The organism is Stutzerimonas stutzeri, assembly GCF_009789555.1.
GTDB lineage: Bacteria > Pseudomonadota > Gammaproteobacteria > Pseudomonadales > Pseudomonadaceae > Stutzerimonas > Stutzerimonas stutzeri_R.
In genome coordinates, this window is record NZ_CP046902.1 from 1,775,084 (window position 1) to 1,830,751 (window position 55,668).

At 60.9% G+C, this 55,668-nt stretch carries 51 protein-coding genes, 5 tRNA genes and 3 rRNA genes (2 of these 59 only partly in view); 33 read left to right on the plus strand and 26 right to left on the minus strand.

Annotated features, from left to right (window positions below):
• From aroQ to GQA94_RS08315, 3 genes are all read right to left on the minus strand, one after another.
• On the minus strand, positions 1 to 315 hold the 5' portion of the coding sequence (gene aroQ, locus GQA94_RS08305) for a type II 3-dehydroquinate dehydratase (RefSeq protein ID WP_158187567.1). It extends 129 nt beyond the left edge of the window; the window shows 315 of its 444 coding nt (coding positions 1-315); it begins with the start codon at positions 313 to 315; its stop codon lies beyond the left edge, outside the window.
• A 152-nt stretch (positions 316 to 467) separates the two neighbouring features.
• Positions 468 to 2,243: a protein-disulfide reductase DsbD gene (locus GQA94_RS08310; protein ID WP_158187568.1), complete on the minus strand. Its 1,776-nt coding sequence runs from the start codon at positions 2,241 to 2,243 to the stop codon at positions 468 to 470.
• A 72-nt stretch (positions 2,244 to 2,315) separates the two neighbouring features.
• On the minus strand, positions 2,316 to 2,639 hold the full coding sequence (locus GQA94_RS08315) for a Rieske (2Fe-2S) protein (RefSeq protein ID WP_158187569.1): 324 nt from the start codon (positions 2,637 to 2,639) through the stop codon (positions 2,316 to 2,318).
• Positions 2,640 to 2,770: 131 nt separating this feature from the next.
• Between GQA94_RS08315 and GQA94_RS08320 the strand changes: the two genes are divergently transcribed.
• From GQA94_RS08320 to GQA94_RS08330, 3 genes are read left to right on the plus strand one after another with little or no spacing between them, the layout of a single operon-like run.
• The gene (locus GQA94_RS08320) at positions 2,771 to 3,805 is read left to right on the plus strand and encodes a FecCD family ABC transporter permease (protein WP_158187570.1); all 1,035 of its coding nucleotides are present in this window, start codon (positions 2,771 to 2,773) and stop codon (positions 3,803 to 3,805) included.
• The gene (locus GQA94_RS08325) at positions 3,805 to 4,572 is read left to right on the plus strand and encodes a heme ABC transporter ATP-binding protein (RefSeq protein ID WP_158187571.1); all 768 of its coding nucleotides are present in this window, start codon (positions 3,805 to 3,807) and stop codon (positions 4,570 to 4,572) included. Before GQA94_RS08320 ends, GQA94_RS08325 begins: the two co-directional genes overlap by 1 nt.
• 12 nt (positions 4,573 to 4,584) lie before the next feature.
• Positions 4,585 to 5,466 carry a ChaN family lipoprotein gene (locus tag GQA94_RS08330; protein ID WP_158187572.1) on the plus strand — a complete coding sequence of 294 codons (882 nt, stop codon included), beginning with the start codon at positions 4,585 to 4,587 and terminating at the stop codon, positions 5,464 to 5,466.
• Positions 5,467 to 5,701: 235 nt separating this feature from the next.
• Here GQA94_RS08330 and GQA94_RS08335 read toward each other — a convergent pair whose 3' ends face one another.
• From GQA94_RS08335 to GQA94_RS08350, 4 genes are all read right to left on the minus strand, one after another.
• Positions 5,702 to 6,499, minus strand: coding sequence for a cyclic nucleotide-binding domain-containing protein (locus GQA94_RS08335; protein ID WP_158187573.1), 798 nt, complete (start codon positions 6,497 to 6,499; stop codon positions 5,702 to 5,704).
• Between the two features lie 105 nt (positions 6,500 to 6,604).
• Positions 6,605 to 6,877, minus strand: a complete 273-nt coding sequence (locus GQA94_RS08340) for a TfoX/Sxy family protein (RefSeq protein ID WP_158187574.1) — start codon at positions 6,875 to 6,877, stop codon at positions 6,605 to 6,607.
• An 8-nt stretch (positions 6,878 to 6,885) separates the two neighbouring features.
• Positions 6,886 to 7,638 carry a class I SAM-dependent methyltransferase gene (locus tag GQA94_RS08345; protein WP_158187575.1) on the minus strand — a complete coding sequence of 251 codons (753 nt, stop codon included), beginning with the start codon at positions 7,636 to 7,638 and terminating at the stop codon, positions 6,886 to 6,888.
• A 153-nt stretch (positions 7,639 to 7,791) separates the two neighbouring features.
• Positions 7,792 to 9,354: an AAA family ATPase gene (locus GQA94_RS08350; RefSeq protein WP_158187576.1), complete on the minus strand. Its 1,563-nt coding sequence runs from the start codon at positions 9,352 to 9,354 to the stop codon at positions 7,792 to 7,794.
• A 153-nt stretch (positions 9,355 to 9,507) separates the two neighbouring features.
• Here GQA94_RS08350 and mrcB point away from each other — a divergent pair, with 153 nt between their 5' ends.
• The 3 genes from mrcB to GQA94_RS08365 are packed head-to-tail and all read left to right on the plus strand — an operon-like array spanning position 9,508 to position 12,919.
• Entirely contained in the window at positions 9,508 to 11,820 is a 2,313-nt protein-coding gene (gene mrcB, locus GQA94_RS08355) for a penicillin-binding protein 1B (protein WP_158187577.1), read from the plus strand.
• Between the two features lie 50 nt (positions 11,821 to 11,870).
• Entirely contained in the window at positions 11,871 to 12,587 is a 717-nt protein-coding gene (locus GQA94_RS08360; RefSeq protein ID WP_158190060.1) for a tetratricopeptide repeat protein, read from the plus strand.
• Positions 12,587 to 12,919 (plus strand): YqcC family protein, encoded by a 333-nt coding sequence (locus GQA94_RS08365; RefSeq protein ID WP_158187578.1) that lies wholly within the window; start codon positions 12,587 to 12,589, stop codon positions 12,917 to 12,919. Before GQA94_RS08360 ends, GQA94_RS08365 begins: the two co-directional genes overlap by 1 nt.
• Before the next feature lie 41 nt (positions 12,920 to 12,960).
• On the opposite strand, the gene GQA94_RS08370 is transcribed toward GQA94_RS08365, so the two are convergent.
• Positions 12,961 to 13,392, minus strand: coding sequence for a DUF4124 domain-containing protein (locus GQA94_RS08370; RefSeq protein ID WP_158187579.1), 432 nt, complete (start codon positions 13,390 to 13,392; stop codon positions 12,961 to 12,963).
• 401 nt (positions 13,393 to 13,793) lie between these two features.
• Between GQA94_RS08370 and GQA94_RS08375 the strand changes: the two genes are divergently transcribed.
• From GQA94_RS08375 to msrQ, 6 genes are all read left to right on the plus strand, one after another.
• Positions 13,794 to 15,518: an acetolactate synthase 3 large subunit gene (locus GQA94_RS08375; protein WP_158187580.1), complete on the plus strand. Its 1,725-nt coding sequence runs from the start codon at positions 13,794 to 13,796 to the stop codon at positions 15,516 to 15,518.
• A 2-nt stretch (positions 15,519 to 15,520) separates the two neighbouring features.
• Entirely contained in the window at positions 15,521 to 16,012 is a 492-nt protein-coding gene (gene ilvN, locus GQA94_RS08380) for an acetolactate synthase small subunit (RefSeq protein ID WP_158187581.1), read from the plus strand.
• Positions 16,013 to 16,058: 46 nt separating this feature from the next.
• Positions 16,059 to 17,075, plus strand: coding sequence for a ketol-acid reductoisomerase (gene ilvC / locus GQA94_RS08385; protein WP_158187582.1), 1,017 nt, complete (start codon positions 16,059 to 16,061; stop codon positions 17,073 to 17,075).
• Positions 17,076 to 17,222: 147 nt separating this feature from the next.
• Positions 17,223 to 18,056, plus strand: a complete 834-nt coding sequence (pssA, locus tag GQA94_RS08390) for a CDP-diacylglycerol--serine O-phosphatidyltransferase (protein ID WP_158187583.1) — start codon at positions 17,223 to 17,225, stop codon at positions 18,054 to 18,056.
• 58 nt (positions 18,057 to 18,114) lie between these two features.
• Positions 18,115 to 19,125 carry a protein-methionine-sulfoxide reductase catalytic subunit MsrP gene (gene msrP / locus GQA94_RS08395; RefSeq protein WP_158187584.1) on the plus strand — a complete coding sequence of 337 codons (1,011 nt, stop codon included), beginning with the start codon at positions 18,115 to 18,117 and terminating at the stop codon, positions 19,123 to 19,125.
• Positions 19,125 to 19,730 (plus strand): protein-methionine-sulfoxide reductase heme-binding subunit MsrQ, encoded by a 606-nt coding sequence (gene msrQ / locus GQA94_RS08400; RefSeq protein WP_158187585.1) that lies wholly within the window; start codon positions 19,125 to 19,127, stop codon positions 19,728 to 19,730. The genes msrP and msrQ overlap by 1 nt, the downstream gene beginning before the upstream one ends.
• A gap of 112 nt (positions 19,731 to 19,842) precedes the next feature.
• Here msrQ and GQA94_RS08405 read toward each other — a convergent pair whose 3' ends face one another.
• Positions 19,843 to 20,295, minus strand: a complete 453-nt coding sequence (locus GQA94_RS08405) for a hypothetical protein (protein WP_233270230.1) — start codon at positions 20,293 to 20,295, stop codon at positions 19,843 to 19,845.
• 32 nt (positions 20,296 to 20,327) lie between these two features.
• Here GQA94_RS08405 and GQA94_RS08410 point away from each other — a divergent pair.
• The 5 genes from GQA94_RS08410 to rrf all read left to right on the plus strand — a co-directional run bounded on the left by GQA94_RS08410 (position 20,328) and on the right by rrf (position 25,550).
• A 16S ribosomal RNA gene (locus tag GQA94_RS08410) occupies positions 20,328 to 21,864 on the plus strand.
• 91 nt (positions 21,865 to 21,955) lie between these two features.
• Positions 21,956 to 22,032, plus strand: a tRNA-Ile gene (locus GQA94_RS08415).
• Positions 22,033 to 22,062: 30 nt separating this feature from the next.
• Positions 22,063 to 22,138, plus strand: a tRNA-Ala gene (locus GQA94_RS08420).
• 251 nt (positions 22,139 to 22,389) lie between these two features.
• Positions 22,390 to 25,280, plus strand: a 23S ribosomal RNA gene (locus tag GQA94_RS08425).
• A 154-nt stretch (positions 25,281 to 25,434) separates the two neighbouring features.
• A 5S ribosomal RNA gene (rrf, locus tag GQA94_RS08430) occupies positions 25,435 to 25,550 on the plus strand.
• The 16S, 23S and 5S rRNA genes sit together here with 2 tRNA genes alongside, the layout of an rRNA operon.
• 267 nt (positions 25,551 to 25,817) lie before the next feature.
• Here rrf and mksF read toward each other — a convergent pair.
• The 3 genes from mksF to mksB all read right to left on the minus strand — a co-directional run bounded on the left by mksF (position 25,818) and on the right by mksB (position 30,690).
• Positions 25,818 to 28,658 (minus strand): Mks condensin complex protein MksF, encoded by a 2,841-nt coding sequence (gene mksF, locus GQA94_RS08435; protein WP_158187586.1) that lies wholly within the window; start codon positions 28,656 to 28,658, stop codon positions 25,818 to 25,820.
• Entirely contained in the window at positions 28,655 to 29,347 is a 693-nt protein-coding gene (mksE, locus tag GQA94_RS08440) for an Mks condensin complex protein MksE (protein WP_158187587.1), read from the minus strand. Before mksE ends, mksF begins: the two co-directional genes overlap by 4 nt.
• Before the next feature lie 101 nt (positions 29,348 to 29,448).
• Complete coding sequence (gene mksB / locus GQA94_RS08445; protein WP_158187588.1) at positions 29,449 to 30,690, minus strand: Mks condensin complex protein MksB; 1,242 nt, start codon at positions 30,688 to 30,690, stop codon at positions 29,449 to 29,451.
• Positions 30,691 to 30,876: 186 nt separating this feature from the next.
• Here mksB and GQA94_RS08450 point away from each other — a divergent pair, with 186 nt between their 5' ends.
• The 3 genes from GQA94_RS08450 to rimI are packed head-to-tail and all read left to right on the plus strand — an operon-like array spanning position 30,877 to position 33,708.
• Positions 30,877 to 32,424 carry a 2-isopropylmalate synthase gene (locus GQA94_RS08450; protein ID WP_158187589.1) on the plus strand — a complete coding sequence of 516 codons (1,548 nt, stop codon included), beginning with the start codon at positions 30,877 to 30,879 and terminating at the stop codon, positions 32,422 to 32,424.
• Positions 32,421 to 33,245 (plus strand): energy transducer TonB, encoded by an 825-nt coding sequence (locus GQA94_RS08455; protein ID WP_158187590.1) that lies wholly within the window; start codon positions 32,421 to 32,423, stop codon positions 33,243 to 33,245. Before GQA94_RS08450 ends, GQA94_RS08455 begins: the two co-directional genes overlap by 4 nt.
• A 10-nt stretch (positions 33,246 to 33,255) precedes the next feature.
• Entirely contained in the window at positions 33,256 to 33,708 is a 453-nt protein-coding gene (gene rimI / locus GQA94_RS08460; RefSeq protein ID WP_158187591.1) for a ribosomal protein S18-alanine N-acetyltransferase, read from the plus strand.
• A 128-nt stretch (positions 33,709 to 33,836) separates the two neighbouring features.
• On the opposite strand, the gene GQA94_RS08465 is transcribed toward rimI, so the two are convergent.
• Positions 33,837 to 34,379 carry a hypothetical protein gene (locus tag GQA94_RS08465; protein WP_158187592.1) on the minus strand — a complete coding sequence of 181 codons (543 nt, stop codon included), beginning with the start codon at positions 34,377 to 34,379 and terminating at the stop codon, positions 33,837 to 33,839.
• A gap of 186 nt (positions 34,380 to 34,565) precedes the next feature.
• Between GQA94_RS08465 and otsB the strand changes: the two genes are divergently transcribed.
• From otsB to GQA94_RS08485, 4 genes are all read left to right on the plus strand, one after another.
• Complete coding sequence (gene otsB, locus GQA94_RS08470; protein WP_158187593.1) at positions 34,566 to 35,342, plus strand: trehalose-phosphatase; 777 nt, start codon at positions 34,566 to 34,568, stop codon at positions 35,340 to 35,342.
• A gap of 14 nt (positions 35,343 to 35,356) precedes the next feature.
• On the plus strand, positions 35,357 to 36,766 hold the full coding sequence (otsA, locus tag GQA94_RS08475) for an alpha,alpha-trehalose-phosphate synthase (UDP-forming) (RefSeq protein ID WP_158187594.1): 1,410 nt from the start codon (positions 35,357 to 35,359) through the stop codon (positions 36,764 to 36,766).
• An 84-nt stretch (positions 36,767 to 36,850) separates the two neighbouring features.
• Positions 36,851 to 37,495, plus strand: a complete 645-nt coding sequence (can, locus tag GQA94_RS08480) for a carbonate dehydratase (RefSeq protein ID WP_158187595.1) — start codon at positions 36,851 to 36,853, stop codon at positions 37,493 to 37,495.
• Positions 37,495 to 38,406: a DMT family transporter gene (locus tag GQA94_RS08485; protein ID WP_158187596.1), complete on the plus strand. Its 912-nt coding sequence runs from the start codon at positions 37,495 to 37,497 to the stop codon at positions 38,404 to 38,406. The genes can and GQA94_RS08485 overlap by 1 nt, the downstream gene beginning before the upstream one ends.
• Before the next feature lie 171 nt (positions 38,407 to 38,577).
• On the opposite strand, the gene GQA94_RS08490 is transcribed toward GQA94_RS08485, so the two are convergent.
• Positions 38,578 to 38,802 carry a hypothetical protein gene (locus GQA94_RS08490; protein ID WP_158187597.1) on the minus strand — a complete coding sequence of 75 codons (225 nt, stop codon included), beginning with the start codon at positions 38,800 to 38,802 and terminating at the stop codon, positions 38,578 to 38,580.
• 76 nt (positions 38,803 to 38,878) lie between these two features.
• A tRNA-Met gene (locus GQA94_RS08495) sits at positions 38,879 to 38,955 on the minus strand.
• Positions 38,956 to 39,349: 394 nt separating this feature from the next.
• Here GQA94_RS08495 and GQA94_RS08500 point away from each other — a divergent pair.
• From GQA94_RS08500 to GQA94_RS08510, 3 genes are all read left to right on the plus strand, one after another.
• Positions 39,350 to 40,258, plus strand: a complete 909-nt coding sequence (locus GQA94_RS08500) for a LysR substrate-binding domain-containing protein (protein ID WP_158187598.1) — start codon at positions 39,350 to 39,352, stop codon at positions 40,256 to 40,258.
• A 64-nt stretch (positions 40,259 to 40,322) separates the two neighbouring features.
• Positions 40,323 to 40,517: a hypothetical protein gene (locus tag GQA94_RS08505; RefSeq protein WP_158187599.1), complete on the plus strand. Its 195-nt coding sequence runs from the start codon at positions 40,323 to 40,325 to the stop codon at positions 40,515 to 40,517.
• Between the two features lie 278 nt (positions 40,518 to 40,795).
• Positions 40,796 to 41,914, plus strand: a complete 1,119-nt coding sequence (locus tag GQA94_RS08510) for a metallophosphoesterase (protein WP_158187600.1) — start codon at positions 40,796 to 40,798, stop codon at positions 41,912 to 41,914.
• A gap of 29 nt (positions 41,915 to 41,943) precedes the next feature.
• Here GQA94_RS08510 and GQA94_RS08515 read toward each other — a convergent pair whose 3' ends face one another.
• The 10 genes from GQA94_RS08515 to GQA94_RS08560 all read right to left on the minus strand — a co-directional run bounded on the left by GQA94_RS08515 (position 41,944) and on the right by GQA94_RS08560 (position 49,884).
• Positions 41,944 to 42,642: a DNA-3-methyladenine glycosylase gene (locus tag GQA94_RS08515; RefSeq protein ID WP_158187601.1), complete on the minus strand. Its 699-nt coding sequence runs from the start codon at positions 42,640 to 42,642 to the stop codon at positions 41,944 to 41,946.
• 205 nt (positions 42,643 to 42,847) lie between these two features.
• Positions 42,848 to 43,948, minus strand: a complete 1,101-nt coding sequence (ychF, locus tag GQA94_RS08520) for a redox-regulated ATPase YchF (RefSeq protein WP_158187602.1) — start codon at positions 43,946 to 43,948, stop codon at positions 42,848 to 42,850.
• A 124-nt stretch (positions 43,949 to 44,072) separates the two neighbouring features.
• Complete coding sequence (gene pth / locus GQA94_RS08525) at positions 44,073 to 44,657, minus strand: aminoacyl-tRNA hydrolase (protein WP_158187603.1); 585 nt, start codon at positions 44,655 to 44,657, stop codon at positions 44,073 to 44,075.
• A gap of 34 nt (positions 44,658 to 44,691) precedes the next feature.
• Positions 44,692 to 45,309, minus strand: coding sequence for a 50S ribosomal protein L25/general stress protein Ctc (locus GQA94_RS08530; RefSeq protein WP_158187604.1), 618 nt, complete (start codon positions 45,307 to 45,309; stop codon positions 44,692 to 44,694).
• Between the two features lie 125 nt (positions 45,310 to 45,434).
• Positions 45,435 to 46,376, minus strand: coding sequence for a ribose-phosphate pyrophosphokinase (locus tag GQA94_RS08535; RefSeq protein ID WP_158187605.1), 942 nt, complete (start codon positions 46,374 to 46,376; stop codon positions 45,435 to 45,437).
• 83 nt (positions 46,377 to 46,459) lie between these two features.
• Positions 46,460 to 46,534: transfer RNA gene (locus GQA94_RS08540), tRNA-Gln, on the minus strand.
• Positions 46,535 to 46,583: 49 nt separating this feature from the next.
• Positions 46,584 to 46,658: transfer RNA gene (locus tag GQA94_RS08545), tRNA-Gln, on the minus strand.
• Positions 46,659 to 46,672: 14 nt separating this feature from the next.
• On the minus strand, positions 46,673 to 47,533 hold the full coding sequence (gene ispE / locus GQA94_RS08550) for a 4-(cytidine 5'-diphospho)-2-C-methyl-D-erythritol kinase (RefSeq protein ID WP_158187606.1): 861 nt from the start codon (positions 47,531 to 47,533) through the stop codon (positions 46,673 to 46,675).
• Positions 47,533 to 48,153 (minus strand): lipoprotein insertase outer membrane protein LolB, encoded by a 621-nt coding sequence (gene lolB, locus GQA94_RS08555; protein WP_158187607.1) that lies wholly within the window; start codon positions 48,151 to 48,153, stop codon positions 47,533 to 47,535. The genes ispE and lolB overlap by 1 nt, the downstream gene beginning before the upstream one ends.
• A 3-nt stretch (positions 48,154 to 48,156) precedes the next feature.
• On the minus strand, positions 48,157 to 49,884 hold the full coding sequence (locus GQA94_RS08560; RefSeq protein WP_158187608.1) for a tetratricopeptide repeat protein: 1,728 nt from the start codon (positions 49,882 to 49,884) through the stop codon (positions 48,157 to 48,159).
• A gap of 182 nt (positions 49,885 to 50,066) precedes the next feature.
• Here GQA94_RS08560 and hemA point away from each other — a divergent pair, with 182 nt between their 5' ends.
• The 6 genes from hemA to GQA94_RS08590 all read left to right on the plus strand — a co-directional run bounded on the left by hemA (position 50,067) and on the right by GQA94_RS08590 (position 55,513).
• Positions 50,067 to 51,335, plus strand: coding sequence for a glutamyl-tRNA reductase (hemA, locus tag GQA94_RS08565; RefSeq protein ID WP_158187609.1), 1,269 nt, complete (start codon positions 50,067 to 50,069; stop codon positions 51,333 to 51,335).
• Positions 51,332 to 52,414, plus strand: coding sequence for a peptide chain release factor 1 (prfA, locus tag GQA94_RS08570; RefSeq protein ID WP_158187610.1), 1,083 nt, complete (start codon positions 51,332 to 51,334; stop codon positions 52,412 to 52,414). Before hemA ends, prfA begins: the two co-directional genes overlap by 4 nt.
• 113 nt (positions 52,415 to 52,527) lie before the next feature.
• Entirely contained in the window at positions 52,528 to 53,355 is an 828-nt protein-coding gene (gene prmC, locus GQA94_RS08575; RefSeq protein ID WP_158187611.1) for a peptide chain release factor N(5)-glutamine methyltransferase, read from the plus strand.
• A gap of 14 nt (positions 53,356 to 53,369) precedes the next feature.
• Positions 53,370 to 54,125 (plus strand): molybdopterin-synthase adenylyltransferase MoeB, encoded by a 756-nt coding sequence (locus GQA94_RS08580; RefSeq protein ID WP_158187612.1) that lies wholly within the window; start codon positions 53,370 to 53,372, stop codon positions 54,123 to 54,125.
• The gene (murI, locus tag GQA94_RS08585; RefSeq protein ID WP_158187613.1) at positions 54,118 to 54,909 is read left to right on the plus strand and encodes a glutamate racemase; all 792 of its coding nucleotides are present in this window, start codon (positions 54,118 to 54,120) and stop codon (positions 54,907 to 54,909) included. The genes GQA94_RS08580 and murI overlap by 8 nt, the downstream gene beginning before the upstream one ends.
• Before the next feature lie 85 nt (positions 54,910 to 54,994).
• On the plus strand, positions 54,995 to 55,513 hold the full coding sequence (locus GQA94_RS08590) for an acyloxyacyl hydrolase (RefSeq protein ID WP_158187614.1): 519 nt from the start codon (positions 54,995 to 54,997) through the stop codon (positions 55,511 to 55,513).
• A 39-nt stretch (positions 55,514 to 55,552) separates the two neighbouring features.
• Here the strand turns inward: GQA94_RS08590 and GQA94_RS08595 are convergent, their stop codons facing one another.
• Positions 55,553 to 55,668: the 3' portion of a YkgJ family cysteine cluster protein gene (locus GQA94_RS08595; protein WP_158187615.1), read on the minus strand. The gene runs 205 nt beyond the window's last position; 116 of the gene's 321 nt are visible here — the last part of the coding sequence; its start codon lies beyond the right edge, outside the window — the gene reads right to left on this strand; the stop codon is at positions 55,553 to 55,555.

Here is a 55,668-nt window from a genome sequence, read left to right on the forward strand (position 1 = left end):
CACGTTCGACAAATGCACTTCGATGAATGGGATGCTCACCGCCAGCAACGCGTCACGTAACGCGACGCTGGTATGCGTGAAAGCGGCGGGATTGATCAGGATGAAGTCCACGCCTTCGCTGCGCGCGGCATGAATCCGTTCGATGAGTTCGTATTCGGCGTTCGATTGCAGGTGCAACAGATGATGTCCCGCATCGCGGGCTCGCTGCTCCAGATCCTGGTTGATCTGCGCCAGCGTTACTGCGCCATAGACACCGGGCTCGCGCGTGCCGAGCATATTCAGATTCGGGCCGTGGAGGACCAGAAACGTTGCCATGAGTATTCCTTGTTGTTCTGTCCGATCAACGCCTTCGACAGCCGCGGATGGGGAAAGGAAAAACTATGCCCGAAGCGGGGGCTGACTGTCCAGTCATGTCTTGATCGGCGTAAATGCCGGCATTATGGCTGGAGATTGCTGCAAGGATCTTGCTAGAGGGATGACCGGGCGCGGTCCAGTCGTTCAGCGAACTGGCTCGCGTCGATTTCCCCGACGACCCGTACCTCGGTCAGTTCCTGCCCGGACCGTCCAAAGAACAGAATCGCCGGAGGCCCGAAGAGTTTGTAGCGGTCAAGAAGGGCACGCTGCTCGGGATTGCTGTCGGTGATGTCGAAGCGAATCAGACGGTAGTCCGCCAGGCGTGGTGCGATTTGCGGATCGGCGAATACCTCGCGTTCGATCACTTTGCAACTGATGCACCAGTCTGCATACCAGTCGAGCATCAGCGGTTGCCCGGCTGCGCGCGCCGCGTCGAGCTGGGCGTCGAGTTCGGCTGGCGTGGCGATGGTGTGCCAGCCTTCGCTGACACCGCTCGCGCCGGCAACCGAGACCGGGCGCGGCAGTGGACGCAGTGGATCGGACCCGCCCTGCAACGCGCCGACCCAGGCGCTCAGCGCGTAGACCATCAGGGCCAGGCCGAGCAGTTGGGCAAGTTTCTGCCGCGAGGTCTTGGGGGTGAACTCCAACGTGCCGAGGAACAGTGCGGCACCGGCTGCAAGCAAGCCCCACAGGGCGAGCGCGATAGGGCCTGGCAGGACACGCTCGAGCATCCATACCGCCACCGCCAGCAGCAGTACGCCAAAGATATTGCGTACCGAGACCATCCACGGGCCGCTCCTGGGCAGCAGTGCGCTGCCGCCGGTTGCGAACAGGATAAGCGGCGTGCCCATGCCAAGGCCGAGGGCAAACAGCTTCAGGCCGCCGCCCAGGGCATCGCCACTGGCGCTGATGTAAAGCAGTGCGCCTGCCAGCGGCGCTGAGACGCAGGGTGAAACCAGCAGGCTGGACACGGTTCCCAGCAGCGCGGCACCGATGAACGAGCCGCCTTTCGCGCTGCCTGCCAGACGATCGAGGCGATGGCTCAATACCTGAGGCAAACGCAGTTCGTACAGGCCGAACATGGCGAGGGCAAAGGCGACGAAGAACAGCGCGAAGGGAACGAGGATCCAGGGCGATTGCAAACGCGCCTGCAGATTCAGCTCGGCGCCGAATATGCCCATCAGCGCCCCCAGCACGGCGAAGCCTCCGGCCATGGGCAGGACATACGCGAGCGATAGCAGGAAGCTGCGAACGCTGCCGGTCTGCCCGCGGAGTACCACGCCGGAGAGAATGGGCAGCATGGGCAGTACGCACGGTGTGAAGGTCAGGCCCAGCCCGGCGAGGAAGAACAGCGCCACCGAGCGCCAGGACAACGCGGTGTCGTCATTGGGCGCGCCGTTGGCGTCGGTGAGTGGCGTGGCGGGCTTGGGTGGGTCGCCAATCTGGAATGATTCGGTTTCAGGCGGATAACACAGGCCCTTGTCGGCGCAGCCCTGGTATGTGACCTGCAACGTAAAGGGTCGATTATCGGGATTCTGCAAGGGCAGTTCGACGTCGAGCACGCCGTAGTAGACCTCGACCTCGCCGAAATACTCGTCGTTCTTCTGCTCGCCGACGGGCAGCTTGGCATTACCCACCACCACGCTCGCATCGTTAGCCTTGAACTGAAAGCGATGGCGGTACAGGTAATAGCCCGGCTCTGCAACGAAGCGCAGCTTGAGCTGTTCTGGCGTCGTGCTTACCAGGCTCAGGCGGAAGGCCTCGCGCACCGGAAGAAAATCCGCACTGTTGTTCAACCCGCCCAGGGTGGCGCTTGGCCGGTTATCGAACAGGCCCGCAGCGGCGGGAAGGGCGAACAGCAGGATCAGCAGACTCAGCAAACGGCGCATGGTCATCTCACAAGCAGCAGTGGCGGGCATGATACCCAACGTGGCCAATCGTCGCTCAGGCACAACGTCGCACTATGGCGCGTTTTGCAACCAGATAATGCCGTCGCGCTCGATGCCGGGCAGCGCCCGCAAGGCCTGCCCGGCGCAGGGGCCGGCCACGCACTCGCCGCTGTCAATGAGGAACAGCGCTCCGTGCGTGGCGCATTGAATCAGGCTCCCGCTGCTGTCGAGAAACTGATCGGGACGCCACTCCAGCGGTATTCCACGGTGCGGGCAGCGGTTCTCGTAGAGGTACAGTGCGCCGTCCTTGCGTATGGCGAGCAGGCGCTGACCCTGTATTTCCAGGCCCTTGCTCTGGCCTTCGGCCACCTCGCTCGCGGCGCACAGTGCAATCATGTTTCCTCCCCTGACTGTTCGCGATTATCGCTCATGCGGCCCGTTCGGCGTAGGGGGCGGCGGATTAAAGCTGGCGGACCCGTCGACTGGCTTTTATCCTTCGCGTCGAACTCCGACTGGCGGCATTTCCGATGAGCCCAGTGCTATCCGCACGCCCCCTGTTTCTTTCGCTGGGCCTGTTGTGGCTGATCGCGTTCTGGCTGTCGCTGGCCATGGGGCCGGTCAGCCTGTCGCTCGGCGAAACGCTGTACGCCATGCTTCGTCTGATCGGCGTCCCGTTTGGTAGTGAAGGCGGGCAAGCCGAACTCATCATTGGGCAGATACGCTTGCCGCGTGCGTTGCTAGGGGTGAGCGTGGGCGTCGTGCTCGCCTTGTCCGGGGTCTGCATGCAGGGATTGTTTCGAAATCCACTGGCGGACCCGGGCCTGATCGGTGTTTCCAGCGGCGCCGCGCTGGGCGCAGCCGTGACCATCGTAGGCAGCGAGCTGCTGGGTGGCGTTCCAGCCTCGCTGCAGCCATACCTGTTGTCCTTGAGTGCATTCGTCGGGGGGCTCGGCGTCACCGCCCTGGTGTATCGACTCGGGCGTCGAGAGGGCCGCGCGCATGTCGCCACGATGCTGCTCGCCGGTATCGCCTTGACCGCACTCGCAGGAGCGGTGATCGGCCTGTTCACCTATGTCGCCGACGACGGCACGCTGCGCACCCTGACGTTCTGGAATCTCGGCAGTCTGAATGGCGCCAGCTATGCACGACTCTGGCCGCTGTTGCTGGTCACGCTGGGGGTGGCGTTCTGGTTGCCGCGACGCGCCCAGGCGCTCAACGCCTTGTTGCTGGGGGAGTCGGAAGCGCGGCACCTGGGGTTCGATGTCGAGCGGCTCAAGCGCGAGCTGGTGTTCTGTACGGCGCTGGGCGTGGGCGCGGCCGTGGCGGCGGCCGGCATGATCGGTTTCGTGGGGCTGGTGGTCCCGCATCTGGTGCGGCTGCTGGTCGGGCCCGACCACCGGTTGCTGCTGCCGGCCTCCGCCCTGGCGGGGGGAAGCCTGCTACTGCTGGCCGACCTGCTGGCGCGGCTCATGCTGGCCCCCGCGGAATTACCGATCGGCATCGTTACCGCATTGTTGGGCGCGCCTTTTTTCCTCTACCTGTTGCTGCGAGGGCATCAGTGATGCTCCGTGCTCAGGGGGTTTCGGTGCGCCGCGGCGCCACTGCCGTGCTTGCGGACATCGATCTGCAACTGGGGGCGGGCGAGGTGTTGGGCGTGCTGGGACCCAACGGGGCCGGCAAAAGCACTTTGCTCGGGGCGCTCTGCGGCGAGCTTGCGCCCAGTGCTGGCGCGGTGGTCTTGCATCAGCGTCCTCTGCACGACTGGAAAGGCCCCGAGCGCGCACGCTGCTTGGCGGTGCTGCCACAGCGATCGACGCTGAACTTCGGTTTCCGCGTCGATGAAGTTGTCAGCCTCGGTCGCCTGCCCCACGCCAGCGGGCGCGAGTGCGACAGGACGATCGTCGCGGCTGCGCTACAGGCTGCGGACGCGCAACATCTGGCGGGTCGCAGCTATCTGACGCTGTCTGGTGGTGAGCAGCAGCGCGTGCATCTGGCGCGGGTGCTTGCGCAGTTGTGGCCGGGGCGGGTGGGGCAGGTGTTGCTGCTCGACGAGCCCACGGCGATGCTTGATCCGCTGCATCAGCACAGCATCCTGCGATCCGTCCGGCGGTTTGCCGAGCTGGGTGGCGCGGTGCTGGTGATCCTGCATGATCTGAACCTTGCAGCGCGTTACTGTGACCGTCTGCTGTTGCTGTCCGAAGGACGCGCCCGACTGACCGGTACACCCGAGCAGGTGCTGCGTGCCGAGCCGCTTAAGGCGGTGTTCGGGCTCGACGTATTGATCCAGCGGCACCCGGACCGGGGGCATCCGCTGGTCATTGCGCGATAAGAGGAGCTACTGATGCGATTTCTATTGCCCATGGTCATGGTCCTGCTCGTGGCCTGCCAATCGACACCGCCCCTGCCGCCCTGGCAGAGCCCCGAGGGACTGGAGCATCCCGATCTTGGCCGGATCATCGATCTGCGCACGGGAACCCGCCTTTCGGTGCAACAGTTGGTCGATGAACTGGCCGCCGTCGACCGCGTGCTGGTGGGCGAGCGCCATGACAACCCCGATCACCACGCGCTGCAACGCTGGCTGCTCGAAGCGCTGGCGCAGCGACGTGCGCAGGGCAGCCTGCTGTTGGAAATGCTCAATCCGGATCAGCAGCAGAAAGTGACCGGCGTGCAAGCATCTATCGCGCGGGGGCAACGGCCCGAAGACTTGCCGGCCGCGCTGGGGTGGCAGCAAGGGTGGGAATGGTCACTGTACGCACCGATAGTCGAATACGCGTTGGGCCAGCCATACCCATTGCTGTCAGCGAATCTCGATCGTTCCGAGATCATGGGCATCTACCGTCGCGCGCCGGCAATGGGTGGCGCTGCGGCTGCAGAACCTGTGCGCCGCGCGATGTTCGAGCAGATTCGCGTTTCCCATTGCAACCTGCTGCCCGAGTCGCAACTTCCGGCGATGCTTGCCGTTCAGCAGCAGCGTGACCGACGTATGGCCGAGCGGCTGGCGGCGGCGCCAGCGCCGGCAATGCTGCTGGCAGGTGCTTTTCATGTAAGGCGTGACCTTGGCGTGCCGTTGCACCTGGGGCGGGATGTCGCGCGCCGCAGCCGGGTGCTGTTGCTGGCCGAGGTGGGCGAGTCGCCGCAGGTCGAGCAGGCCGATTACGTCTGGTTTACGCCGGCCCAGCCGCAGCAGGACCATTGTGCTGCGCTGCGTGACCAGGCTGACTGATCGACGGGCGATGATTTGCCGGGTCTTTTTCAAGGTCAAAAAAAAGACCCGGCAAAGAGCCGGGTCAAAACCGTGATTAGCCTGATGAGGAGATAACCTGAAAGTCCGACTGCCTGGGCTTCCAGCTTACCGGCTGATCTCGCGACCAGTGGTGCTAATAATAACAATTCTCATTCGCTAGTCAATGGCTCTTGGAAAATAAATTTCCGTCGCGCGTCATGCGGTCCCGGCAGGGTTAGGCGGAGAGCGGCAGGCGCAACTGGGTGACCTCCTTGTTGAGCAGATCAATACGTCTGGCCATGCTCTCTATCAGGCTGTGCGCGATTTTCGGATTGCTCTGCATCAGGCTGAGGAACTGGTCCTTGGGGATCAGCATGACGGTGCACGGGGACGTGGCGACCACGGTGGCGCTGCGCTTTTCCTGGGTGAAGACGGCCATTGCGCCGAAGATTTCATCGCGCTGCACATCGCCGACTTTCTGCCCGTCGACAATCGCTTCAGCGTGCCCTTCGATGATGATGAAGACATTGTCCGCATCGTCGCCTTGGCGAATCAGCTCTTGCCCGGCGGCGAAATGCTGGAATCCGGTCGTGGGATGAATTTCGGGTTGCTTCAAACGCGCCAATGCGTCGGACAGCAATGCAGTCTGGCCAATGAGGTACTGGGTAAAGAGCTCCTGTCGACGTTGGTCGGCATGGATATGCTGGAAAACCGCGCTGCGCGAGTAGGGCACCAGGCGAATCGATTCGTCGCTGCGATACCGGCAGATCGGCAGTTCGATACCCTCGCGAAGTCCGAGCAGATCACCCTCCTGCATATAGAACAGCGGCCGTTCATCGACGAGTGCGTGCAGCAGGCCGCTCTCGATGATGAATAGGTGCTGCGCGGGCAACGCCGCCGTCAAATCATCGGAGCCTTTGATCTCTATCGGGGGCGCCGAAGGTGCCAGGCCTTCGAGCAGTTGCGCGGGTATCCCCTGCAGGCGGTTGATCAGATGATCGGCATAGGCTGGTTGTTCACCGAGTAAATACATGACGGCAATCCTTGGACAGGCGAGCTCGCAAAGGTTGAGCGGTGCGCGTATCCACAATAAGGTCGCCGCGGTCGGGAGTAAATCGCGCTGCGTGGAGGTTGTGAGCTAGCTCTTGTCTGGGCGGTCGCCGCTTGCCAAATGCTGGTTCAACTCGGTCTTGAGGGCATCTGGCAGGTCTTTCCAGTTGACGTCTCTGAGTGCGCCCTCGATGGCGTAGAGCAGCACCCGCGACGCACTGAATCCTCGTGACTTGACTGCCTGGTAAGCACTGACCGCGCCGAGCCGTCGCAGATCATCAGCGGTATGGATGCCCGAAGCATGCAGCCATTGTGCGGATGTCTTGCCCAGATTTCTCAAGGTCAGCAACTCGTCGTGCATGAATGCTCCTATCGGCCCGGATAGCCAGCGATGAAATGAAGCGGCCAGCGAATCCCGCGCGCCCGTTCCGGGTCACCCCACAGTTGCGCAAGTTCGGTCTCGAGCGCCGCCACCGGATCCCTGCCGTGGGTTCGTTGCCAGTGCTTCACGGCGGACCAGGTCCGCAGGTAGCCCAGCAATTGGGCCAAGTTCCAGCGAGCCTCGATGGCGAAAGCCGGCGGCTCGTGGGTTGCGAACGGAACCTCAATATCGCTATAGCCTGCATCGACGCTGGCACGGCCCAACGGCCAATGACCACGTAGCGTTTCGCCATGCAACTGGCCAATGACCGCATCCAGTTCGGGCTCGATGCGCAGAAGGCTGTAGCACCAGGCGCAGAACAGCCCATCCGGTGCCAGCACTCGCGTTGCTTCGGCGAAGAACGCAGGGGTTGGGAACCAGTGCAGCGCCTGCGCGACAATCATCAGGTCGAGCCGCCCGTTGCGCAGCGGCAATTGCTCGGCCTGCGCGGCAAAGCGTTGCGCGTGGCGCCAATCCGGACTGCCCCTCAATTGGTCAAGGCTGGCATCGCAGGCAAGCACCTGGTCGAAGCGCTCCAGCAGGCCAAGGGTCGCCTGACCGCTGCCGGCCGCCACATCGAGCGCGCAGCGGGTGCGCGGGCACTGTTCGGCGAGCCAGCTGAACAGGCTGTCCGGGTAAGAAGGGCGGAACTGGGCGTAATCGTTGGAGCGAATCGAGAAAAGCCGGACACTGTCATTCATGGTGATGATCCGGCGGCACGGATGGCAGAACGCAACATGGCATGGTCGACTTCCATAGGCGGACCTGTAGAAGTATAGAAGCACCACCGGGGTTCTGCCCTCGGCGGTGCCTGGATAGCCCCCGCCATGCCTGGCGTAAGGCCCGAACGCGCGTCAGAGCCCGGGCAGTCGGTGGCGAATCGCATTGACCAGGTTGTCGAGGCTGCCCGCCTCGGGCGTGCTGATCTGCCGGTTGAGCAGCTGCTCACGCTCGCTCAGCGGCTCGCGCGATGCCTGCTGGGCCTTGATCACGGCCATGGTTGCGTCGGACGGATCGCCGCCTTCGGCCTGGCGCTGGCCAAGCCATTGCTCGATGACGGCATCGGGCGCCTCGCAGGACAGGATCATGAACGGAACACCGGTCGATTCCGCTATCAGCCAGGCTGCCTGGCGCTGCTTCTGCTTGAGGTAAGTGGCATCGATGACCACTGAAAAGCCAGCGTTCAGGGCGGACTCGGCGAGGGCGTGCAGCCGCTGGTAGGTGGTCTCGCCCGCTTCGGCGCTGTAAATGCCGGCGTCCAGTTCGGTGCCGAGCGCTTCTGGCTGCTCGCCGAGCAATCGTTTGCGTTCGACATCCGAACGCAGCCGGATCGCGCCCAATGCCTCGACCAGGCGCAGTGCAACCTGGCTCTTGCCTACCGCCGATACGCCATGGGTGATGGCGAGGAAGCGGGACGGAATGGCGCTGTAGCTTTCGGCCAGGTTCGCGTAACCACGATATTGGCGCAGGATCACCCGGCGCTGCACCGCGTCCTGTTCCTGGTGCAGGCGGAACAGATTGACCTTGGCGCGTACCAGCGCGCGATAGGCTTTGTACAGGTTCAGCAGTTCGAGTGACGCGTAGTCCCCGGTGCGCTCCAGCCAGCCATTGATGAAGCGCCGTGCCTGGCATTTGAGCCCGCGGTCCTCAAGGTCCATCGCCAGGAAGGCAGCGTCGGAGGCAATGTCGATCAGGCGGAAGGGCTCGTTGAACTCGATGCAATCGAACAGCACCACCTTATCGTCGATGATCGTCGCGTTGCCCAGGTGCAGGTCGCCATGGCATTCGCGGATGAATCCCTGCTCGGCACGCTGCTTCAGCAAGGGCTGCAGGCGAGCGATGCTGGTCTCCGTCCAGTCGTTCAGCGCATCGAGTTGCTGCAGATCGGATTGCTCTGCCAACAGTGGGCGGATCTGCTCGAAGTTCTGCCGCATCGGTGCAACGATCGCCTCGGCGCTGTTCAGCGGATGCCCGCTCGGCACCTGCGCGACGTTGAGGTGAAACCGGGCGATCTGCTCGGCGAGGGCATCGATATGGGCGTCGGTCAGTTCGCCGCGCGCTTGTACTTCGGCCATCAACTGCGTTTGTGGAAACTCGCGCATCTGCAACAGGTACTCGATCGGCTCGCCATCGCCATCGATCACCGGAGCGTCGGCGCTGCCGGTAATGGGCAGGACACGCAGATAAAGGTCCGGCGCCATACGCTGATTCAGGCGCAGCTCCTGCTCGCAGAAATGCTTGCGATCGGCCAGGTCGGTAAAGTCGAGGAAGCCGAAATTCACGGGCTTCTTCATTTTGTAGGCATAGCTCCCGGTCAGAATGACCCAGGAGATGTGGGTTTCGATGACCTTGAAACCCTCGACCGGATGGGGATACAGGGCCGGATTTTGCAGCGCGGCGATCAATGCTTGGCTCACGGTCATTCCTTGCAGATTGTTGGCGTTGGCGGGCGAGCAATCGGGACGCGGATCACACACTCGCAAAGGGCGCATTATGTCTTCCCGGACTGGGCCTGGAAACCGCCAAGAGGCCGTCTTCCGAGCAAATCAAAGTGCGTATAATGCGCCGCCATGACTAAAGCACGCTCCTCTCGTCCCCGTTCCAAACGCCGTTCCGGTGGTTCCCGTCCCTGGCTGGGATGGGTGATCAAACTGGCCATTGTGGCCCTGGTGATATTCGCCGGGGTTGCCGTCTACCTCGATGCCGTGGTGCAGGAGAAATTTTCCGGCAAGCGCTGGACGATTCCTGCGACTGTCTATGCGCGCCCGCTCGAACTGTTCGTTGGGCAGAAACTTGCCAGGAACGATTTCCTCACTGAACTCGACGCGCTGGGTTACCGCCGTGAAAAGGCGGTCAGTGGTCCCGGCAGCATGTCGGTTGCGGCCAATGCCGTGGAAATGCATACCCGCGGTTTCCGGTTTTACGAGGGCGCCGAAGAGTCGCAGCGTATCCGGGTGCGTTTTTCTGGCGATTTCGTAGCTGGGCTGACGCGAGCCGATGGCAGCGAACTGCCGGTGGCGCGCCTTGAGCCCGTCACCATCGGTGGGCTTTACCCCGCGCATAACGAGGACCGCATCCTCATCAGGCTTGACCAGGCGCCGCCGTATCTGGTCGAAACGCTGGTTGCGGTCGAGGACCGAGAGTTTTTCGATCACTTCGGCGTGTCGCCGAAGTCCATTGCGCGCGCCGTCTGGGTCAACCTGACCGCCGGCGAGGTGCGTCAGGGCGGCAGCACCTTGACCCAGCAGTTGGTGAAGAATTTTTATCTGACCAACGAGCGCAGCCTCAGCCGTAAAGCCACTGAGGCGATGATGGCCGTGTTGCTGGAGCTGCATTATGACAAGCCTGAAATACTCGAGGCTTATCTCAATGAGGTGTTCCTCGGGCAAGACGGTCGCCGGGCCATTCACGGGTTTGGGCTGGCCAGCCAGTATTTCTTCGGCCGGCCTCTCGCCGAGCTGAAAGTCCAGCACGTCGCGCTGTTGGTCGGCATGGTGAAGGGGCCGACCTATTACAATCCTCGGCGGCATCCGGAGCGAGCCCTGGAGCGTCGAAACCTGGTCCTCGATCTTCTCGCCGAGCAGCAGGTGCTGTCGCCCGAGGAGGCCGCGGCCGCCCGGCAGACTCCGCTTGGTATAACGCAGCGCGGCAGCCTCGCCGACAGCTCCTATCCGGCATTTCTCGATCTGGTAAAGCGCCAATTGCGTGAGGATTACCGTGATGAGGATCTGACGGAGGAAGGCCTGCGGGTCTTTACCAGCTTCGATCCGATCTTGCAGCGCAAGGCCGAGCAGGCCATGACGGAAACCCTCAAGCGTCTTGGCAAGGCGGCGGAGGGTGTCGAGGGCGCGATGCTGGTGACCAACCCGGAAACCGGCGAGTTGCAGGCGATGCTGGGCAGTCGGCAGCCTGGCTTCGCTGGGTTTAACCGGGCGCTGGATGCGTCGCGCCCCATTGGCTCGCTGATCAAACCGGCCATCTATCTTGCCGCGCTGGAAAAGCCCAGCCAGTACACCCTGACCAGCCTGCTGGAGGACGAGCCGTTCTCCGTCAAGGGCGCCGATGGGCAGGTATGGAAGCCGCAGAACTATGGCCGCACCGCGCACGGGACCGTTTATCTCTATCAGGCGCTGGCCAACTCGTACAACCTGTCAACGGCGCGTCTGGGGCTCGACCTGGGCGTTCCCCACGTACTGAAGACCCTTGAGCGGTTGGGCGTCTCACCGCAATGGCCGGCTTATCCTTCGATGCTGCTGGGCGCGGGTGGGCTGCGGCCTATCGAGGTTGCCGGGATGTATCAGACGCTCGCCAACGGCGGGTTCAATACGCCGCTGCGCGGTATTCGCAGCGTTGTAGCCGCCGATGGTGAGCCGCTCAGTCGCTACCCGTTCAAGATCGAACAGCGTTTCGATGCTGGCGCTATCTACCTGACGCAGTACGCCATGCAGCGCGTGATGCTCGAAGGAACGGGTCGCTCGGCCTACAATTACGTGCCCAGGTCGCTGACCCTGGCGGGCAAGACCGGCACCACCAATGACTCTCGCGACAGCTGGTTCGCCGGGTTCAGCCAAGACCTGTTGGCGGTGGTCTGGCTGGGCCGCGACGATAACGGCAAGACATCGCTGACGGGCGCCACCGGGGCATTGCAGATATGGGCCGACTTCATGCGTCGAGCCGATCCATTGCCGCTACAGATGCCGCTGCCGGACAATATCGAATTGGCATGGGTAGATGCGCAGACCGGACAGGGAACGATGGATAACTGTCCCGGCGCCGTACAGATTCCCTACGTTCGCGGCAGCGAGCCCGCACCGGGCCCCGGTTGCGGTATTCAGGCACCGGCTGAGTCGGTCATGGACTGGGTTCGTGGCTGGCTGCCCTAGGGGCCCGCTAAATGGACATTCAAGAGGTTCGAACAGTGAGCAAGCAATGGATGATGGTTGTGGCAGCCGCTGCGCTGGTGCAGGGGTGCGCAACGGTTGAGCGGGGTGCGATTCCCGTGGTCGACTCCGGGGCTCCGGTATCGGAGGAGGTCTCCGTGCGGCAGCCCGGTCGCGTTGTCGGCCCGTCTGTTTCGACGGCGCAGCCTGCTCAGGATGCCGGCGTCACGGTCATGGTGCCGCAGCAGAACTCGGAGCCCTTGCAGACTTTTGCGGCTCCGGATGCCGCGTTCTCCGGAGGCTCGGATCCGGTGCCCGGCGCATCCTCACAATGGCATGCGCCGCAACCGACTCCAGCGCCGGCGCCAGCCCCCGCGCCGACGCCAAGCCGGCCCATGCCAAGCGGGATTCCCTCCAGCAGCGGCACGCTGTCGGCGGACGAACGACTCGATGGGCCGGTACTGGCGCTGCTCACCACGGCCCAGCAGCAGCAGGGCGGTGGTGATCTGAACGGCGCGGCATCCAGTCTCGAACGTGCTCAGCGGATCGCGCCTCGGGAGCCTCAGGTGCTGTATCGCCTGGCCCAGGTGCGCCTGGCCCAGGGCGATGCAGTACAGGCCGAGCAGCTCTCCCGGCGTGGCTTGAGTTATGCGAGTGGTCGCCCGGCCCTGCAGGCAAGTTTGTGGGAGCTGATCGCCCAGGCGCGTGAGCGCCAGGGTAATGCCGCAGGTGCCGCGCAGGCGCGCGAGCGAGCCAAGGTGGCACTGTAATGGATCGCCGTGTTGGCGCACTCGCCGACCAGTTGTTGCTGATAGAGCGCGAGCTGCGAGTGCGCGACCTTTGGACGTCGATACCGCCGGATCCTCAGGCGCTCGCCAGTCAGGTACCGTTTTGCGTCGATACGCTTTCGTTCGAGCAATGGCTGCAATGGATATTTCTGCCTCGGATGAAAACCATTCTGGAGCGAGATGAGGCGCTGCCGACCGTATCCGGAATTCTGACAATGGCCGAAGTGGTCTATCAGGGGCGTCCGGAGTCGATGGCCGGCCTGCTTCAGGCGCTGGAAACCTTCGACGTCCTGATTAGCCGCGGCGAAGTGTAACGCGTGCCGGCCGAGACGGCTGGCACCGGCTCCGTCATGTTTCAATTGCAGGTTTCAGCGATTTTCTGTTGGGTTTCGCTGATGCGGCCCTGGCGTTCCTCTTCGTTCAGTCGGCGTACTTCGCCGTCGGTTTCCATGCGTACGCGCGGGTTGTTCTGTAGTTGCGCCAGGTTGGTCCGCAGCGTCGTGCAGTAACGCTGCCGCTCCGCTTCCTGCTCGGCTACCTGTCGTTTTACCTGGCTGTCGATACGGCGCTGCTCCGAATCCCCCGAGAGGTCGGGTTGCTCCGGTGCGGTCGCGACGGGTCGGGGCGGTGGGGTCGCGGTGTTGAGCGTTTCAGCGGACTGGCCTTGTGGCGGCTGCGCGCCGAAATGGGTAATGCCCTGAGCATCCACCCACTTGTAAACCTGGCCGGCCGTGACACTGCCGCTCAATGCAAGCAGAAGACCGCCCGCGAGAATCGTCAAACGCATGCTAAACCCTTCTGTGGATACACAACCAAGCCGGTACTATACGCAAAACCCAGGCGACTCCATTCTGCGCTGGATCACAGCTGAAAGAGCCCGACGACCAACGGCGGGCTTGACTTGGCTGAGCCTAATCCGAACAATTCCATGCTTGCTGTTCTGATCGGCCGGCTAAACGGGCCTTTCAGTCAATCATGAGGTGCACACCCGCGCCGACCTGTAACACCCGCAACGCGTTACCTCGCGCTGGGAGGGGCGCCCCGCAACACTTTGGGGCTTTCCTAATACTTGCTAGTCAGCAGCTGACGTAGTCGGCGACCACCGTCGCCCATGCGCTGTCTTGCAGTAAACCTATTTCTGGCCGGTCCGACGCGGGGCGGCCATCTGGCGTTCTAGAGGTGAACAACGTGGAACTTTTATCCGGCGCTGAAATGGTCGTCCGCTTCTTGCGCGACGAAGGCGTTAAGTACATCTACGGTTATCCGGGCGGCGCCTTGCTGCACATCTACGATGCGCTGTTCAAGGAAAAGGAAGTCACGCACATCCTCGTTCGCCATGAACAAGCCGCCACGCATATGGCTGACGGTTATGCGCGTGCCACCGGCAAGGCCGGCGTCGTGCTGGTTACCTCGGGCCCCGGCGCGACCAACGCCATTACCGGCATCGCCACCGCTTACATGGATTCGATTCCCATGGTGGTGATTTCCGGCCAGGTGGCCAGCAACATGGTCGGTACCGATGCCTTCCAGGAAACCGACATGATCGGTATTTCCCGGCCGATCGTTAAGCACAGCTTCATGATCAAGCATCCGTCGGAAATCCCCGAGGTGATGAAGAAGGCGTTTTACCTGGCTCAGTCCGGCCGCCCTGGCCCGGTTGTCGTCGACATTCCGAAGGACATGACCAATCCGGCCGAAAAATTCGAGTATGTCTATCCGAAGAAGGCCAAGCTGCGCTCCTACAGTCCGGCGGTACGTGGTCATTCGGGGCAGATCCGCAAAGCGGCGGAACTGCTGCTGGCGGCCAAGCGACCGATCATCTACGCCGGCGGCGGCGTCATCATGGGAGGCGCATCGTCGCAGCTTACGGAGCTGGCGAAGATGCTCAACTTGCCGGTAACCAACACCCTGATGGGCCTTGGCTGCTATCCGGGAAGCGATCGTCAGTTCGTCGGCATGCTCGGCATGCACGGCAGCTACACCGCGAATCTGGCGATGCACCATTCCGACGTGATCCTTGCTGTCGGGGCGCGTTTCGATGATCGCGTGATCAACGGGGCGACCAAGTTCTGCCCGAATGCCAAGATCATTCATATCGATATCGACCCGGCCTCCATTTCCAAGACCATCAAGGCCGACATTCCCATCGTGGGCCCGGTCGACAGCGTATTGACCGAGATGGTTGCCATCGTCAAGGAAATCGGCCAGACGCCGAATGCCGAAACCGTCGCCAGTTGGTGGAAGCAGATTGAAGAGTGGCGCGGCAGCCGCGGCCTGTTCCCTTACGACAAGGGCGACGGCACCATCATCAAGCCGCAGGCAGTCATCGAGATGCTGTGCGAAGTGACCAGGGGCGACGCCTACGTCGCGTCGGACGTGGGCCAGCATCAGATGTTTGCCAGCCAATACTACAAGTTCGACAAGCCCAACCGCTGGCTCAATTCCGGAGGCCTCGGCACCATGGGCTTCGGCTTCCCCGCGGCCATGGGCGCCAAGCTGAACTTCCCCGAAGCCGACGTTGCCTGCGTGACGGGTGAAGGCAGCATCCAGATGAACATCCAGGAGCTGTCGACCTGCCTGCAGTACGACCTTCCGGTGAAGATCATCAACCTCAACAACGGTGCGTTGGGCATGGTCCGCCAATGGCAGGACATGCAATACAACAGTCGCTACTCGCACTCGTACATGGAGTCGCTGCCGGATTTCGTCAAACTGGTCGAGGCCTATGGGCACGTAGGCATGCGTATCACCGATCTGAAGGATCTCAAGCCGAAGATGGAGGAGGCCTTCGCCATGAAGGACCGACTGGTCTTCCTGGATATCGCCGTCGATACCAGCGAGCACGTATATCCGATGCAGATCAAGGACGGCGCGATGCGCGACATGTGGCTCAGCAAGACGGAGCGGACCTGAACATGAGACACATCATTTCCCTGTTGTTGGAAAACGAACCGGGCGCATTGTCCCGTGTGGTTGGTCTGTTCTCGCAGCGCAACTACAACATCGAAAGCCTGACCGTCGCACCGACCGAAGATCCGACGCTGTCGCGACTGACGCTTACCACCGCCGGCCATGAGGAGGTGATCGAGCAGATCACCAAGAACCTCAACAAGCTGATCGAAGTGGTGAAACTGGTGGATCTGTCCGAGAGCGCGCATATCGAGCGAGAGCTGATGCTGATCAAGGTGAAGGCTACCGGTGCCCAGCGCGCCGAGGTCAAGCGCACCACGGATATTTTTCGTGGCCAGATCGTCGACGTTACAGCCAACGTCTACACCATTCAGCTCGCCGGTACGACGGACAAGCTGGACAGTTTCATCCAGGCCATCGGTACCGCATCGATCCTGGAAGTCGTGCGCAGCGGTGTCACCGGGATTTCTCGCGGTGACAAGGTGCTGAGCATTTAACACGTTTTATCGAATGGCCCGAACGGCCAGTAACAGGGGTAACTCCATGAAAGTTTTCTACGACAAAGATTGCGACCTCTCCATCATCCAGGGCAAGAAGGTTGCGATCATCGGCTACGGCTCGCAGGGCCACGCCCATGCCTGCAACCTCAAGGATTCGGGCGTCGACGTCACTGTAGGCCTGCGCGCGGGCTCGCCATCGGTTGCCAAGGCGCAAGCCCATGGACTTAAAGTGGACAGCGTGGCCGCCGCCGTTGCTGCCGCTGACGTCGTGATGATCCTCACCCCCGACGAATTCCAGGGTCGCCTGTACCGTGACGAGATCGAGCCGAACCTGAAGCAAGGCGCAACCCTGGCCTTCGCGCATGGCTTCTCGATCCATTACAACCAGGTCGTTCCGCGTGCCGACCTCGACGTGATCATGATCGCGCCGAAGGCTCCTGGCCATACCGTGCGCTCGGAGTTCGTAAAAGGCGGCGGCATTCCTGACCTGATCGCCATCTACCAGGACGCCTCCGGTAACGCCAAGAACGTTGCACTGTCCTACGCTTCGGGCGTGGGCGGTGGCCGTACCGGCATCATCGAAACCACCTTCAAGGACGAGACCGAAACCGACCTGTTCGGCGAGCAGGCGGTTCTGTGCGGCGGTTGCGTCGAGCTGGTCAAGGCCGGTTTCGAAACATTGGTCGAGGCGGGTTACGCGCCGGAGATGGCATACTTCGAGTGTCTGCACGAGCTCAAGCTGATCGTCGATCTCATGTTCGAAGGCGGTATCGCCAACATGAACTACTCGATCTCCAACAACGCTGAATACGGCGAATACGTGACGGGCCCTGAGGTTATCAACGCCGAGTCCCGTGCTGCGATGCGCAACGCGCTCAAGCGTATTCAGGACGGCGAGTACGCCAAGATGTTCATCACCGAAGGCGCCGCCAACTATCCGTCGATGACGGCCTATCGCCGCAACAATGCCGCTCACGGCATCGAAGTGGTGGGTGAGAAGCTGCGCTCCATGATGCCGTGGATCGCTGCCAACAAGATCGTCGACAAGAGCAAGAACTGATATCGGTTCTGCTTGAAAAGAACGCGGCCTAGGCCGCGTTCTTTCGTTATGCCTGCTGGCATCTGGTATAACCCGGTGCTGCACGCGGCTGAACCCGTGATGCGGGGGTCGGTCGATATTATTCAACCTGCGGTAAGGTAAAAATACATGAGTGAGCATCCCGAAGAGCCGAACAAGCCAGCCGAGCCGGAGAGCTTGCTGCCGATCGACGAGCACGTCGAAGAGATCCAGGATTCAGAGGGTCGAAAGGTTCGCCATCGTGGCATCTATCTGCTCCCCAATTTGTTCACCACTGCCAATCTGTTCGCTGGCTTCTTTTGCATCATCACGGCCATCAACGGCAATTTTTACGTCGCTGCCGCCACGGTGTTCGTGGCGATGGTGCTCGACAGTCTCGATGGGCGCGTGGCGCGCCTGACCAACACCCAGAGCGCGTTCGGTGCTGAATACGATTCGCTGTCCGACATGGTTGCCTTTGGCTTGGCGCCCGCTGTGCTGGCCTATGAATGGGCGCTTTCCGGGCTGGGCAACGTGGGACTAACCGTTGCTTTCATATACGTCGCATGCGCCGCGCTGCGGCTTGCACGTTTCAACACGCAGATCGGCAAGGTCGACAAGCGCTGGTTCATCGGCCTCGCCAGTCCGGCAGCGGCGGGTGTCGTCGCTGGCTCTGTGTGGGCCGTCTGGGCGTTGGACGAACCGGGTATTCGTGGTGCGGATTTGCCGATAGCCGTGGTAATGCTGTTCGCTCTGCTGGTCGCAGCGGCCGGCTTGCTGATGGTCAGCAACATCAAGTACTACAGCTTCAAGGACCTCGATCTCAAAGGTCGCGTGCCGTTCGTAGCGATTCTCGTGGTGGTTCTGGTGTTCGCGGTGGTATTCAGCGACCCGCCACGCATCCTGCTCTTGATCTTCCTTGCGTATGCCGTTTCCGGGCCGGTGCAGTTCCTGATGCGTCGCCGCAAGCGCGTCGAAAGTTGATTTCTTCAGTGATCCGCTGTCTATTGAATGGCCCAGGCCTCAGGCAGCGGAGCACGTCATGCTTATCAAGATCATTCGTCGCAGCGACTGCCGCGAATCCGAGATTACGCCCGAGTCGCTGTACCTGAATCGTCGGCACCTGCTCAAAGGTGCCGCTTTTTCGCTGGCCTGTGCCGGTTTACCGACGATGGCGCGTGCAGACCAGGCGCGCTACGAGGGCGTAGATGCTGCCGATGCGCCTGCCTGGTTCGACGCCAAGCTTGACCAGGCTCATTGGGAGGCTTCCGTTGCGCCGGGCGAGGCCATCACGCCCTACCGCGATGCGACTCACTACAACAACTTCTATGAGTTCGGGCCCGATAAGGGCGACCCTGCAGCACACGCCCCTAAGCTGGTGACCGAGCCCTGGACCGTCGTGGTCGACGGCGAAGTGGCAAACCCCGGACGCTATTCGGTGGAGGCTCTGTGTGCGTCGGCCAGGCTTGAAGAGCGCATTTATCGTTTGCGTTGCGTCGAGGCGTGGTCGATGGTCATCCCGTGGCTGGGCTTTCCCCTGAGCGATCTCATTCGGCGCCTGGAGCCGTCGTCCAGCGCAAGATACGTGCGCTTCGAGACCTTGGTTAGGCCAGAGCAGATGCCGGGGATGCGCACCGCCTTTTCGCTCATCGACTGGCCTTATGTCGAGGGCCTGAGGATGGACGAGGCGATGCATCCGCTAAGCTTGATGGCAGTCGGGATGTACGGTCGGATTCTTCCCAATCAGAACGGAGCACCTCTGCGCCTGGTCGTGCCCTGGAAGTACGGCTTCAAGAGTATCAAGTCCATTGTGCGCATCAGTTTCGTCCGCGAACAGCCGGCCACGACCTGGCAGACCATGGCGCCTCATGAGTATGGCTTTTACGCTAACGTGAATCCGAGTGTCTCCCATCCCAGATGGTCCCAGGCACGGGAGCGACGGCTGCCAGGCAGCCTGTTCAGCCCCAACGTTCGGGAGACGCGCCCGTTCAATGGTTACGCCGATGAGGTCTCGAGCCTGTACGCAGGGATGGACCTGAGCAAGGACTATTGATGCGCTACCCATGGTGCCGACTGCTTCTGTTTCTAACTGTGGCAAGCGTGCCCTGTTACTGGCTATATCGAGGCGCTATGGCAGCACTGGGCCCTGATCCCGGCAAGGTACTGGTGGACAATATGGGTCAGGGCGCTTTGGTCTTGCTGTTGTGCTCGCTTGCAATGACGCCATTGCAGCGAATCACGTCTTGGTCCGGGTGGATCGCGTTCCGTCGCCAGCTTGGGTTGTGGGCGTTCAGTTACGCCGTGTTGCATGTCGCCGCTTATCTCTACTTCCTGCTGGGGCTCGATTTTTCCGGCTTCGCGGACGAGCTGGTCGAGCGCCCCTATATAGCGGTGGGGGCCATTGCGCTGCTGGGCTTGCTTGCGCTGGCGGCGACATCCAACCGTTGGAGCATGCGCAAACTCGGCAAGCGCTGGAAAAAGCTGCATCGAATCGTTTATCCGGTGCTGCTGATTGTGCTACTGCACATGCTCTGGGTGGTTCGGGCCGACGCGGGTCGCTGGGCCCTTTACGCCGCGATTGGCGCTTCGCTGCTGGTGGCACGATTACCAGGCGTCGAGAGAAAGCTCGATCGCCTTGGTAAAGCAAAGCGCGCATGACCAGGCGAGTGAAACAAATCTGAAAACAAGCGTTGACGTGTGATTCTGAGGACCTATAATGCGCACCTTCTCCGGCGCAGGGCCTTGGCGAAACCTCTTGAAAATCAAGAAGTTAGCTTAAAATAAGGGCTTGCACGGACGGCGAATTCGAGTAGAATGCGCCGGGCTGGCAGGGCGGTGGTTGAGCGCTGTTGGCGGCTTCGGTCGGGTTGGTCGGAGGCGGTGTAAAGAGGTGGTTGACAGCGGTTTCAGACGCTGTATGATTCGCCTCCCGCTGACGAGAGACGCAGGTTGATCGGAAGCGCAAGCGGTTGAGAAGAAAGAAAAACTTCTTCAAAAACAGCTTGACGAGAAACAAGGCTGCTGTAGAATGCGCGGCCTCGGTTGAGACGAAAGACTTGATCGAAACGCTCTTTAACAACTGAATCAAGCAATTCGTGTGGGTGCTTGTGAGGTAAGACTGATAGTCAGCAAGATTATCAGCATCACAAATACTCAACGAGAAATCATTGAGTGACTTTTTGAAAGAGCGATCTTTCGAAGAGATTTGCGATTGCTGAGCCAAGTTTAGGGTTTTCTCAAAACCCAAGCAGTATTGAACTGAAGAGTTTGATCATGGCTCAGATTGAACGCTGGCGGCAGGCCTAACACATGCAAGTCGAGCGGATGAAGGGAGCTTGCTCCCGGATTCAGCGGCGGACGGGTGAGTAATGCCTAGGAATCTGCCTGGTAGTGGGGGACAACGTTTCGAAAGGAACGCTAATACCGCATACGTCCTACGGGAGAAAGCAGGGGACCTTCGGGCCTTGCGCTATCAGATGAGCCTAGGTCGGATTAGCTAGTTGGTGAGGTAATGGCTCACCAAGGCGACGATCCGTAACTGGTCTGAGAGGATGATCAGTCACACTGGAACTGAGACACGGTCCAGACTCCTACGGGAGGCAGCAGTGGGGAATATTGGACAATGGGCGAAAGCCTGATCCAGCCATGCCGCGTGTGTGAAGAAGGTCTTCGGATTGTAAAGCACTTTAAGTTGGGAGGAAGGGCAGTAAGCTAATACCTTGCTGTTTTGACGTTACCGACAGAATAAGCACCGGCTAACTTCGTGCCAGCAGCCGCGGTAATACGAAGGGTGCAAGCGTTAATCGGAATTACTGGGCGTAAAGCGCGCGTAGGTGGTTTGTTAAGTTGAATGTGAAAGCCCCGGGCTCAACCTGGGAACTGCATCCAAAACTGGCAAGCTAGAGTATGGCAGAGGGTGGTGGAATTTCCTGTGTAGCGGTGAAATGCGTAGATATAGGAAGGAACACCAGTGGCGAAGGCGACCACCTGGGCTAATACTGACACTGAGGTGCGAAAGCGTGGGGAGCAAACAGGATTAGATACCCTGGTAGTCCACGCCGTAAACGATGTCGACTAGCCGTTGGGATCCTTGAGATCTTAGTGGCGCAGCTAACGCATTAAGTCGACCGCCTGGGGAGTACGGCCGCAAGGTTAAAACTCAAATGAATTGACGGGGGCCCGCACAAGCGGTGGAGCATGTGGTTTAATTCGAAGCAACGCGAAGAACCTTACCAGGCCTTGACATGCAGAGAACTTTCCAGAGATGGATTGGTGCCTTCGGGAACTCTGACACAGGTGCTGCATGGCTGTCGTCAGCTCGTGTCGTGAGATGTTGGGTTAAGTCCCGTAACGAGCGCAACCCTTGTCCTTAGTTACCAGCACGTGATGGTGGGCACTCTAAGGAGACTGCCGGTGACAAACCGGAGGAAGGTGGGGATGACGTCAAGTCATCATGGCCCTTACGGCCTGGGCTACACACGTGCTACAATGGTCGGTACAAAGGGTTGCCAAGCCGCGAGGTGGAGCTAATCCCATAAAACCGATCGTAGTCCGGATCGCAGTCTGCAACTCGACTGCGTGAAGTCGGAATCGCTAGTAATCGTGAATCAGAATGTCACGGTGAATACGTTCCCGGGCCTTGTACACACCGCCCGTCACACCATGGGAGTGGGTTGCTCCAGAAGTAGCTAGTCTAACCTTCGGGGGGACGGTTACCACGGAGTGATTCATGACTGGGGTGAAGTCGTAACAAGGTAGCCGTAGGGGAACCTGCGGCTGGATCACCTCCTTAATCGAAGACATCGGCTTCTTCATAAGTTCCCACACGAATTGCTTGATTCACTAGCGAAAAGCGATTGGGTTTCGACCCGAGAGAGACGATTGGGTCTGTAGCTCAGTTGGTTAGAGCGCACCCCTGATAAGGGTGAGGTCGGCAGTTCGAATCTGCCCAGACCCACCAATTGTCATGGGATGTGGCCGATCTGTAGATGGGGCCATAGCTCAGCTGGGAGAGCGCCTGCTTTGCACGCAGGAGGTCAGCGGTTCGATCCCGCTTGGCTCCACCATTACCTCGAAAATCGCTGAAAGCGCAGAAATGAATCCGTTCCGGATGGAGCGTATTGATTTCTGGTCTTTGCGCCAGAACTGTTCTTTAAAAATTTGGGTATGTGATAGAAGTAGATTTGGGTAATTACTTTCACTGGTGATTATTCAAGTCAAGGTAAAATTTGCGAGATGCTCTTAGGAGCAAAATGCGGATTTTCGGCGAATGTCGTCTTCACGTTATAGACAGTAACCAGATTGCTTGGGGTTATATGGTCAAGTGAAGAAGCGCATACGGTGGATGCCTTGGCAGTCAGAGGCGATGAAAGACGTGGTAGCCTGCGAAAAGCTTCGGGGAGTCGGCAAACAGACTGTGATCCGGAGATGTCTGAATGGGGGAACCCAGCCATCATAAGATGGTTATCACACACTGAATACATAGGTGTGTGAGGCGAACCAGGGGAACTGAAACATCTAAGTACCCTGAGGAAAAGAAATCAACCGAGATTCCCTTAGTAGTGGCGAGCGAACGGGGACTAGCCCTTAAGCTTCTTTGATTTTAGCGGAACGCTCTGGAAAGTGCGGCCATAGTGGGTGATAGCCCTGTACGCGAAAGGATCTTAGAAGTGAAATCGAGTAGGACGGAGCACGAGAAACTTTGTCTGAATATGGGGGGACCATCCTCCAAGGCTAAATACTACTGACTGACCGATAGTGAACCAGTACCGTGAGGGAAAGGCGAAAAGAACCCCGGAGAGGGGAGTGAAATAGAACCTGAAACCGTATGCGTACAAGCAGTGGGAGCCTACTTTGTTAGGTGACTGCGTACCTTTTGTATAATGGGTCAGCGACTTATTTTCAGTGGCGAGCTTAACCGAATAGGGGAGGCGTAGCGAAAGCGAGTCTTAATAGGGCGTCTAGTCGCTGGGAATAGACCCGAAACCGGGCGATCTATCCATGGGCAGGTTGAAGGTTGGGTAACACTAACTGGAGGACCGAACCGACTACCGTTGAAAAGTTAGCGGATGACCTGTGGATCGGAGTGAAAGGCTAATCAAGCTCGGAGATAGCTGGTTCTCCTCGAAAGCTATTTAGGTAGCGCCTCGTGTATCACTGCTGGGGGTAGAGCACTGTTTCGGCTAGGGGGTCATCCCGACTTACCAAACCGATGCAAACTCCGAATACCAGCAAGTGTCAGCACGGGAGACACACGGCGGGTGCTAACGTCCGTCGTGAAAAGGGAAACAACCCAGACCGTCAGCTAAGGTCCCAAAATCCTGGTTAAGTGGGAAACGATGTGGGAAGGCTCAGACAGCTAGGAGGTTGGCTTAGAAGCAGCCACCCTTTAAAGAAAGCGTAATAGCTCACTAGTCGAGTCGGCCTGCGCGGAAGATGTAACGGGGCTCAAACCAGGTACCGAAGCTACGGGTTCAACGCAAGTTGAGCGGTAGAGGAGCGTTCTGTAAGCCTGTGAAGGTGAGTTGAGAAGCTTGCTGGAGGTATCAGAAGTGCGAATGCTGACATGAGTAACGACAATGCGAGTGAAAAACTCGCACGCCGAAAGACCAAGGGTTCCTGCGCAACGTTAATCGACGCAGGGTGAGTCGGTCCCTAAGGCGAGGCTGAAGAGCGTAGTCGATGGGAAACGGGTTAATATTCCCGTACTTCTAGTTACTGCGATGGGGGGACGGAGAAGGCTAGGCCAGCTTGGCGTTGGTTGTCCAAGTTTAAGGTGGTAGGCAGAGATCTTAGGTAAATCCGGGGTCTTAATGCCGAGAACTGATGACGATCCTTCTTTTAGAAGGAGAAGTGGTTGATGCCATGCTTCCAGGAAAAGCCTCTAAGCTTCAGGTAACTAGGAACCGTACCCCAAACCGACACAGGTGGTTGGGTAGAGAATACCAAGGCGCTTGAGAGAACTCGGGTGAAGGAACTAGGCAAAATGGCACCGTAACTTCGGGAGAAGGTGCGCCGGTGAGGGTGAAGGGTTTACCCCGTAAGCTCATGCCGGTCGAAGATACCAGGCCGCTGCGACTGTTTATTAAAAACACAGCACTCTGCAAACACGAAAGTGGACGTATAGGGTGTGACGCCTGCCCGGTGCCGGAAGGTTAATTGATGGGGTTAGCGCAAGCGAAGCTCTTGATCGAAGCCCCGGTAAACGGCGGCCGTAACTATAACGGTCCTAAGGTAGCGAAATTCCTTGTCGGGTAAGTTCCGACCTGCACGAATGGCGTAACGATGGCGGCGCTGTCTCCACCCGAGACTCAGTGAAATTGAAATCGCTGTGAAGATGCAGTGTATCCGCGGCTAGACGGAAAGACCCCGTGAACCTTTACTATAGCTTTGCACTGGACTTTGAATTTGCTTGTGTAGGATAGGTGGGAGGCTTTGAAGCGTGGACGCCAGTTCGCGTGGAGCCAACCTTGAAATACCACCCTGGCAACTTTGAGGTTCTAACTCTGGTCCGTTATCCGGATCGAGGACAGTGTATGGTGGGTAGTTTGACTGGGGCGGTCTCCTCCTAAAGAGTAACGGAGGAGTACGAAGGTGCGCTCAGACCGGTCGGAAATCGGTCGTAGAGTATAAAGGCAAAAGCGCGCTTGACTGCGAGACAGACACGTCGAGCAGGTACGAAAGTAGGTCTTAGTGATCCGGTGGTTCTGTATGGAAGGGCCATCGCTCAACGGATAAAAGGTACTCCGGGGATAACAGGCTGATACCGCCCAAGAGTTCATATCGACGGCGGTGTTTGGCACCTCGATGTCGGCTCATCACATCCTGGGGCTGAAGCCGGTCCCAAGGGTATGGCTGTTCGCCATTTAAAGTGGTACGCGAGCTGGGTTTAGAACGTCGTGAGACAGTTCGGTCCCTATCTGCCGTGGACGTTTGAGATTTGAGAGGGGCTGCTCCTAGTACGAGAGGACCGGAGTGGACGAACCTCTGGTGTTCCGGTTGTCACGCCAGTGGCATTGCCGGGTAGCTATGTTCGGAAGAGATAACCGCTGAAAGCATCTAAGCGGGAAACTTGCCTCAAGATGAGATCTCACTGGAGCCTTGAGCTCCCTGAAGGGCCGTCGAAGACTACGACGTTGATAGGTGGGGTGTGTAAGCGCTGTGAGGCGTTGAGCTAACCCATACTAATTGCCCGTGAGGCTTGACCATATAACACCCAAACAATTTGATGTTTGCGTGTCAGACGGTTGAAGTCGACAAACAAACCGAAAAGACGCATCGCTCGCAAGCGATACCGAAACAGCGACACCATCACATACCTGATTAGGGGACGCGACTGAACACCGAGTCCCCAACCGAATTGCTTGACGACCATAGAGCGTTGGAACCACCTGATCCCATCCCGAACTCAGAAGTGAAACGACGCATCGCCGATGGTAGTGTGGGGTCTCCCCATGTGAGAGTAGGTCATCGTCAAGCTTAAATCCCAAACCCCCGGTCCTCGAAAGAGGTCCGGGGGTTTGTCTTTGCGCGACGGAAAACCCCGGCGCTGCAGCGCGAGACCGTCGTCGTCCGCTGACGTTACAGGCAAGCCGCGCAGGCCTGGTACGTTAAGCCCGCGTAATCGAGGCGTGCTGCGCCTGCTCGTTGGCCGTAAGGGCCCGTCGGGGTGTGGCTGGCATGACAGCACGCCAGACAGCACGCCAGGCGTGCGATGTTGCAACTGGCGCGCATTAGGTGGAGCCGCTAGATAAGTTCAGCGGCTTGCCGGGTGGTCATGATCGGGGTGGCAGAGTCGGCGGCCTCACGGCGCTTGATGAATTTCCAGTCCGCTTCATCGATATAGATTCCGTTCGGACCGCTGCCGCCCTCCAGATCGATGGCGACGTGGGCCGACACCTGAGGCTTGACCGAGGCGAGAATCGGTACGAAACCAAGCTGCAGGCTGGTCTCGATCAGCGCCTGTTGGTTGCGCTCATCGATATCGGCAGCCTCGTCCAGATAGTAGGGCAGCCGGACACGACCCGCCTGCTCCCGATCCATCAAGTGCAGCAGCAGATACATGTTGGTCAATGCCTTGATGGTCATCGTCGTACCGTTGGATGCCGCACCGTCGATGTCGGTGTGAATCACCGGCTGGCCACCTACTTTGGTAATCTCGAAGGCCAGTTCGAACAGGTCTTTCAGACCCAACTGATTGTTATTGGCAGCCACCAGCCGCGCCAGATATTCCTTGGCCTCTTCGTTCTTGCTGTCTTGGTCACTGCTTTGCTGGAAATCGAACACGGACAGCGTCTCGCCTTGCTCGTATTGTCCGGCGCTGTGAATGATCTGATCGATGTGCTTGAGCGCATCCTTGTTCGGTGCGAGGACGATGCGGAAGCTCTCAAGGTTCGAGACCTGCCGTTTGTTTATCTCTCGGTTGAACAGTGCCAACTGATGCTCAAGACTGTCGTAGTCACTGCGGATGTTGCGCAAGGTACGTGCAATATCGGTCACGGCTGCGCGCCTGGCCTTGGCAAGCGTCAGCGCTTCGTCCTGACGGTGTGCGTAGGCATTGACCAACAATTGCAGGCGTCGCTCGGGGTCTTCCTCACTGTCGAACTTGGCGACGCCCTTCAGGCGGACTTGCGCGTAAAGTGCTTCTATCTGCCCATCGACGCGTTGCAGGGCCTGCCAGCAGTCCTGATAGTCATTGAGCAGTGGCTGCAAATTGTCCAGCGAGTCGTCTACTGGATCCATGAAGGGCGTGCCGAACGGCAGGTCTGCGGGCAACAGTTGGCGACGGCGTAGTGCGTCTTCCAGGGTGCGCTCTTTCGCTTCCAGATCCGCCAGTTGACGACCGACCAGTTGCAGTTTGGCCGACAGCTGTTGCACTCGCTCGGTGAAGGCATCACTGGTGCGCTTGAGTTCGTCCTGCGCCGCTTCGGCCTGGGCCAGTTGCTCCAGCTTGCTCTCTTCTTCGGCGGCCAGCGTCTGGCTCCGGCGGAAATCTTCAAGCGCCTTCTGCGCATCGAGCACCTGCTGGTAGAGCTGTTCGGCTTGCGCCTTGCTCGCGGCGCGGTCGATCGCAACCGAATGCTGCGCCTTGAGTTGCTTGAGTTCGCGCTCCAGGCGGTCCTTTTGGTCACGCAGGGCTGCACGATCGGCCAATGCCTGCAGGGCCGGTGGCTCGATGTGCGACAGGTCGATGCTAAGGCCGGGGACTTCGAAGCGCTCGCCGGTGAAACCATCGAGAACCGCTTCGAGCGTTTTCACCCACGCCTCGTTGTCATCTACGGTGATGCCTTTTTCACCCAAGGGGAGGCTGAACAGCTGCCCATTGAACAGACGCATCAGGCGATCGACATCGGCCTGAGAAAACTCTTCGCGCAGGCGGGCATAACTATTGTTGTCGGCATGATCGAGCAGCTGTCGAACCGACTTGAGGCGTTTTTCCAAATCGCGCAGCCGCTCCTCCAAGTCGTCGCTTGAGAACTGACGCGATTGCGACAGTGCGCCGGCCAGTTCATCGTGTGCATCCTTGGCGGCCAGCAATTGCTGCTCCAGTACATGAGCATCGTCTATCAACGCAAAACGGGTTTTCAGCGCGGACAGCTCGCCCAGCCAACGCTGGATCTCGCTTATCTCCCGCTCAAGGCGCATCAGTTCGGCGGTGCTGCCGCGTTGTTCATTCTGTAAACCATCCTGCTCGCGGCGGTAGTGCTCGGCCTGGATAACCAGCTCTTCCTTGCGGGCGCCCGAGTAGTCTTGCCAAGCGCCCAGCAACGAGTCGAGCAATGGCGATAACCGATGCAGCTTGCCGCGCAGCAGCTCGCGCTGGGCAACGCCAGCGGCAAGGGCTTCGACCAGCGGGCCCGCCGCCACCAGCGCCTGATAGTCCTGTTCCATGCGGCGCACGTCGCGGAAGGCTTCTTCCGTGGCGGCGATGTAATCGACGCTGCCGGAGCGCAGGCTGTGCTCGAATGCATCGAGGAACAATTGTTTGAGCTTGGCTGCGGTGATTTCGCGCATATGCAGCAGGTTGATGAACAGGGCACGAAAGGTCTTCAGGCTTTGCTCGCTGGTCGAGCGCAGTGGAATCAGCGTCATGTCCAGCGGGATCGCGGTATGTCCGCCCACCAGCAGCCGGCGCAGCTCGTCAGGTTTGGCTTCGTACGCCTTGATTCCGGCGCGCTCCAGATTGGAAAACAGCTCGCGTTGACGCAGGCAGGTGCCGTTCTGCTGGTAATGGTCCAGGTCCAACGAGCCCTGATAGACGAAGAACTGATGGCCGAAGCCGCCACCCGGCCCGCGCCCGGCCACGCCAATCACGTGTGGTCCATGGGGCAGGGCGACCTCTACGAGTATGTAGCTGGTGTCGGTTGCAAAGTAGAACTTGCGCGACTGCTCCAGGCTGTATTTGCCGAAGCTCATATCGGACATACGTGCCAGGATCGGGAACTGCAGTGCGTTGATCGATGCGGACTTGCCGAGGTTGTTGGCACCGTAGACCGACAGGGGCGTTTCCAAGGGAAAGAGTCCAAGGCTATAACCTGCCGTATTCAGCAAAGCGAAGCGACGGATACCGTAACGTTCCTGGCTCATGCTTCAAGCTCCTTTTCTTCGGCGATGGCGCGAGCCAGGGCCTGTTCTTCGGTTTCGTCCGGGAGACGATCCAGGAGGATGATTTCGTCTACCTCTTCGTCTTGCTCGGCGATCAGCTGTGGGGCTGGCAGCGGCAAGTCACTGCTATGCAGGTTGGCTGCCAGATCACGGTCCTGCTGGACCGACAGGCAGACGTCGAGGAAGCGATGCATGGGCGGCAGGAAACGGTAGATGCCGTTGCTGTCTTCGGCGAAACCCAGCTGCGTCAGGCGCCGGATGATTTTTTCTTCCAGCTCGTCCTGGGTCGTCACTTCGGCCTGCGCGAACAGGTCCCGGTACTTGTCCAGCAAGGCAGGGAGTTCATCGCGGCCGAGGGTTCCACCGTCGAGCACCGCCAACGGATCACGGCCCTGGTCGGCAAGATGTTCGACCAGAATGAAGGTGAACAGCGCCAGGCGCTGGGCCGTTTTGTTGACCTGGGCGCCCATTTGCTCGGGTACGAAGTAATAAAACCCACGGGGATCGCAAACCAGCTCGAAACCGAGCGCCTTGAAAAGCGTGCGGTACTGGTCCTGCATATTGGAAAGCTGGGCGTAACACTCCGGCTCGCTGCGAGAGAGGTGGTAGCCCTTGAACAGCTCGCGAAAGATCGGCGCCAGCTGAGTCATTTCCTTCAGGTCAATATTCATAGGCATTGCTCATGGAACTCGTCATGTGGAAACCGCGAGGCGCTTTCCACGAAGGGGTTGGCATTGGCACAGGCGGCGTATTGCCCCGCGCGGTGAGAAGCTCAGTCACCGGCGTTGGCCAACAGGGCAAATGAGCTAAGGCTGACGTGATGCTCTCGCGTCAGGTACTCGCGGCGCTCCAGGCGGTCGCGCTGGAAGCGTGCATCGCGAGACAGGCGAGAGAACCAATAGAGCAACTCATCGGTTGCGCCTTCCGGCTCCTGCTCCAGCAGCCACTGCATCAGGTCCGGCAGGGGCAGCGCCTGTTGACAGCGGTCGAGCATCTCCCTTGCCGTGAGGGGTGAGCGCGGCGTATCGGTGTTCCGCTTGATACCCGCTCGCGGGAATTGTGCAGGTTTCGGTTCGAAGCGCGCCAATGCGTAAACATAGGCTTCGACCTGGCTGGCCGAGCCGAGAAAGGTGCTTTGGGGCCGCGTAAACAAAGGCAGAGACGCCTGTGGAACCGCATCCAGCCCCTTCTTGCGGATCGCTGACAGGGCCAGCGCCGCGCCACGGGTCACGGCGTTGTGCCGACGCGCTTCCTCACGCAGCGGCAGTAACAGCTCTCGGGCATGGCGCAGCGTCAGTTGGGCGGTGCTCTGCATGTCGAGGATGCGTGCATGGGTACGTAGCAGCAGGTCGTCATCGACGAGTTGACCGAGCCGCTGTTGCTCACCCAGCAGCCTCAACAACACTTGCTCGACGCGATAAACGCCTTGCTCGAAGGCCCCGTCGGCTGCAACGAGCTGGATCATGGGCTCGACATACTCGTCCCACGTCGCCAGTACTTCGGCATAGCGTTGGCGGAGCGGAATCTGCCGATCGCTAGTCTTGGCCCGGTCAGCCACACCGATCAATGCCTGTTCGTCGTTGGCGAGCTTTTTCAGTACGTCACGCACGCGCATGTCGAGCAGGCGCAGCTGGCGAGCCAGGTCCTGCCCGTCGCGGATTTCGAAAGCGTCCTGGATATGTCCGGCGAGGCGCTCGAGATGGCGCAGGTAGGCTTCGATTTCCAGGCACAGACCTAGGCGATGCTCGCGTCGCAGATAGGCGAGAAAATCGTGGATCTGAGCGTTGAGCTCGAAGCGGTTCGGGCTTTTCGCCACCGGGACCAGGATATCCAGACGGATCCACTGATCGAGCAGGGCGGTGATATCGGTGGGCGTGCCTTCCGGCAGTTGTGCGGCGAGCTGATGGCGGAGCTCGATCAGGCTCAGGGTGCCGGCATCGAAGCGCTCGCACAGCGGCTCGAGCAACGTCCAGTGTTCGGCGAGGGCACGCAGTACGCGCTTGGGTTCGATCATCTGAGTCGGTTCTGTGGGCTGCAAAAATACGCACAATTGTACTGCCTGGCCCCGGTGCAAATCAGCCCAAACCGATCGTTGGATGGAGGCAATGGGGGCTCGGCCTTCCCGCTTGGCTGGTTTCCGGCGACAATTCACACTTGAGGCGCCACCTGAGTCCGCACGGCTGGCCAAGAGGAGTACGACATGAGCAGCAACGACCGCGTCATTATCTTCGATACCACCCTGCGAGACGGTGAGCAGAGTCCCGGCGCCTCCATGACCGGCGAAGAAAAGCTGCGCATTGCTAAAGCGCTCGAACGCCTGAAAGTGGACGTGATCGAGGCTGGCTTCGCCATTGCCAGTCCAGGCGATTTTGCTGCCGTCAAGGCGGTGGCCGACCATATCAAGGACAGCACCGTGTGCAGTTTGGCTCGTGCCGTCGATGCCGATATCGAGCGCGCCGCTCAGGCGCTGGCAGGAGCCAACTCAGGGCGCATCCATACGTTCATCGCCACCAGCCCGATCCACATGCAGTACAAGCTGCGCCTGCAGCCTGAGCAGGTGGTCGAGCAGGCCGTACGCGCCGTTACCAAGGCTCGCAATCTATGCGCCGATGTTGAGTTCTCGTGCGAGGACGCCGGGCGGTCGGACATCGACTTCCTGTGCCGCATCATCGAGGCGGCGATCGATGCCGGTGCGCGCACTATCAACATCCCGGACACCGTCGGCTATGCCATTCCGCATCAGTACGCCGACACCATTCGCCACTTGCTCGAGCGGGTTCCCAACGCAGACAAGGCGGTGTTCTCGGTACATTGTCACAACGACCTGGGGCTGGCGGTTGCCAACTCGCTGGCAGCGGTCGTCGCGGGAGCGCGGCAAGTGGAATGCACCATTAACGGGCTGGGCGAACGCGCCGGTAACGCGGCGCTGGAAGAGATCGTCATGGCGATCAAGACTCGCCAGGATCTGCTCGATGTGCACACGCGTATCGAGACCGAACATATCCTCAGCGCCTCCCGGCTGGTGTCCGGTATCACCGGGTTTCCGGTGCAGCCGAACAAGGCGATCGTGGGTGCCAATGCCTTTGCGCACGAGTCCGGCATCCATCAGGACGGCGTACTCAAGCATCGCGAGACGTATGAAATCATGTCCGCGCAGTCGGTGGGTTGGAACGCCAACAAGATGGTGATGGGCAAGCATTCCGGTCGTGCCGCGTTCCGTTCTCGACTCGAGGAGCTGGGCATCGTCCTGGCGGGCGAAGGTGAGCTGAACGCAGCCTTTGCCCGCTTCAAGGAGCTGGCCGACAAAAAGCACGAAATATTCGATGAGGACCTCCAGGCGCTGGTCTCGGATACCCTCGCCGAAGACGTGCAGGAACATTTCAAACTGGTGACGCTTGAGGTGGCGAGCAAAACCGGCGAAGTGCCGGACGCCAGGCTCGTGCTCAGTGTCGATGGCAACGAGCTGCCTGCATCGGCGCAGGGCTCGGGGCCGGTCGACGCGACCTTCAAGGCCATCGAGTCGGTGGTCGACTCCGGGGCTACGCTGCAACTGTATTCGGTCAATGCCATTACAAAAGGCACCGATTCCCAGGGTGAAGTCACAGTGCGTCTGGAGAAGGGAGGGCGCATCGTCAATGGCAACGGTGCCGATACCGATATCGTGGTGGCATCCGCCAAGGCTTATCTGAACGCCTTGAATCTGATGCAGGTTGGCGCCAAGGCGCATCCGCAGGTGGCCGGGGTTTGATCGGCGAGCGCCGGCGTCGGGCCTTTCTCGATGCCATGCAAGTCACCAGTTGGCTGCCGCGAGCGGAACTGCCGTTTGCGGCGCCGTCACGGCCGGAGATTTTGCAATTCGTCGAGCCGGTAACCGAACCTGCGCCCGCCTCGGCGCATGAACAGCCCAGTGTGCAGCCGGTCCCGTCGGCACCCGCTTCTGTCGTGACACCAGTGTTGACGGCCAGCCCTGCGGCGGACGCGGTCCGCGCGGCCATGCCGCGCATCAGCAAGCCGGAACCAAAACAACCGGCTGTGAACATCGGCGAGGCGCAGGCGCCAGTGGTCGAGCAGACGCCCTCGATGCCCCCGCCGCGCTTCGCCCTGCAACTCCTGCGCGCCGGCAACGTGCTGCTCCTGGTTGAGCTGCCAACGGGCGAGCCGTTCCAGAGCCGCGACCCGGCGTACATTCTGCTCAAGGATCTGCTGCGTGCGGCTCGGTTGCCCGACCGCCCGCAGCAGGTTGGCGATGGCGAGCCGATTCGTTGGCCGCTGTTGCACCGCGGCAGTCTCGATCAGGGGGCCGAAGCTGCACGCGATTACGTGCAGGGTGTTGTCGCTGCCGAGCTGGAGGGCATGGGTTGTGCCTGTATCTGGCTGGTGGGCACGCCAGCGTTGCGCTTCGCAGGCGAAGTGGAAATGGACGCTTGCTATCGCGAGTTGCATATCGACGGGGTCGGTCACGCCTTGGCCATGCCAGGCCTTGAACATTTGATGGAGCAGCCCGGCAGCAAGGCCGCGTTGTGGAAGGCAATGCGGCGCAGCATGTCGCGTTGGATTACCGGTCTATGAGTAGCGCTTCATGAGCGATGCAGTCAGTTTTCGCCGCATGACGGCGGCGGATATCGAAACCGTGCTGAAAATCGAATACGCCGCTTTCAGCCATCCCTGGACCCGTGGCATTTTCAACGATGCCCTGAGTGCCTACGAATGCTGGGTGATGTTCGAAGGCGAGCAGCAGGTCGGTCACGGAGTGATCAACGTCATCATCGACGAGGCACACCTGCTCAACATCACCGTCAAGCCCCAAAGCCAGGGGCGCGGGCTGGGGTTGCGGCTGCTCGAACATCTGATGCAACGGGCGCTGGAGCGAGGCGGGCGCGAGTGCTTTCTCGAAGTACGTGCCAGCAACACGTCGGCCTATCGGCTGTACGAGCGTTATGGCTTCAACGAAGTCGGCCGCCGCCGCGCCTACTATCCCGCTGCCGACGGCCGGGAAGACGCACTGGTGATGGCCTGCACGCTGCTGGACTGAGGCGCCCTATCAAATCGAACAGGAAGCGCACTCGATTGACCTGGGGTTGGCCGGCGAGGGCGCTGTAAAGCAGCGAAAGGCCCGTGCAGGCGGCTGAACGGGCTCGCTGACGGGCCTGGTGGCGGCCGCTATTGTCCCGGCGCCTTGTCCCGCCCGGAGTCCAATGGCGCCTCTCCTTCGAGCTCGTTGTCATCCATCACGTCATCGTTCTCGTGCAGAACGGCGTCGCCGCCACCGAGCCCAGTGTCCGGATCGCCGTCCGCGGGGCCGTCCCACGGCTTGCCATCGAGCGGGTCGTAACGCGCCTGTTCCGCCTCGTCGAGATCCACATCGGCGCCGATGCGATGCTCGGACACTTCGCTCAATTCCTGATCGGCTGGACCACCATGGCCGCGCTCGCGTGGCGAACGAGCGCCGTCTTCCTTGATCAATGTTTCAGGCGCCATGTCGTCCATCGTTGTGTCGCCATCGGGAACCTCCCCGGTGGTCATGCCAGCTTCGGCGACGCGCTCCGGAGGGAACTGGTCATCGATTTCCTCAGCGGGCACCTCATCACCGATGCGGCCCTGGCGCTCATCGCGACGCTGGTCGAAATCGAGCTGTTCCATCGACCCCATGCGGTCTTCGGTATCATCGATTTCCGTGGGGGTGTAGGGCTTTTGATCGTTCATGACAACCTCCTGCGTAAGCTGCGATCTTGCAGGTTGTGACCCGGTGTCGTGGGGAAGATTCAGGCCGACCGCTGGCCGGTTCGGGCTTTGTGGACCAAGCTGCAAGGAGACGTCCATTAGCACCCAAGCGCTTGAGAGGGTACAAAAAACGCGAACCACCCATGAGAATCCGGAGTCTCAAGGTGTATGAACACACTAAATGACCAACCCGGGCTAGAGGTCCGGCGCTGCGCTTTTTTCTTCGACGTCGACGGTACGCTGGCAGAGATACAGCCCCGTCCCGAACTCGTTTCCATCCCACCTCGCTCGCTGGTTGCACTGGAACACCTGCAGCTCAGTGAGATTCCGATGGCGGTCATCTCCGGGCGTCCGCTCAGCCAACTCGATGAGCTGCTTTCGCCCTTGCGCTTACCGGCCGCCGGCGTACATGGCGCCGAGCGGCGCAGCGCCGACGGCGAGCTGCGCAATCTGACGCTAGACAGTGCCCTGTTCGAAACCATCGGGCAGGCCCTTGCAACGGCCTGTGCCCAGCACCCTGGTCTTCTGCTCGAAAACAAGACCATCGCTTTCGCCTTGCACTACCGTCTGGCGCCGGAGCTCGAAGACATCGCTCGTGTCCTGGCCGAAGACTTCGTCAAGCGCTACGGTGACGTGCTGACTCTGCAGCCGGGCAAATGCGTGTACGAGCTCAAGCCCCGCGGCGCCAGCAAGGGCGAGGTGATCCGAACCTTCATGCAGGAGGCTCCGTTCAAAGGACGGACGCCTGTATTCATCGGTGACGATGTGACCGACGAAGCGGGTTTCAAGGTCGTCAACGAACTGGGCGGAATGACGATCAAGGTGGGTGCCGGTCCGACCGAAGCCAAACAGCGTTTAGACTCGGTAGACGCGGTTGGCGCCTGGCTCGAAAGCCTGCTCAGCGCCCTTTCAGAACAGCCGGAAAATCCAACAGAACCAGACTGAAGCGAGAACGACCCATGAGCCGACTAGTAGTGGTTTCCAACCGAGTAGCGCCGATCAAGGCGGGGAAGGTCGCTGCTGGCGGGCTTGCAGTTGGCGTCTACGACGCACTGCGCCAGGCCGGAGGGATCTGGTTCGGCTGGAGCGGCGACGTAAGCAGCACGCCGCATACCAACAGCGAGACCATAGGCAACATTACCTACGTCACGCTGGGGCTGACCAAGCAGGACTACGATCAGTACTACCGTGGCTTTTCCAACGCGACGCTGTGGCCAATCTTTCACTACCGTATCGACCTGGCGCGCTACAACCGCCAGGAATACGAGGGCTACCGACGAGTCAACGCCATGCTGGCGGAGAAACTGAAGCCGCTACTCAAGCCCGACGACATCATCTGGATCCATGACTACCATCTGATTCCCTTTGCCGAAGCCTGCCGGCAATTGGGCATCCGCAATCGCATCGGCTTCTTCCTGCATATCCCGTTTCCGCCGCCTGAAATCCTCACCGTTATCCCGCCGCACAACGAGTTGCTCAAGACGCTCTGCTTCTACGACCTGATCGGCTTCCAGACCGAAACCGACCGACTGGCGTTCCAGGATTACATGACGCGCGAGGTGCGCGGCGTTCTAGAGCCCGACGGCAGCCTGACCGCTTACGGACAGAACTTCCGTGCCGGCGTCTATCCGATCGGCGTTGTCCCGGACGAAATCTACGATCTGGCCGAGTCCTACAAGTCCCGTCGCAAGCCCATGCGGCGCACCACTGACGTGGCGCGCAAGAAGATCATCAGCGTCGACCGCCTGGATTATTCCAAGGGGCTGGTGGAACGTTTCAAGGCCTATGAAGCCTTTCTCGAGCGCTTCCCGGAGCACCGACGTGCGGTCGAATTCATCCAGATCGCGCCGACATCGCGTTCCGATGTTAAAACCTATCAGCACATCCGGCAGCAGCTGGAAAGCGCGGCGGGCCACATCAACGGCTGGCTTTCCGACCTTGACTGGACGCCGCTGCATTATCTCAACAAGAGCCATGACCGACGCGTGCTGATGGGCCTGTTCCGTAACGCCGACATTGGCTTCGTGACGCCACTGCGCGACGGCATGAACCTCGTCGCCAAGGAATACGTCGCTTCGCAGGACCCGGAAGATCCGGGCGTGCTGGTGCTGTCGCGCTTTGCCGGCGCCGCTCGCGAACTGACCTCGGCACTGATCGTCAACCCCTACGACTGTATCGGCATGGCCGAGGCCCTGGACCGCGCGCTGCGCATGTCTCTCACCGAACGCAAGGATCGTTACGAGCACATGATGCGTGCGATTCGTGCCGCGGACCTCGATGCCTGGCGCGACAATTTCCTGCGCGATCTGCGCGCTTTCTCTTCCCGGCCCCGTGCGCAGGTGCAATCGAACCCGTTGTTCACCGTCTAAGCTGTGACGTCCCGCTCGGCGCACTTGTCAAAGCGCTGACCGGCTCGTAACGTGCGCGTCGGGATAGGAGAGGGCGGAACACACATGAGCGATCTTGATCAGTTATTCGAGAACAACGCGCGCTGGGCAGAAGCCATCACCGAGGAAGATCCGAACTTCTTCGCCAAACTGGCCAAGCAACAAGTGCCGGAATACCTCTGGATCGGCTGTTCGGACGCTCGCGTCCCGGCCAACGAGATCGTCGGCCTGCTGCCAGGTGATCTGTTCGTCCATCGCAACGTCGCCAACGTCGTGCTGCACACCGATCTCAATTGCCTCTCGGTCATCCAGTACGCGGTCGACGTGCTGAAGGTCAAGCACATCCTGGTCACGGGACACTACGGCTGTGGCGGCGTGCGGGCCTCCATGCGTGACGACCAGTTGGGCCTGATCGACGGCTGGCTGCGTACCATTCGCGACCTCTATTACGAGCACCGCGAGCACATCGCCAGCTTTCCGACCGAGGAAGCGCAGGTGGATCGTCTCTGCGAGCTGAACGTCATTCAGCAGGTCGCCAATGTCAGCCACACCAGTATTGTCCAGAACGCCTGGCATCGAGGCCAACCATTGGCCGTCCATGGCTGCATCTACGGCATCAAGGATGGCATCTGGAAAAACCTGAATGTCACCATCAGCAGCTCCGAGCAACTGCCTCCTCAATACCGCCTACGCCCATTCCGTCCAGTCTGATGGACAATCGTAATATCTGGGCCGTCGCCGGCCTGCTGCTCGCTGTGCTCTGCTGGAGCGGCAACGCGCTGGTGGCGCGAGCCTTTCACGACGCCATCCCGCCGCTGACTCTGGCGTTCTGGCGCTGGGCGCTGGCGAGCTGCCTGCTGCTGCCATTCGTTGCACGCTCGATATGGGAACACCGGGCAACGCTGCGAATTGCAGGCTGGCGCCTGCCGGTCATCGCCGCCCTGGGGGTCAGCAGCTATAACTCGCTGTTGTATTCGGCCGCGCAGAGCACCGAAGCCATCAACCTCACACTGGTCAACACCTGTTTGCCGCTGTTCACCTTCATTGGTGGCGGGCTGTTGCTGAGTGAATGGCCGGCGCGGCGAGCCTGGTTCGGCATGGCAATCGCTGCGGGCGGCCTGATATATCTGATCAGCCGCGGCAGCTGGGCCGCGTTCAGCAGCCTGTCCTTCCAGACCGGCGACCTGATCATGCTGCTGGCGGTTGCGGTATGGGCGTTGTACACCCTGCTTTTGCGGCGCTGGGGCCGTTACCTGCAGCTGCCGCCGCTGACGTTACTGGGTGTGCTGATGCTGATCGGCATGCCGATGATCCTGCCGTTCTACCTGTTCGAGCTGAACCAGGTAGGCGGTTTCTCCCCGAATCCAACCAACCTCGCCGTCATCGCATACACCGCCATTTTTGCCTCGCTAGTGGCTTATCTTTCATGGAACCACGGCGTCAAAACCGTAGGCGCGGCAAAAGCAGCGATGGCGACCTATCTGATGCCGGTGTTCACGGCGTGTCTAGGCTGGCTCGTACTCGGCGAAGGGTTGCAGCTGTTCCACTGGATCGGCGGCGGCTTGATCTTCGCCGGACTGCTGTTGGCAACCCGGCCTGCCACGCCCATGGCCATCCGCTAGGGTACACCGAGACCTGCCGCGCGCGGATTGGTCTCGGTGGCCTGGGCGCAGCACTGGCTGACCGTCGTGTACAGCACCGCAACGGTCGAGTCGTCGGTGGGGCCTGGGCGAGGTATGTCTAACCCGATTCGGCGAAGTATCTGGCGCCTCTCACCGTTCAAGACACCCGGACTATCCGTGTTTCGCCGCCCAGGGCACGACGATCTGCACGTCACCGGTCAATAACTGTGCGGCCACTATCCACGCCAAGGCACCGATCAAACCCAACGATAAATGCCCGACAACGACGCCAATCGCGATCTGTTTCCAGAGACCCGCGTGTTTGTTCGAGGCCTTAGAGGCATTGGGGTAGGGCGTTTCTCGCTCGGCGCGAATGTTATCGAAGTCGTCTCTCATGGTGCGCTCTCGATGCGGCTGACAAAACGGCGGGCACAAAAAAAGGGTTCAGCTTTCGCTGAACCCTTTTTGAATTTGGTGGCTACGCAGGGACTTGAACCCCGGACCCCAGCATTATGAATGCTATGCTCTAACCAACTGAGCTACGTAGCCAAGTGGCGCGCATTATTCGCGCCGCGCGGTTATGTGTCAACCCTTCGGGTGCGCTTTTTCTACCTGCTTTTTCAAAAGGTTATGCCATCAGTCCGGCGATGGTCGGCGTACTGCGAGTTGATCACGCTCGGCGTGGCGAAGCGGGATGCGCGGCCGCTGCTGGCGGTCTCTCGCGCGTGACCGTGGATCAGGCGCAACGCTTCGGGCGCGGGAGGTGGGTGGTGAGCTGTCCAGGGGCGCTCGAAGCGGTACCGCGGGAGCGGCCACCGCTTGCAACCCGGTATGGTTCGAGTGCAGGGCATGTGGTATTCGATGGATTGCAGCGGTGCAGTGTCTGCTCCAGACTCGCGCGTAGCCAGCCGGTCAAGCCCGGCATATTTGACCTTGAGTACCCATGAAAACCACGCTCGACGAGCTGCAGGCCTTCACGGCCGTGATCGATTCCGGTTCCATTTCCGCTGCCGCGGTGCAGTTGGGACAGACGGCCTCGGGCATCAGTCGCGCCTTGAGCCGGCTCGAAGCGAAGCTTGCGACCACCTTGCTGAGGCGCACGACCCGGCGTCTGGAGCTGACGGAGGAGGGCGGCGCTTTCCTGGCGCAGGCGCGGCGAATTCTTGAAGCGGTAGAAGAGGCCGAAGAGCAGATGTCGCGGCGCTTACAGCATCCAGCAGGCCGCCTGCGAGTCAATGCGTCGGCGCCCTTCATGCTGCACGTGCTGGTGCCGCTGGTTGACGGTTTTCGCAGGCGGTATCCGGATATCGAACTGGAACTGCATAGCAGCGACCAGATCATCGATCTGCTCGAGCATCGCACCGACCTGGCACTGCGCCACGGCCCGTTGCGCGATTCGACGTTGCGAGCCCGGCCCCTGGGCCGCAGCCGGCTGCGTGTGGTGGCCAGTCCGCACTATCTGGCGCGCTGCGGTACGCCGCAGCGGGTCGAGCAGTTGACGGCGCACAGCCTGATTGGCTTCACCCAGCCGGAGAGCCTCAATCAGTGGCCGCTGCGCCATCCACTTGGCGAGACTTGGCCGGCTGTGCCGAGCCTGTGGGCGTCCAGCGGCGAAACGGTGCGGCAGTTGGCCTTGGCGGGGGAGGGCATCGCCTGTCTGTCCGATTTCATGACCGCCCGGGATCGTGCCGACGGCACGCTGGTGGAAGTCCTGGCAGAGTCGAACGTCCAGGTGCTGCAGCCGATCCATGCGGTCTACTATCGCAACACCGCGCTGGCGGTACGCATCACCTGTTTTCTGGATTACCTGGGCGAGTGTCTCGCTGAGCAGGCCTGGACGCATCACGGATGACCGGTCCGAACGATGTGAGCATGAACCTGCCTAATTCTCCAGGCACACCCGCGAGGAGACCCTCATGCTTAGCGTTCTCTTTCCAAGCGATCCGCCATCGTCGCCCTGGCTGGCGGATGAATCGCCCTTGAACGATCTCGATGATGCCGAGAGCGACACCGAACTGGACGATGGCGACACCCTGCCGGACGAGGTGATCGAGCAGTTGGAAAAACAACCGCCGCCGCCGGACCCCATGCCCGATCCTGGCGTGATGTAGCCGTTCGGGCGCGCGCTCACTGGCCCGGCTCACACGCGTACATCGTGTGACTGGACCCGGAATTCCCAAGTCCCGTAGGTCTGTGCGATTCGACGCGAACGTCCCATTGTCGATGACGTGCACGGCGCAGCGCTCTGGCCTGCGCCGCTGAGCGATCAACGCGCCCCGTTTGCGGAACCGTGCGCGCCTTGTCGTATCGCCGCGCCGCGCCGCGCCGTGTTTCGGAACCTTCACTCACCGGAGCGGTGCCCTCTGAGCAGGCTCAAGAGACGTCATGCATGAACAGGCGGTCGTTGGTCGGGATGGTGCTGATTGGTCTCCATGTGTTCGTCGGCGTCACGCTGATTCCCGGTCTCTCACTCGGGGCGCTGGGCAGCGTGTTGGCGTGGGTGTATCTGGTGTGCTCTGCAGTCGTGATGCGTTATGGCGTGCTCGTGCGGGGATCGGGCAGTGCCTGGTTGGCTTGGACCGGGTTGCTGGCAATGGGGATATTTTCCAGCTTGGCGATCTTTTCACTGCTGCGCGCCTTTACGCTGGCGCTGTCATCGTTACTGGGCTGGGAATCGCCAGCGTATGCGCAGGGTTCGGCGTGGGCAGTCATCGGTGCCGTCGTCGCGGTAACTCTGCTCGGCGTGTTTAATGCGCGGCGAACGGCTCGAGTGGTCGAGCGCGACATTGCATTGCGAAACCTCCCCGATGCGCTGGATGGATTCTGCATCGTGCAGCTCAGCGACATTCACGTGGGCCCGACGATCAAGCAGGGCTACGCCGATGCGATCGTCAAGCGGACCAACGGGCTGGCAGCGGACCTGGCTGTCATCACCGGCGATCTTGTCGATGGCAGCGTCACGGAGCTGGCCGGGGACATCGCGCCGCTGGCGCAGCTCAAAGCCCGGCATGGTGTGTACGTGGTTACCGGCAACCATGAGTACTATTGCGGCGTGGATCATTGGATCGACGAGTTCGAGCGCTTGGGTTTGCGGGTATTGCTTAACCGGCATGTGCGCATAGAGCATGACGGGGCTGAGCTGGTCCTGGCCGGCATCGCCGATTACTCGGCCGAACTGTTCAGGCCAAGCCATCGAAGCGATCCTGTCGGGGCGTTCTCCGGCGCGCCTACCGATGTGCCCCGAATCCTGCTGGCCCACCAGCCGCGGTCAGCGAAGGCAGCGGTCGAGGCGGGCTGCGATCTTCAATTGTCGGGCCATACGCACGGCGGGCAATTCTGGCCATGGATGTACTTCGTGCGCTGGCAACAGCCGTGGGTGGCCGGCTTGCAGCGGGTTGGGTCGATGCAGGTCTACATCAGCCGGGGTACAGGCTATTGGGGGCCGCCGCTGCGCTTCGGCGCGCCGTCGGAGATCACCCGTATCCGGCTGGTGAAAGCCGGCCACTGAAGGCGGCGTCCCGCCAGGCCGCTGCGCGTTCAATCGGTAATCGGGTCGCGGCGCAGCAGCACATAATCCTGGCCCTCCAGTTGTCCGCGACGCAACGGATTGCGCGTACAGTGGGCGGCGAAGCCCGCATCGACGAAGCGATAGGGCAGGTGCTCGTCACGCCCCTTGGGGATGCCGAGCCGCGTCGTTTGGACGATGTCCGGTCGGGCGCCGATATCGTCCACCCGCAGCCGCGCGGGGTCCATACGCTGGGCATTCCAGTGCGTGACGGTCAGGCCCAGCGCCTTGCACAGCAGGGTCTGGCCTGAGCATAGACGGGTCAGTGGTCGGGGGCCACCAGCCGCCGAGGGGCTGTTGGTGCGCATCCGTTCGATCGATTGCTCGCAAGAAAGCGAGTCGACCCAGGGGTAGCCCGCCTTGATGCACACCGCATTGCCATCGCCTTGTACGGAAAAATTCAGCGAGTCGCCGCCGCGCGAATAATACAGATACAGATGCCCGGCGGGCATGAACATCGCCCGTCGCGACGGGCTGTAGCCGAGCGAAGAGTGGCTGGCCTTTTCGTCGACGTAGTAAGCCTCGGTCTCGATGATCCGAGCTGACAGCCACAGCCCGTCGACGCAGTGACGAATCACGGTTCCCAGCAGTTCGCGCGCGACGAGCTGTGCGTCCCGATCGAAGAAGGCATCGTCCAGGTGTTGCTGCGGTAGTTCGGTGAGGCTGTTCATCGGGGCTCCGGCGTCGGCAAGTCTGCCTGTTCCGACCGCATAAGCGGGGCGAATTTCCGCAGAAGGCGAAAGTTCTTGTCGACTGGCGGCCAAGCGCGGGCTGCAGGCGAAGCGAACGGACCGGCGCCGACGCGCGGATTCGGTCAGCGGAAAGAACAAAAAAGCCCCGTCGAGCGGGGCTTCCAGCAACGCTGATCGTTGCGCGTCAGACGTTGAAGCGGAAGTGCATCACGTCGCCGTCCTTGACGATGTAGTCCTTGCCTTCCAGGCGCCATTTGCCCGCTTCCTTGGCACCGGCTTCGCCTTTGTACTGAATGAAGTCGTTGTAGGCGATGACTTCGGCGCGGATGAAACCTTTCTCGAAGTCGGTGTGGATGACCGCCGCGGCCTGAGGCGCGGTGGCGCCGACCTTGACGGTCCAGGCCCGGACTTCCTTGACCCCGGCGGTGAAGTAGGTCTGCAGGTTGAGCAGCTCGTAACCGGCGCGAATCACGCGGTTCAGGCCTGGTTCTTCGAGGCCGAGGGACTCGAGGAACATGTCTTTCTCCTCGCCATCGTCCAGCTCGGCGATCTCCGCTTCGATCTTGTTGCAGACCGGCACCACCACGGCCCCTTCCTCAGCCGCGATGGCATTGACCACGTCGAGGTGGGGGTTGTTCTCAAAGCCGTCTTCGGCGACGTTGGCGATGTACATCACCGGCTTGCTGGTGAGCAGGTGGAAGCCCTTGGCCAGTTGAACCTCATCGTTGCCCAGCGCCTTCAGCAGGGTCCGCGCCGGCTTGCCTTCGGTGAAGTGAGGGATCAGCTTTTCCAGCAGTGCCTTCTGCGCCACGGCTTCCTTGTCTCCACCCTTGGCGTTGCGAGACACGCGCTGCAGCTGCTTCTCGCAGCTGTCGAGGTCGGCGAAGATCAGCTCCAGTTCGATGATCTCGATGTCGCGCCTGGGGTCGACCGAGTTGGAGACATGGATGACGTTGTCGTCTTCGAAGCAGCGCACCACATGGGCGATGGCGTCGGTCTCGCGGATATTGGCGAGAAATTTGTTGCCCAGACCTTCACCTTTGGAGGCGCCTTCGACCAGGCCGGCGATGTCGACGAACTCCATGGTGGTCGGCAGCACACGCTCCGGCTTGACGATATCCGCCAAGGCCTGCAAGCGCGGATCGGGCATCGGCACGATGCCGCTGTTCGGCTCGATGGTGCAGAACGGGAAGTTCTCCGCAGCGATACCGGATTTGGTCAGTGCGTTGAACAGGGTGGACTTGCCGACGTTGGGCAGGCCGACGATGCCGCAATTGAATCCCATGGTGTCTTGCCTCGGTATTGGCTGGCAGCTGTTGCGCTACCGGCGTTGCCAAACTGCGTTAAACGGCTCGTGATGCAGGCCATGCTCAGCCGTTACCTAATCTTCTCGCGCTGGCCGAGTGGAGTCAGGCCTTCTGGCTGTGCAGGCGTTGCATCGCACGCGTCCAGTCGCCCGCCAATATTTCCGGCAGCACGTCGAGTGTGAAATCGATACTGGCGTCCAGTTTCTCGCGCTCGGCCTGGGGGGCTCGGCCCAGCACGTAGCCGGTCACGAGGCTGCTATGCCCAGGGTGTCCGATACCCAGACGCAGGCGGTAGAAATTGTTCTGGTTGCCGAGCCTGGCGATGATGTCGCGAAGCCCGTTGTGCCCGCCATGGCCGCCGCCCTGCTTGAGCTTGGCGACGCCGGGAGGCATATCGAGTTCATCGTGGGCAACCAGGATGGACTCGGGGGGAATTCTGAAAAAACCTGCCAGTGCCGCCACCGCCTGACCGCTGCGGTTCATGAAGGTAGTGGGAATCAACAGGCGGATATCTTCGTCCTGATGGCGAAACTTGCCGACCAGGCCGAAATACTTGCGATCGACGCTAAGGTTGACGCCCTTCTGGGCAGCCAGACGCTCAACGAAAAGGGCCCCTGCGTTGTGCCGGGTCTGGTCGTATTCAGGGCCTGGATTACCCAGGCCGACGATCAGTTTGACGGCAGTCACGACAGAGGCCCTTCCTCAGAAGCTAGCGAGTGGATTACTCGGCAGCGTCTTCTTCTTTCGGAGTGTCTTCCTTGCTCACGCGCGGGGCGTGAACGTTGGCGACCGGCAGATCGCTGCCGTGAGCCAGAGAGACCAGCTCAACGCCTTTCGGCAGTTTGATGTCGGTCATGTGCAACACCTGACCGACTTCAACCTGGGCCATGTCGACCTCGATGAACTCCGGCAGGTCCTGCGGCAGGCAGGAGACTTCCACTTCGTTGATGTTGTGCAGGATTTCGCCACCCTGCTGCTTCACGCCAACCGAAGTTTCCTGGTTGATGAAGTGCAGCGGAACGGTAGCGGTCAGCTTGTGGCCAGCAACAACGCGGACGAAGTCAGCGTGCATGACGAAGCCTTTGGCCGGATGACGCTGCAGCGCCTTGATCAGAACGGATTCGTTCTGGCCATCGACATTCAGGGTCAACACGTGGCTGAAAGAGGCTTCGGTTTCCAGCATCTTGGTCAGGTCTTTCAACAGCAGGCTGATGGACTGCGGGGCCTTGTCACCACCGTAGATGACAGCTGGGACGAGGCTGGCGTTACGACGCAGGCGGCGGCTCGCACCTTTCCCCAGGTCGGAACGCACTTGGGCATTCAGGGTGAAATCATTCATTGTGTTTCTCCAGGATAACAACGCACCCGAAACGCTCGCGACCAGCGCTACCGGGCGGTTGGGCAAAAAGCCCCGCACGGGGCGGGGCACATTTTCGTTCTGCGCGAAGGGCTAAGCTTTTTGGCTTAGCGGAACATCGCGCTGATCGATTCAGCATTGCTGATGCGGCGAACCGCCTCAGCCACCATTGGCGCAATGTCCAACTGGCGAATACGGGTACAGGCCTGAGCAGCAGCCGACAGCGGAATGGTATTGGTCACGACCAATTCGTCGAGAACCGAGCCGTCGATGTTCTCGATGGCGCGGCCGGACAGGATCGGGTGTGTGCAATACGCATAGACCTTGGCAGCGCCGTGATCCTTCAAAGCGGTTGCAGCGTGGCACAGGGTGCCGGCGGTATCGACCATGTCATCGACGAGGATGCAGGTGCGGCCTTCGATATCGCCGATGATGTGCATCACTTCGGACTGGTTGGCCTTCGGGCGACGCTTGTCGATGATCGCCAGATCCACACCCAGCGACTTGGCTACGGCGCGAGCACGCACCACACCACCAATGTCGGGGGAGACGATCATCAGGTTCTCGAAGCGCTGAGCCTGGATGTCATCGACCAGGACCGGCGAGCCGTAGATGTTGTCCACGGGCAAATCGAAGAAGCCCTGAATCTGATCGGCGTGCAGGTCGACCGTGAGTACGCGGTTGACACCCACGACGTCGAGCATATCCGCTACGACCTTGGCGCTGATCGGTACACGGGCGGAACGCGGGCGGCGATCCTGGCGGGCGTAACCGAAATAAGGGATGACGGCGGTGATGCGGGTGGCGGAAGACCGGCGGAAGGCATCTGCCATCACCACCAGCTCCATCAGGTTGTCATTGGTGGGCGCGCAGGTCGGCTGAATCAGAAAGACGTCCTTACCGCGGACGTTCTCGTTGATCTCGACACTGATCTCGCCGTCGGAAAACTTTCCGACATAGGCGTCACCGAGAGGGATATGCAGCTGACGTACAACACGCCGGGCCAGGTCGGGGTTGGCGTTCCCCGTGAAGACCATCATCTTGGACACGCGCAGTACCTGCCTGAGGGTGGATCCGATGAAACAAAAAGCTGTTCAAAAGGCCAGGCGTTTTGAACAGCTCTCGTGATGTTTGGCAGGGGCGGCTGGATTCGAACCAACGCATGCCAGGATCAAAACCTGGTGCCTTACCGCTTGGCGACGCCCCTGTAGATGTAACCTTGAAGTGTTCGTTGTTGCACCGACCCCGAAAGGTCATGGCAGGGGCGGCTGGATTCGAACCAACGCATGCCAGGATCAAAACCTGGTGCCTTACCGCTTGGCGACGCCCCTGTAACGTACAACCTCTAACCACTCACTTCCTGCGCCAGCTGCGCGAGCCTTCGGTGCAGCATCGAAATGTTGCGTCCCTGGGCTACAAATGCTGGCAAATCGGCTGGAAGTTGGCGGCAAACTTTATCAGCCTCACCTTTGTTTGGGAAGCTCCCAAACACACAAGCTCCAGTGCCGGTCATTCTTGCTGGAACAAATTTGTTCAACAAGCTCAAAGCGTTACGCACTTGGGGATAACGCTTCTCGACTACCGGCTGACAGTCATTACGACCGCCCCCTGCAAGAAGGCTGCGAACTGTAATGGCCGGGGTATTGCGTGTCAACTCCGGGTCGGAAAATATTTCCGCTGTACTTACAGAGACTTGCGGGGCGATGACGAGGAACCAGGGCTCGGTCAATTCGACCGCCTGCAGACGCTCGCCGACGCCCTCGGCAAAGGCCGCGCGGCCGCGCACGAATACCGGCACATCGGCTCCGAGGTCCAGGCCAATCTGCGCCAGGTGATCTTCGCCGAGGTGGGTTTGCCACAGGTGATCGAGGCCAAGCAGTGTGGTTGCCGCGTCGGAACTGCCGCCGCCTATGCCACCGCCCATGGGGAGTCGCTTGATCAGTTCAATGTCGGCTCCCTGGCTGCACCCGCTTCGGGCTTGCAGCAGGCGGGCCGCCCGGACGATCAGATTATCGTCGTGGGCGACGCCCGGCAGCGCTGGATGCAGGCGGATCTGGCCATCGGTCCGTGGGGTGAAGGTCAGCTCGTCGCCGTAGTCCAGGAATTGAAACAGGGTCTGCAGTTCGTGATAGCCATCGGCGCGGCGGCCGAGAATGTGCAGCATCAGGTTGAGTTTGGCCGGAGCCGGCAAGGTCAGCTTGCGCATCAGTGGCCGAGCCGCCGCGGCTGCCAATCCTTGATCACCAGCGTTATCTGCAGATCATGGCCGGCCAGCTTGATACGCGTCGGCAGGCTGTACTGGTCTTGCTCGCTGTAGCCCAGATACTGCACGTCCCATCCGTCCTGCTGCAGGCTGGCGAGGCGTCCGTTGGCGTCCAGCGCGACTCTGCTGCGGCTGTCCGGGGAGGGAAGGCCACGTACCCACCACAGCAGGTTCGATACCGGCAGCTGCCAGCCGAGCTGGCTGTGCACCAGTGCTTCCGGTGATTGCGCTTCGAAGCGCCCCTGGCCTGCGACTTCCAGGGCGACGGCGTCGGGGCGGCCGGTGAGTCGAGTGGCGCCGCGGCCCAGCGGGCCGGACAGGCGAATATCGAAGTATTCCTGGCGTTGCAGCCAGAACAGTGTGCCGCTGCCAGAATCCTGCGGAGCGCGAATGCCGATCTTGCCGTTGATCTGCCAGCCGTCGATTTCGCTGATCTGCGCTTTGTGCGTCTTCCAGTCTTCGGCGTTGCCGGGACCTTCGACCGATTCCTGTGGGCCAAGACCGGCGCAGCCGGCGAGCATCAACATGAGTGCGGTAATCAGCAGGTTGCGCATCGGCTTCATGTGTCAGGGTTTCTCCGAGCCTGTCAGGCGTTCGATGGTTTCGCGCAGCACTGGGCTGTCCGGTTGCGCCTTCAGCGCTTCGGCCCAGATCGCCCGCGCTTCTCGCTGTTGGCCGGACGCCCAGAGCACCTCGCCAAGGTGAGCGGCGACTTCATGGTCCGGCAGGCGCTGGTGCGCCTTGCGCAGCTGGGTTTCGGCTTGCTCGAGATTGCCCAGCCGGTAATTGACCCAGCCGAGGCTGTCGAGAATGGCGGCATCATCAGGATTGAGTCGGTAAGCCTGCTCGATCAGGGAGAGGGCCTCAGCGTATCGGTCGGTGCGATCGGCGAGTGTATAACCCAGGGCGTTGAGGGCCATGGCATTGTCGGGCTCACGCTCGATGATATCGCGCAGATCGCGCTCCAGCTGCGGCAGGTCGCCACGCTTTTCGGCAATCATGGCGCGGGTATAGAGCAGGTTGAGCTCGTCGGGGAACTGTTCCAGCGCCTGTGCGGCAAGCGTCCAGGCCGCGTCGATCTGCTGTTGCGCCGATAGCGCTTCAAGCTCGATGAGGTATAGCTGAATGGCGTAGTCGGGTTGCTCGTCGCGGGCACGTGCCAGCAGGTTCGACGCTTCCTGGCTGCGGTTGAGCGAAAACAGCAGTTCGGCCTGCATGAGTTTTGCCGGCAGGTATTCGTTGCCGGAGCCGACCTTGGAGAATGCGGCCAGTGCCTGCTCGTGCTTACCCAGTTCGCGATAGGCGCGGCCGAGGTTGAAATGCGCCGCGTCCAGATGGCTGCCGCGCTCGACCAGCTCTTGCAGATAGACGATGGCTTCACGCCAGGCTTGTGCTTCGAGGCAGACCAGGGCCATCGAAAAGCGCAAGTCGTCATCGCCGGGATGTTGCTGAACCAGCGTGGCGAACTCGCCCATGGCTTCGTCGAGGCGGTCCTGCTCGACCAGCAAGCGCGCATAGGTCAGCCGCAGGCGCTTGTCCTCAGGATGCTGCTTGAGGCTCTTCTCCAGCAGCGGCAGGGCTTCCTTGCCACGCTCCAGGACCTGAAGCAGTCGCGCCTGAAGCAGGATCGAGGGGATCTCCTGGGCGCGGGAGGGTTGTTCCTCAAGCAGTGCGAGCGCTTCTTCAGGACGTCCATCCTGCTGGAGCAACACGGCTTTGCCGAACTTCAGCTGCGGATTGTCAGGGTGCTTGATCAACAGCTGGTCGAAGCTTTTGAGCAGGCCGGTGCGCGTATCCGGATCGGTTTCGGCCGCTGACAGGGCGAGGAAGTCAAAGTGCGTATCGCCCTGGCCCTGCAGCACTTTCTCCATGAACTTCAGCGAGTCCTCATAGCGCCCCGCGCGCGCCAGTTGCACGGCGGCAGCACGCTGAGCGTCGAGGTTATCCGGTGCATTGCTCGCCCAGATCATCGCGGTATCCAGCGCTGCCTGTTCGGCGCCCAGGTATTCGGCGATGCGGAAACCGCGCTCGGCGACACCGGCATCCTGGGTCGCATTGGCTTGCTGGACATAGTTGCCCAGGGCGATGTCGAAGCGATTGCGCTGTCCGGCCAGTTCGGCTACCAGCAATGCGTACAGCGTGTCGCTGCTGAACGAGCCAAATTCGCCCGCGCTGGCGCTCGCAGGTTCCGGCGTGGCCTCCTCGATCGGCGGGCCGCTGTCGGGAGTGCTCTGCATGAAGCTTTGGCAGCCACCGAGAAGCAGGACGGCGCTGATGGCGAGGAGTTTTTTCATAGGGAATACAAGCTGGTCTGCGGTCGCGGCATGATGACACAAGCCGTCAGGCAAGCACATGGGCTGGCTTTACGGGCGCGTCGGGCGGCTCGATCTGGTAGAGACAATGACGGGCAACGGTTGTTCTGAAGCAGGCGAAGTAGGAGAATCGCGCGCTCCGTTTTTCGAATCAGCGACCCCGCATGGCTTTCATCGCGCTTGGCATCAATCACAAGACCGCATCGGTGGATGTGCGCGAACGTGTTGCGTTCACGCCGGAACAGATGGTCGAGGCGCTGCAGCAGCTGTGTCGTGTCACGCCGACGCGCGAGGCGGCGATCCTGTCGACCTGCAATCGCAGCGAACTCTATCTCGAGCAGGACGAAGTCGAGGCCGAGGCCGTGCTCGCCTGGTTGGCCAACTATCACCGTCTGAGCCTGGACGACCTCAAGGCCTGCGCTTACGTTCATACCGACGATGAGGCTGTTCGTCACATGATGCGCGTGGCATCGGGCCTGGATTCGATGGTGCTCGGCGAGCCGCAGATTCTCGGCCAGATGAAGTCCGCTTATGCGGTCGCGCGCGAGGCCGGAAGCGTCGGCCCGCTGCTGGGGCGTCTGTTTCAGGCGACTTTCAGTACTGCCAAAACCGTACGAACCGATACCGCGATCGGCGAAAACCCGGTCTCGGTGGCCTTCGCCGCGGTCAGCCTGGCCAAGCAGATCTTTGCCAACCTGCACCGTAGTCAGGCCTTGCTGATCGGTGCCGGTGAAACCATCACGCTGGTGGCCCGTCATCTGCACGAGCAGGGCGTAAAGCGGATCGTGGTGGCCAACCGCACGCTCGAGCGGGCCAGTTCGCTGGCCGAGCAGTTCGGCGCGCACGCGATCCTTCTGGCCGACATTCCGCACGAACTCTACAACAGCGATATCGTCATCAGCTCCACTGCCAGCCAATTGCCGATACTCGGCAAGGGCGCCGTAGAACAGGCCTTGAAGAAGCGCAAGCACAAGCCGATGTTCATGGTCGATATCGCGGTGCCCCGCGACATAGAAGCGCAGGTAGGCGAGCTGGATGATGTCTACCTGTACACCGTCGATGATCTGCACGAAGTCGTCGCCGAGAACCTCAAGAGCCGTCAGGGCGCTGCCCAGGCCGCCGAAGAACTGGTGGCGGCCGGTACCGACGACTTCATGGTGCGGCTGCGTGAGCTCGCCGCCGTGGATGTGCTCAAAGCCTACCGGCAGCACGCCGAACGCATTCGTGACGAGGAAATGCTCAAGGCTCAGCGGTTGCTGGCCAATGGCGGTACACCCGAAGATGCGCTGGCGCAATTGGCACGCGGACTGACCAATAAACTGCTGCACGCGCCGAGCGTTCAGCTGAAAAAACTTTCCGCCGAAGGGCGTGTCGAGGCCCTGGGCATCGTCCAGGAACTCTTCGCCTTGCCGGACAGCACGGACAAATCATGAAAGCGTCGCTGCTCAACAAACTCGATATTCTGCAGGACCGCTTCGAAGAACTGACGGCGTTGCTTGGCGACGCGGAAGTGATCAGCGATCAGACCCGTTTTCGGGCCTACTCGCGAGAGTACGCGGAGGTGGAGCCGGTCATTGCCACCTATCGCGAATTCCTCAAGATGCAGTCCGACCTTGAGGGGGCTCAGGCATTGCTCAAGGACCATGACGCGGATGTGCGCGAAATGGCCGAGGAGGAGGTGGCCGAAGCCCGTGGCAAGCTCGAAGAGATCGAGGCCAGGCTGCAACGCATGCTGCTGCCCAAGGACCCCAAGGACGGGCGCAACGTGTTTCTCGAGATTCGTGCAGGTACGGGCGGCGACGAGGCGGCGATCTTTTCCGGCGATCTGTTCCGGATGTATTCACGCTATGCCGAGCGGCAGGGATGGCGGGTGGAAATTCTGTCCGAAAGCCCTGGCGAGCACGGCGGCTATAAGGAGGTCATCTCGCGCGTCGAGGGCGACAATGTATTCGCCAAGCTCAAGTTCGAGTCCGGTGCGCACCGCGTGCAACGTGTTCCTGAAACCGAATCCCAGGGGCGTATCCATACCTCGGCCTGCACCGTTGCGGTTCTGCCGGAGCCGGACGAACAGGTCGCGATCGAAATCAACCCGGCCGATTTACGCATCGATACCTATCGTGCCTCCGGCGCCGGCGGGCAGCACATCAACAAGACCGATTCGGCGGTGCGCATCACCCACTTGCCTAGCGGCATCGTCGTGGAATGTCAGGAAGAGCGTTCGCAACACAAGAACCGCGCACGGGCCATGGCGTGGCTGGCGGCCAAGCTACAGGATGTGCAGGACAGCGCCGCGCACAAGGAAATCTCCGATACCCGCAAGCTGCTGGTCGGCTCGGGCGATCGTTCCGAGCGCATTCGCACCTATAACTTTCCGCAGGGACGGGTCACCGATCACCGCATCAACCTGACGCTGTATTCGCTCAACGAAGTGATCGGCGGGGCGGTCGAGCAGGTGATCGAGCCGTTGCTGCAGGAATACCAGGCGGACCAGCTGGCAGCGCTGGGTGACTGACAACAAACGATAGTGGATCAAGGCAAGGCGCTGCTGGCCTTGCGATTCGCGCTCCGCCGCTGACTACCCTGGCAGGCAATCCTGCCGTCCGGCTCCAACGGAAAAAAGCCAACATGGCCACCATCGAATCGCTGTTACGTGCCGCCGACCTGCCTGACTCGCCGAGTGCCAGACTCGACGCCGAATGGCTGTTGGCCGCGGCGTTGGGAAAGGCTGCCAGCTACCTGCACACCTGGCCCGAGCGCGAGGTGCCGGTCGAGTGCGAAGCGCGCTTTGTGGCGGACTTGGCGCGTCGTCGCAGGGGCGAGCCGATCGCCTACATCCTGGGCCGTCAGGGCTTCTGGAGTCTCGAACTCGAGGTGGCGCCTCATACACTGATTCCCCGGCCGGACACCGAATTGCTGGTTGAAACCGCGTTGCAATTGCTGCCGGCCGCTGCGATGAACGTGCTCGATCTTGGAACCGGTACCGGCGCGATTGCCCTCGCGCTGGCCCATGAGCGCCCGGCCTGGCGCGTAACCGGAGTCGATCGCGTGGCTCAAGCCGTTGCACTGGCGACGCGCAACGCCCAGCGGTTGCGGCTCGACAATGCGGTATTCTGCGAAAGTCAGTGGTTCGCTGCGCTCGAGGGGCAACGGTACGCCCTGATTGTCAGTAATCCGCCCTATATCCGGGCGTGCGATCCGCATCTTCGGCAAGGTGATCTGCGTTTCGAACCGAGCAGCGCGCTGGTCGCCGGCGAGGACGGCCTGGACGACATTCGGCAGATCATCGCAAGCGCATCGAGCCATCTGCTGCCCGAGGGTTGGCTGCTGTTGGAGCACGGTTACGATCAGGCGCCGGCGGTGCGGGCGCTGTTCGCCGAAGGTGGGTTTTGCGAAATCGAGAGCCGCAAGGACTTCGGTGGGCACGAGCGTATCAGTCTGGGGCGCCGGCCATGAGCCAGGAGAGCGATATGCTGAGTGACGAGGAGCTGCTGCGTTACAGCCGGCAGATTTTGCTGAAACAGGTCGATATCGACGGGCAGCTGAAACTCAAGCGCAGTCGGGTGCTGATCGTCGGGTTGGGCGGGCTGGGTTCGCCCGTGGCGCTCTACCTGGCCGCCGCCGGCGTTGGAGAATTGCATCTGGCCGATTTCGACCGTGTCGACCTGACCAATCTGCAACGCCAGGTTGCCCATGACACCCCGTCGGTGGGCATGCTCAAGGTGGACTCCGTCATTGCGCGGCTGTCGGCGCTCAATCCGTTGCCGAAGCTGGTTCCATATCGCGCCGCGATGGATGCCGATTCCCTCGATGCGGCCGTGACGGCGGTCGATCTGGTGCTCGATTGCACTGACAACTTCGCTGTCAGGGAGGCGGTCAACGCCGCGTGCGTGACGGCGAAGAAGCCGCTCGTGAGCGGCGCCGCAATCCGGCTCGAGGGCCAGCTATCGGTGTTCGATCCGCGGGACGCGACCAGCCCTTGCTATCACTGCCTGTATGGTCATGGCAGCGAGGCCGAGTTGACCTGTAGCGAGGCTGGCGTATTGGGGCCGGTTGTGGGCATGGTGGGCAGTCTGCAGGCCCTCGAAGCGCTGAAGCTGCTCGCAGGCTTCGGTGAGCCGCTGGTGGGCCGTCTGCTGCTGGTGGATGCACTGAACAGTCGATTCCGCGAGCTGAAGGTCAAGCGGGACCCTGCCTGCACGGTTTGCAGTCACCGCCATGGCTGACAACGCGCCGATCGGCGTTTTCGATTCAGGTGTCGGCGGCCTGTCCGTACTGCGGGAAATTCACGCGCGCCTGCCGGGCGAATCATTGCTTTATCTGGCCGACAGCGGGCACGTGCCCTACGGCGAGAAAAGCCCGGCGTTCATTCGCGAGCGGTGCCGGTCAATTGCCGCGTTTTTTCTGAGTGAGGGCGCCAAGGCGTTGGTCCTGGCGTGCAATACGGCAACCGCTGCAGGTATTGCCGAGCTGCGCGAGCTGTATCCGACTGTGCCTCTGGTGGGTATGGAGCCTGCGGTCAAACCTGCCGCACAGGCGACCCGTAGCGGCGTCGTGGGGGTGCTGGCCACGACCGGTACCCTGAAAAGCGCCAAGTTCGCAGCCCTGTTGGACCGCTTCGCCAGCGACGTTCGCGTAATCACCCAGCCCTGCCCGGGACTGGTCGAACGCATCGAAGCCGGCGAACTCGATACGCAGGCAACGCGATCGCTGCTCAGGGGATTCGTCGAGCCTCTCATCGAGCAGGGCTGTGACACGCTGATTCTCGGCTGTACCCACTATCCATTCATCAAGCCGCTATTGGTGCAGATGTTGCCGCCGACGGTCCGTCTGGTGGACACCGGGGCCGCCGTCGCCCGGCATCTCGAAACGGTGCTGGCGGCACGCGATCGGTTGGGTAGCAGCGGTGCGGCGACGCGGTTCTGGAGCAGCGGCGATCCCCGTCGATTAGCCGGGGTTCTTCCGGTACTTTGGGGGGAACACGGGGATGTGGCTTACTTCCCAGGCTAGGAACTCCCCGCTGCGCCTGCTTTCTGTATTTGGGTTAATGCTCGAAAACAACAAGCGATGCCAACTTAAGATAAGGAAATATCGAATGAACAAGCTGATTTCCCTCGCCGCGATTGTCGCTGTTTCGCTGAGCCAGGTGACGGCCGCTCACGCATTGGACCTGACTGCAGCGGTGGGGCAGACCGGTGAGTCGACCATGACCTATCGACTGGGTGCGCAACTGGATTTCAATCGCGTCTGGTTCCAGACGAGCGTCGGACGGCTCACCGGCTATTGGGATGCCGGGTATACCTATTGGGAAGGTGACGAAACCTCCAGCAACCATAGCCTGTCGCTGGCGCCGGTCTTCGTCTACGAGTTCGCCGGTGATTCGGTCAAGCCCTACCTGGAGGCCGGTATCGGCATCGCGGCCTTCGAAAATACCGAGGTGGAAAACAACGATCTGGGTTCCTCGTTCCAGTTCGAGGATCGCTTTGGCGTGGGGCTGCGCTTCGCCGGTGGCCAGGAAGTCGGTCTGCGGGCGATTCACTACTCCAACGCCGGAATCAAGAGCCCCAACGACGGCATCGAAAGCTACGCCGTTCACTATCGGGCCTCGTTCTGAGCGCGACCCCGCGTTGCGGCTGACGGCGCAGTGTCGCCGTCAGACCTGGTCCAGGTAGGCTGACGCAGAGCCCTTGCGCTCTTCCAGGCAATCGTCCGAGCCCAATTCGAATTCCCGACAGATCAGCGGGCGCTGTGCGTAGATCGTGCAACGCA

What these genes read in the sequence shown, in the direction of transcription:
- can (WP_158187595.1), top strand. Translation starts at nt 36,851, where the DNA reads ATGAGCGATCTTGATCAGTTATTCGAGAACAACGCGCGCTGGGCAGAA.
- ispE (WP_158187606.1), bottom strand. Translation starts at nt 47,533, where the DNA reads ATGCGCAAGCTGACCTTGCCGGCTCCGGCCAAACTCAACCTGATGCTG.
- GQA94_RS08590 (WP_158187614.1), top strand. Translation starts at nt 54,995, where the DNA reads ATGAACAAGCTGATTTCCCTCGCCGCGATTGTCGCTGTTTCGCTGAGC.
- GQA94_RS08580 (WP_158187612.1), top strand. Translation starts at nt 53,370, where the DNA reads ATGCTGAGTGACGAGGAGCTGCTGCGTTACAGCCGGCAGATTTTGCTG.
- ychF (WP_158187602.1), bottom strand. Translation starts at nt 43,948, where the DNA reads ATGGGATTCAATTGCGGCATCGTCGGCCTGCCCAACGTCGGCAAGTCC.
- mksB (WP_158187588.1), bottom strand. Translation starts at nt 30,690, where the DNA reads ATGATCGAACCCAAGCGCGTACTGCGTGCCCTCGCCGAACACTGGACG.
- ilvN (WP_158187581.1), top strand. Translation starts at nt 15,521, where the DNA reads ATGAGACACATCATTTCCCTGTTGTTGGAAAACGAACCGGGCGCATTG.
- GQA94_RS08330 (WP_158187572.1), top strand. Translation starts at nt 4,585, where the DNA reads ATGCGATTTCTATTGCCCATGGTCATGGTCCTGCTCGTGGCCTGCCAA.
- GQA94_RS08365 (WP_158187578.1), top strand. Translation starts at nt 12,587, where the DNA reads ATGGATCGCCGTGTTGGCGCACTCGCCGACCAGTTGTTGCTGATAGAG.
- GQA94_RS08510 (WP_158187600.1), top strand. Translation starts at nt 40,796, where the DNA reads ATGAACAGGCGGTCGTTGGTCGGGATGGTGCTGATTGGTCTCCATGTG.
- GQA94_RS08530 (WP_158187604.1), bottom strand. Translation starts at nt 45,309, where the DNA reads ATGAATGATTTCACCCTGAATGCCCAAGTGCGTTCCGACCTGGGGAAA.
- mksF (WP_158187586.1), bottom strand. Translation starts at nt 28,658, where the DNA reads ATGAGCCAGGAACGTTACGGTATCCGTCGCTTCGCTTTGCTGAATACG.
- GQA94_RS08500 (WP_158187598.1), top strand. Translation starts at nt 39,350, where the DNA reads ATGAAAACCACGCTCGACGAGCTGCAGGCCTTCACGGCCGTGATCGAT.
- ilvC (WP_158187582.1), top strand. Translation starts at nt 16,059, where the DNA reads ATGAAAGTTTTCTACGACAAAGATTGCGACCTCTCCATCATCCAGGGC.
- lolB (WP_158187607.1), bottom strand. Translation starts at nt 48,153, where the DNA reads ATGAAGCCGATGCGCAACCTGCTGATTACCGCACTCATGTTGATGCTC.
- otsA (WP_158187594.1), top strand. Translation starts at nt 35,357, where the DNA reads ATGAGCCGACTAGTAGTGGTTTCCAACCGAGTAGCGCCGATCAAGGCG.
- GQA94_RS08370 (WP_158187579.1), bottom strand. Translation starts at nt 13,392, where the DNA reads ATGCGTTTGACGATTCTCGCGGGCGGTCTTCTGCTTGCATTGAGCGGC.
- pssA (WP_158187583.1), top strand. Translation starts at nt 17,223, where the DNA reads ATGAGTGAGCATCCCGAAGAGCCGAACAAGCCAGCCGAGCCGGAGAGC.
- GQA94_RS08340 (WP_158187574.1), bottom strand. Translation starts at nt 6,877, where the DNA reads ATGCACGACGAGTTGCTGACCTTGAGAAATCTGGGCAAGACATCCGCA.
- GQA94_RS08360 (WP_158190060.1), top strand. Translation starts at nt 11,871, where the DNA reads ATGATGGTTGTGGCAGCCGCTGCGCTGGTGCAGGGGTGCGCAACGGTT.
- GQA94_RS08450 (WP_158187589.1), top strand. Translation starts at nt 30,877, where the DNA reads ATGAGCAGCAACGACCGCGTCATTATCTTCGATACCACCCTGCGAGAC.
- msrQ (WP_158187585.1), top strand. Translation starts at nt 19,125, where the DNA reads ATGCGCTACCCATGGTGCCGACTGCTTCTGTTTCTAACTGTGGCAAGC.
- otsB (WP_158187593.1), top strand. Translation starts at nt 34,566, where the DNA reads ATGAACACACTAAATGACCAACCCGGGCTAGAGGTCCGGCGCTGCGCT.
- murI (WP_158187613.1), top strand. Translation starts at nt 54,118, where the DNA reads ATGGCTGACAACGCGCCGATCGGCGTTTTCGATTCAGGTGTCGGCGGC.
- GQA94_RS08310 (WP_158187568.1), bottom strand. Translation starts at nt 2,243, where the DNA reads ATGCGCCGTTTGCTGAGTCTGCTGATCCTGCTGTTCGCCCTTCCCGCC.
- GQA94_RS08315 (WP_158187569.1), bottom strand. Translation starts at nt 2,639, where the DNA reads ATGATTGCACTGTGCGCCGCGAGCGAGGTGGCCGAAGGCCAGAGCAAG.
- GQA94_RS08325 (WP_158187571.1), top strand. Translation starts at nt 3,805, where the DNA reads ATGCTCCGTGCTCAGGGGGTTTCGGTGCGCCGCGGCGCCACTGCCGTG.
- GQA94_RS08345 (WP_158187575.1), bottom strand. Translation starts at nt 7,638, where the DNA reads ATGAATGACAGTGTCCGGCTTTTCTCGATTCGCTCCAACGATTACGCC.
- GQA94_RS08490 (WP_158187597.1), bottom strand. Translation starts at nt 38,802, where the DNA reads ATGAGAGACGACTTCGATAACATTCGCGCCGAGCGAGAAACGCCCTAC.
- hemA (WP_158187609.1), top strand. Translation starts at nt 50,067, where the DNA reads ATGGCTTTCATCGCGCTTGGCATCAATCACAAGACCGCATCGGTGGAT.
- GQA94_RS08465 (WP_158187592.1), bottom strand. Translation starts at nt 34,379, where the DNA reads ATGAACGATCAAAAGCCCTACACCCCCACGGAAATCGATGATACCGAA.
- GQA94_RS08515 (WP_158187601.1), bottom strand. Translation starts at nt 42,642, where the DNA reads ATGAACAGCCTCACCGAACTACCGCAGCAACACCTGGACGATGCCTTC.
- prmC (WP_158187611.1), top strand. Translation starts at nt 52,528, where the DNA reads ATGGCCACCATCGAATCGCTGTTACGTGCCGCCGACCTGCCTGACTCG.
- GQA94_RS08560 (WP_158187608.1), bottom strand. Translation starts at nt 49,884, where the DNA reads ATGAAAAAACTCCTCGCCATCAGCGCCGTCCTGCTTCTCGGTGGCTGC.
- GQA94_RS08335 (WP_158187573.1), bottom strand. Translation starts at nt 6,499, where the DNA reads ATGTATTTACTCGGTGAACAACCAGCCTATGCCGATCATCTGATCAAC.
- GQA94_RS08505 (WP_158187599.1), top strand. Translation starts at nt 40,323, where the DNA reads ATGCTTAGCGTTCTCTTTCCAAGCGATCCGCCATCGTCGCCCTGGCTG.
- mrcB (WP_158187577.1), top strand. Translation starts at nt 9,508, where the DNA reads ATGACTAAAGCACGCTCCTCTCGTCCCCGTTCCAAACGCCGTTCCGGT.
- msrP (WP_158187584.1), top strand. Translation starts at nt 18,115, where the DNA reads ATGCTTATCAAGATCATTCGTCGCAGCGACTGCCGCGAATCCGAGATT.
- GQA94_RS08485 (WP_158187596.1), top strand. Translation starts at nt 37,495, where the DNA reads ATGGACAATCGTAATATCTGGGCCGTCGCCGGCCTGCTGCTCGCTGTG.
- rimI (WP_158187591.1), top strand. Translation starts at nt 33,256, where the DNA reads ATGAGCGATGCAGTCAGTTTTCGCCGCATGACGGCGGCGGATATCGAA.
- mksE (WP_158187587.1), bottom strand. Translation starts at nt 29,347, where the DNA reads ATGAATATTGACCTGAAGGAAATGACTCAGCTGGCGCCGATCTTTCGC.
- prfA (WP_158187610.1), top strand. Translation starts at nt 51,332, where the DNA reads ATGAAAGCGTCGCTGCTCAACAAACTCGATATTCTGCAGGACCGCTTC.
- GQA94_RS08320 (WP_158187570.1), top strand. Translation starts at nt 2,771, where the DNA reads ATGAGCCCAGTGCTATCCGCACGCCCCCTGTTTCTTTCGCTGGGCCTG.